The sequence below is a fragment of the Janthinobacterium sp. SUN211 genome, assembly GCF_030587315.1.
GTDB classification, from domain to species: Bacteria; Pseudomonadota; Gammaproteobacteria; order Burkholderiales; family Burkholderiaceae_D; genus Janthinobacterium; species Janthinobacterium kumbetense.
This window is the reverse complement of record NZ_JAPWIC010000002.1, coordinates 746,190-803,860: the sequence shown is the minus strand read 5'-3', so window position 1 is coordinate 803,860 and position 57,671 is coordinate 746,190. Positions and strand designations below refer to the sequence as shown.

Genomic DNA, 57,671 nt, shown 5'->3' with positions numbered 1-57,671 from the left:
GCCGGCGTCCTGGCCCGTCAGGCGGATGGCGTAGCCGGACGATACCAGCGAAGCGTAGGCCAGGTGTTCGCCCATGCCCCAGTCCAGGTTCATTTCGCCACGGCCCATGGTGCCGCGGTCGCCCAGTACTTTTTCAACCAGCGAGTGGACCTTGAAGTCTTCCGGCACGGTGGTGATGCGGGTGGCCAGGCGTTTCAATTCCGTCATCGGCACGGCGGTGTCGGCCGAATCGGTCCATTTCTTGTTCAGGAACGGCAGCCAGTCGACGGCGTACTTGTTCTTGAAGTTCGAGATGACCGGATCGACGGTATGCTTGCCGGCGTCCATGGCGTCGCGGAAAGCGGCCACCATCTTGTCGCCGCCATCGGCAGGAATCACGCCTTGCGCTACCAGCTTGTCCGCGTACAGCTTGCGGGTGCCTGGATGCTGGCCGATCTTCTTGTACATCAGTGGCTGCGTCAGTGCCGGCGTATCTTGCTCGTTGTGGCCAAGCTTGCGGTAGCAGATGATGTCGAGGACGATGTCCTTCTTGAATTCCATGCGGTAGTCGAGCGCGATCTGCGTCGCCAGCACCACGGCTTCCGGATCATCGGCATTGATGTGCAGGACCGGTGCTTCGATCATCTTGACGACGTCCGAGCAGTACAGGGTCGAGCGGGCATCGCGCGGATCCGAGGTGGTGAAACCGATCTGGTTGTTGATCACGATATGCACCGTGCCGCCGGTATGGTAGCCACGGGTTTGCGCCAGATTCAGCGTTTCCATGACCACGCCCTGGCCGGCGAAAGCGGCATCGCCGTGCACCAGGATAGGCAGCACTTGGGCGCCCTGCGCGTCGCCGCGGCGGTCCATGCGGGCCTTGACGGAACCTTCGACCACAGGGTTGACGATTTCCAGGTGCGACGGGTTGAACGCCAGCGACAGGTGGACCGGGCCGCCTGCGGTGGAGATGTCCGACGAGAAGCCTTGATGGTATTTCACGTCGCCGGCAGGCAGGTCGTCGCCATGCTTGCCTTCGAATTCTTCGAACAGTTCCTGCGGCGCCTTGCCCAGGGTGTTCACCAGTACGTTCAGGCGGCCGCGGTGGGCCATGCCGATCACGATTTCCTGCACGCCTTTTTCGCCGGCGCGCTGGATGGTTTCATCCATCGAGGCGATGAAGGTTTCGCCGCCTTCCAGGGAGAAGCGCTTCTGGCCCACGTAGCGGGTGTGCAGATAGCGTTCCAGGCCTTCAGCCGCGGTCAGGCGGTCGAGGATGTGGATTTTTTTCTCTGGAGTGAAATTCGGGGTGGAGCGGATCGCTTCCAGTTTCTCTTGCAGCCAGCGCTTTTCGGCCGGGTCGGAGATGTACATGAATTCGGCGCCGATCGAGCGCGTGTAGGTATCGCGCAGATAGTTCAGCAGATCGCGCAGGGTGGCGGTCTCGGGGCCAAAATAGGTATTGCTGATGTTGAACACGGTGTCCATGTCCGCGTCGGTGAAACCGTAGAAGCTCGGCTCGAGCTCAGGGATCATCGGGCGTTCCTGGCGTTGCAGCGGATCCAGGTTGGCCCAGTGCGAACCGAGGTAGCGGTAAGCGGCGATCAGCTGCGTGGCGGCGACGCGCTTGCGGCCCATTTCAGCATCGAAGGAAGCGGTCACTGTGCGGATCGGACCAGCTTTTGCGCGCTCGGCGAACGAGGCGACGACGGAGGCATGCGCCACGTCAGGCTTGTTGGTGCCATCGACGGCAGGCACGTGCTGCATCGCGTCGAAGTAGGAACGCCAGTTATCGGGTACCGAGCCTGGGTTGTTCAGATACGCCTCGTACAGGTCTTCCACGTACGGAGCATTCCCACCGAACAGGTAGGAGTTGGTCGTTAATTGCTGCATATATTGCTCACCTTTCTTCGCGCTTCGCGAGGAATTAGCGGGTTAATCTAACCTTCCGCGACACGGCCTGACCGGTTAGCGGATTGCACATCAAGTTGTGGGGAAGGGCTTTTTTATTGCACCAGCATTCTGCATACCGTCATTTAGAATAGCACGCGGTATTGTAACGCAACAACCGCTAGTTGAATTTTATTTGGCAAGCAAATGTAAGCTGTGTTGTTGATTTTCCCGGGCTTGCAAGCCTGTCACTGTTGCGCTTACAGCACATCGGCAGCCCTGCCGGCGTGCCGCTTGCGTCCAACTGGTCTGCCCGGCAACGGCGCCGCCGCGATGGCCGCCAGCCAATCGGGATCGCCGGCAAACCACTCCACCAGGAAGTCGAGCATGGTGCGCAGCAAGGGCGACATGTGCTGCCGCGAGGTGTAGATGCCGTAGATGCCCATGTCCTGCGGCTGATACGCGGGCAGGAGCTCCACCAGCTGCCCGCTGGCGATCAGCGGCGCGGCCGAATAGCGCGGCTGCATGGCGATGCCCGCCCCCGCCACCGTGGCCACCAGCAGGACCAGCGACTCATTCGCCGACAGGCGGCCGCTCACGGGAACAGTGAGCGCTTCCCCGCCATGAGTGAACTGCCACAGGCTCTTGCCGAAATACGTGTACGTCAGGCAGTTGTGCAGGGCCAGGTCTTCCGCCCGGCGCGGCGTGCCGTGCGCCGCCAGGTACGATGGTGCGGCGCACACCACCGAGGCGCAGCTGGCCAGTTGGCGCGCGATCAGGTTCGGCTCGAGCGCGTTCGTGATGCGGATCGCCAGGTCGATGCGCTGCTCCACCAGGTTGACGGCGCGGTTCTCCATCTGCAGGTCGACGGCGGCGCGCGGGTAGCGCCGCAGGTAAGCGGTCACTGCGCCGGCCAGCGCCGTCTGCGCCAGCGATTGCGAACAGGTAATGCGCAGCAAGCCGTGTGGCGTGTCGAGCCCCTCGGGCGAAGTGACGGCCATGGCGCCCGCCACTTCCAGCATCTGCCGGCAGCGCGCCAGGGTGGCTTCGCCCGCATCCGTCAGACTCAGACGGCGCGTGGTGCGATGCAGCAGGCGCGCCCCTGCCCACTGCTCCATCTCGGCCAGGTAACGCGTCACCATGGCGCGCGACATGTCGAGCGCGTCGCTGGCGGCCACCATGCTGCCCCGCTCGGCGATGGCGACGAATACTTGTGCGGCGGTGATGCGGTCCATGCGCTTACTCCCTTGATTCATCCGATCCATGCAACTAAGTATTGCAATCTACCCTATTTCCCGTGCCTGGTCGAAAGGATAATATGCGAGAGAGTATCTAATATTGAAAGAATAATATGCTTGCACGCGCCGCCCTCCCCTTTCACCCCTCCCGCACGCTGGAGACCTTCCAGTTGGATGTGCTGGGCCGCGCACCGTCCACCTCGCTGCTGCTGAGCGGCGTGGCGGACGCCATCCTCGTCAATACCCAGTTCCTGCGCGACGATGCGGCGCAGTTAGCGCACACCATCGCCGCCAGCGGCAAGCGCCTGACCACCATCTATATCAGCGCGGCCGAACCACAAGCCTATTTCGGCCTGGGCGTGCTGCAGCAAGCTTTTCCGCAAGCCCATATCCTCGCCAGCAGCGCCACGGTCGAGGCGATACGCCGCCAGGCCGGCGCCAGGGTCGCCCACTGGGGCGGCATCCTCAAGCACAATGCGCCGCACCGCATCGTCCTGCCGCAACCCTATGAGGGCGACAGCCTGCAGCTGGAGGGCCGGCAGGTCGCCCTGCACCAACTGGAAGCAGCCTTGAACTGAGGCTGGACCAGCGCTCTTACAAGGCGGCCAGAAAGCGTTCATACTCTTGCGCGCTGCGCGCCAGCCGCCCGGCATAACCCGCTTCCTTCGGCCCGTCTTCCGCACCATAGAAGGCAAAGAAGCGGCGGTTGTCGGCGCCGATATACGCCAGGGTGACATCGAACGGCGCCAGCAGCTGCGCCAGGGTGACCTTCCACTTGCCTTCCGGCGTGAAGTCTTCCTGGCGGATGCCTGCCGTGACGGCCAGCGCCACCTTGCGGCCCTTGAAGGCGTCGCCGCCCGTGCCGTAGGCCCAGCCATACGCCAGCACGTCATCGAGCCACCGCTTCAGCAAGGGCGGACAGTTAAACCAGTACACGGGGAACTGCAAGACCACATTGGCGTGCGCCTCCACCAGCGCCTGCTCCCGCGCCACATCGATATTTCCATCCGGATAAGCCCAGTGCACGTCGTGGAGGGTGTAGCGCTCGGGATGCTGCGCCAGCTCCTGCAGCCAGCGCTTGTTGGCGACCGAGGTGTCGATCGAGGGATGGAAGACGATAACGAGGGTTTTCTTCATGCTGCTTTCCTGAATATGGGATGGATGCACCGGACCCGCATGCACAGAAAAGCAGGCAAGCCGGTACCCTGCCCCAAGGCGTGCAGCACGTGGCCGCGCGCCTGCATGGGCAAAAACAGCATAACCATGGCGAGTACTTTTCACAAGTACGCACATTGACTACTTATACAGGAAAAAAAGTAAGTTACTTGACTATAGAAATGCTATTTGCCAGGCATATCCGGATCAGGCAGGCTGGTGCCGCTCACCCCACTCGCACAAGGTATGCAGCACGGGGATCAGCGAAGCGCCCTTGCTTGAGAGGGAATATTCCACCTTGGGCGGTACTTGCGGATATTCCTTGCGAAGGATCAGCGCATCGGCTTCGAGTTCCTTCAGGACGACGCTGAGGGTCTTGAAGGCGATGCCGCCGAGATGCCGCTTGAGTTCGTTATGCCGCAGCACCGTGTTTTCCGCGAGCGCGTACAGGATCAGCATCTTGTACTTGCCGCCGATCAGCGACAAGGTATAGCCAAATGCCGTATCGGCCAGGGCCACGCCGCTGGGGGCGCATGTTTCGTCATTCATCGAGTTATGTTTTCTGTTGAAGCCAGGCCTGAGCATACCAGCCCGGCTTGCGGCCGGCGGTGCGGACAGGCATAAAAAAAGCGAGCCGCGAGGCTCGCTTTTGTGCGCCGGGCCGCAAGGCCCGGCAGGAACAATACGCGGTAACTTAAGCGCGCTTATCCAGTGGCAATACTTCGCGCGTGGTCGAACCGACGAACAGCTGGCGCGGACGGCCGATTTTCTGTTCCGGGTCGGCGATCATTTCGTTCCACTGGGCGATCCAGCCGATCGTACGGGCCATGGCGAAGATACCGGTGAACAGCGATACCGGGATGCCCAGTGCGGATTGCACGATGCCCGAGTAGAAGTCGACGTTCGGGTACAGTTTGCGCGAAACGAAGTATTCGTCGTTCAGTGCAATCTTTTCCAGTTCCATCGCCAGCTTGAACAGTGGGTCGTCTTGCAGACCCAGCTCTTGCAGCACTTCGTAGCAGGTTTCACGCATCAGCTTGGCGCGTGGATCGAAGTTCTTGTACACGCGGTGACCAAAGCCCATCAGCTTGACGCCGGAGTTCTTGTCCTTGACTTGCGCGATGAAGGCAGGGATGTTCTCGACGGTGCCGATTTCTTTCAGCATGTTCAGTGCCGCTTCATTGGCGCCGCCGTGGGCAGGGCCCCACAGGCAGGCGATACCGGCAGCGATACAGGCGAACGGGTTGGCGCCCGACGAACCGGCCAGACGGACGGTCGAAGTCGATGCGTTTTGCTCGTGGTCCGCGTGCAGGATCAGGATGCGGTCCAGAGCGCGCACCAGCACGTCGTTGACCTTATACTCTTCGCACGGGTTGGCGAACATCATGTGCATGAAGTTGGCGCTGTACGACAGGTCGTTGCGTGGGTACACGAACGGCTGGCCGACCGAGTACTTGTAGGTCATGGCGACCAGGGTAGGCATCTTGGCGATCAGGCGGATGGCCGACACTTCGCGGTGACGCGGGTCGTTGATGTCCAGCGAGTCATGGTAGAACGATGCCAGCGCGCCGACGGTGCCCACCAGGACCGACATCGGATGCGCGTCGCGGCGGAAGCCACGGAAGAAGAATTGCATCTGTTCGTGCACCATCGTGTGCTTGGTGACGGTGTCGACGAACTTGGCTTTCTGCGCTGCGTTCGGCAGTTCGCCGTTCAGCAGCAGGTAGCACGATTCCATGAAGTCGGCGTTGACGGCCAACTGTTCGATCGGGTAACCACGGTACAGCAGCTCGCCTTTGTCGCCGTCGATGTAGGTGATCGACGAGTTGCAGGCGGCCGTCGACATAAAGCCTGGGTCGTAGGTGAACTTGCCGCTACCGGCGTACAGTTTGCGGATGTCGATGACGTCCGGGCCAACCGTGCCTTTGTAAATTGGAAATTCAAGCGATGGGCTGCCATCGGAGAACGACAGGGTAGCTTTTGTGTCAGAGATATTCATGGGCTCTTCCTTCTCGGGAGTGAGTCGAAATTAAAATCAAAAATTCTGGCTGCAATTCGCACCGCAATTCGGCAGTGCTACAGCGCGCCACTCGCACCGTTTGCAATATATCGCCCAGGCGTCTAGGCAATGCGCAGTCGTTGCAGCAGTGCGCGCACATGCGGCAGATCGACTTCGCCTTCCGGCTCTTTACGGGCCAGTACCAGATCCATTAACGCATTGTCCGATAAATCCAGCAAACGCGTCAGCGCGTCAACTTCTTCATCGGTCAATTCGGTTTCATACGCATCGAGAAAACGGGTCAGGATAATGTCGTTTTCCAGCAGGCCACGGCGTGAACGCCAGCGCAGGCGGGCGCGGTTGGCCGGGTCGGCCTGATGCGAGGACAAAATTGATTCTGTCATTTGGTTTACCACTTTACGTGTGCCTTGCGGCACGGTGCTGCTTTGCAGGCGCCGCCTGCAGGCAAGAGAGGATACCCTCTTCCCGCAAACGGCGCCCGGCGGACGCGATCAGGGTGATCAGATCGCGCGGCGGACCATCAATTCCTTGATCTTGCCGATCGCCTTGTTCGGGTTCAACCCTTTCGGGCAGACGTCGACGCAGTTCATGATCGAATGGCAGCGGAACAGGCGGTACGGGTCTTCCAAGTTGTCCAGACGCGCACCGGTGGCTTCGTCGCGCGAGTCGGCGATGAAGCGGTAGGCTTGCAGCAGGCCGGCCGGGCCGACGAATTTGTCCGGATTCCACCAGAACGACGGGCACGACGTGGAGCAGCATGCGCACAGGATGCACTCGTACAGGCCATCGAGTTCTTCGCGCTGTTCCGGCGACTGCAGGCGCTCTTTTTCAGGCGGGATCGAATCGTTGATCAGGAAAGGCTTGATCGAATCGTACTGCTTGAAGAATTGCGTCATGTCGACGATCAGGTCGCGGATGACTGGCAGACCTGGCAACGGACGCAGCACGATAGGCTCCGACAGTTCGTTCAGGTTGGTCGTGCATGCCAGGCCGTTCTTGCCGTTGATGTTCATCGCGTCCGAACCGCACACGCCTTCGCGGCACGAGCGGCGCAGGGCCAGCGAGTCATCGACGTCCGCCTTGATGCGCTGCAGTGCGTCGAGCAGCATCTTGTCGGTGTCTTTCAGTTCGACCGTCAGGTCTTGCATGTACGGCTTGGCATCCTGGTCAGGATCGTAGCGGTAGATTTTGAATTTGAGAGTGCGTGCCATGGTATAGCCTTAGAAAGTACGTGGTTTCGGTTTGAAGGTATCAACCGTCAGCGGCTTGGTCACGACTGGCTTGTATTCCAGTCGGTTGCCTTCCGAATACCACAGAGTGTGCTTCATCCAGTTGTCGTCGTCACGTTGCGGATGGTCGTCCTGGGCGTGGGCGCCGCGCGATTCCTTGCGGGCAGCTGCCGAAACGATGGTCGCTTTCGCCGTTTCGATCAGGTTGTCCAGCTCCAGCGCTTCCACGCGGGCCGTGTTGAAGACCATCGACTTATCCTTGAAGGAGACGTGCTTGCGGCGCTCGTCAAGCTTCATGATTTCTTCGACGCCCTTGTTCAGCATCTCGTCGGTACGGAACACGCCACAGTACTTCTGCATCGTTGCGCGGATGTCGTTCGCCACGCCCTGCACGGTTTCCGTGCCGGTCGAGTTTTCCAGGCGCGCCAGGCGGCCCATGGCAAAATCGGCTGCATCGGCTGGCAAAGGCTTGTTTTCCTTGGCTTTCAGGCCGCTGTTGACGATGTGGTTGCCGGCCGCGCGGCCGAAGACCACCAAGTCGAGCAGCGAGTTCGTGCCCAGGCGGTTGGCGCCGTGCACCGAGACGCAGGCGCATTCGCCGATCGCGTACAGGCCGTTGACAACCTTGGCCGAATTATCCGGACCGGTCGGGGTGACGACCTGGCCGTGGATGTTCGTCGGGATGCCGCCCATCTGGTAGTGAATCGTCGGCACGACAGGAATCGGCTCCTTGGTGGCGTCGACGTTGGCGAACTTGTGGCCGATTTCCAGGATCGACGGCAGGCGCTTGGCGATGGTGTCGGCGCCGATATGGCGCAGGTCCAGCATCACGTGGTCCTTGTTCGGACCGCAGCCGCGGCCTTCCTTGATTTCCTGGTCCATCGAACGCGAGACGAAGTCGCGCGGCGCCAGATCCTTCAGGGTCGGCGCATAGCGCTCCATGAAGCGTTCGCCTTCGCTATTGATCAGGATGCCGCCTTCGCCGCGCACGCCTTCGGTGATCAATACGCCCGCGCCGGCCACGCCGGTCGGGTGGAACTGCCAGAATTCCATGTCTTGCAGCGGCAGGCCGGCGCGTGCCGCCATGCCCATGCCATCGCCCGTGTTAATGAAGGCGTTGGTCGACGCGGCGAAGATGCGGCCTGCGCCGCCCGTTGCCATGACCGTCGTTTTTGCTTCCAGGATCATGCATTCGCCGGTTTCCATTTCCAGCGCGACAACACCGATCACGTCGCCTTCGGCGTCACGGATCAGGTCGAGCGCCATCCATTCGACGAAGAAGTGCGTACGGGCGCGCACGTTGCGCTGGTACAGGGTGTGCAACAGGGCGTGACCGGTACGGTCGGCTGCCGCGCAAGCGCGCTGCACCGGCTTTTCACCGAAGTGGGCCGTGTGGCCGCCGAATGGACGCTGGTAGATGGTGCCGTCAGGGTTGCGGTCGAATGGCATGCCGAAGTGTTCCAGCTCGTACACGACTTTCGGTGCTTCGCGGCACATGAATTCGATGGCATCCTGGTCGCCCAGATAGTCGCCACCCTTGACGGTGTCGAACATGTGCCAGAACCAGTTGTCTTCGGCCATGTTGCCGAGCGACGCGCCGATACCGCCCTGCGCCGCAACGGTGTGCGAGCGGGTCGGGAAAACTTTCGACAGAACTGCGACGTTCAGACCGGCTTCAGCCAGTTGCAACGACGCGCGCATGCCGGAACCGCCGGCGCCAACGATTACCGCATCAAAGCGGCGGGTAGGGATTGCAGATTTATATGCTGCCACGATTACACACTCCAGAGTATCTGTACCGTCCAGCCGGCACAAGCGATCAACCACAGCATGGTGGCAATTTGCAGGGTCAGACGGAGGCCAGCGCTTTTCACGTAGTCCATCCAGATGTCGCGTACGCCGACCCATGCGTGGTAGAACAGGGCGACGAAGGTCACCAGGCTGAACAATTTAAACCACTGCTGTGCGAACAGACCAGCCCAGCCTTCATAGCTGAAGTTGCTGCCGGTCAGGAAAGAAATAAGCAGGATGGCAACATAGGCCACCATGACGATGGCGGTAACGCGTTGCGCCAGCCAGTCGCGCAAGCCGTAATGGGCACCGACGACGAGGCGTTTCGGTCCGATATTATTGTCTGCCATGTTTAAAATACTCCAAACAGTTTCAAAGCGACCAAAGCCGTCAGCACCAGGCTCACGACCAGCACGGACGACGCGGTCTTGCGTGCCGAATCTTTTTCGATGGCAACGTGCACGTCCATGAACAGGTGGCGGATGCCGGCGCAGAAGTGGTGCAGGAAGGCCCAGACCAGACCCAGGGTGATCAGCTTGACGAACCAGTGCGAGGCGATGCCCTGGAAGTAGGCATACGACATTTCGGAACGCAGGCTCAGTTCCAGCATGTACAGGATGCACGGCAGCAAGGCGAAAATGATGAAACCGCTGATGCGATGCAGGATCGAGACGATGGCGCCGACAGCCATGCGGTAGTTCGACAATTCGGTAACATGAATGTTACGGAATTGCGGCCGTTCTTTTTTTGGTACTTCTCTTACGGCTTCAGACATAACAAAAACCTCCCCTTTGAATTTCAACTAAATATTGAAGCCGCGATTTTCGCCGATTTTCGCAACCCATACCAATATCTATTGTTACATATAACCAAAATGGTTTTTTACTACAAAATACCGCGCTACTTTCCGTAGTTCACGTAATTTAATTACAGAATCGCCGGCAAAACACGGCCCGCCGGGGCGGGCCATGCTGTCGCTGCGCTTTCCGTTGTCTCCGTTGCCCGCCTTGCGGCAGGCATCTTGCAAGCGATGCACTTCAGCCTTGCTGCTTGTTCGGACGCCCGCGGGCGCCCCGCCGCTTCAGCTGAGTTCATTCTGATAATGATGACGACTGGTCAGGTACAAGCCCCGGCGCAGTTCGACCGGCTTGTCGCCGTAGGTAAACGACACGCGCTCGGAACTGAGCAAGGGCGTGCCGAGGTCGATATTTAACAATTGCGCAGCGCCCGCGTCGGCGCACACGGCGCGGATCTGTTCGGACGCGCGGATCATGCGCGTGCCGAATTCCGTCTCGAACAGGCCGTACATGGGACCCTTGTATTCCACCAGGCGCTCGGCCGTCAGACCCTTGAAGATCAGGCCGGGCAACCACAATTCCTCGACGATGGTCGGCACGCCGTCGAAATACTGCACGCGCTTGATGAAGATGACGGCGTCGCCGGACTTCAGGTCCATCAGGCGCGCCACGTCGGCCGGCGCGCGCACGCGCTTGACCTCAATAAACTTGCTTTCGGGATAATGCGGCACGCCTTCGTCCGGCACCAGGCGCAGGAAGCGGAAATGCGCGCGCGCCTCATGGTGGGTGGAAACAAAGGTGCCCTTGCCCTGGCGGCGCATGACGAGATTCTCGGCGGCCAGTTCATCGATGGCCTTGCGCACCGTGCCCTGGCTGACCTTGAAACGGCCCGCCAGCTCGACTTCGCTGGGAATCAGTTCGCCCGGCTTCCATTCGCCCGATTGCAGGCTCTGCGTGATGAGCGCCTTGATCTGCTGGTACAGGGGACTGAAGGTGGGCGAGGCATTCGCGGCAGGAGCTGGCACGGCGGCGGTGGCAGTGGTATTGACGCTGGCAACAGGGGCGGCGGCGGTGCTGGCCGCTGCGGCAACAGGCGTGGCCGGGGTGCCCGCGGTCGGACTGACCGCCCCGCTTGCAGCAGTGGCATTGTTGGTCAGATTGGACGAGGCGGAATTCATAGTCCGACATTTCAACACAAATCACTGCCCGCGTCCAGTAAAACACTCGCAGTTATCTGTCTTATATAAGACATAAGATATGATTGACAGATAGAGATCGGAGGCCTAAACTGCCCTCGATAAAACTTGTGAGCCAGCGTTTTATGTTGTCGGCCAGCCACTCTGGCCTCGTGCAGCACAAGCGTGACGGCAGCGTACACCAGCAATTCGGTGGCGCGGGCCGGTTTTGGTATCATTATAGTTTTTCCGGATAAGCGTAAGCCCAGCTTCAAGCCCGTTTTCTTTCCCATTTTTGGAGATTCATCATGGCTAAAACCCCAATGCGTGTTGCAGTGACCGGCGCCGCCGGCCAGATCGGCTACGCCCTGTTGTTCCGCATCGCCAATGGCGACATGCTCGGCAAAGACCAGCCTGTCATCTTGCAACTGCTTGAAATCCCGGACGAAAAAGCCCAGAAGGCGCTCAAGGGCGTGATGATGGAAATCGACGACTGCGCGTTCCCGCTGCTGACGGAAATGACCGCCCACTCCGATCCGCTGACCGCCTTCAAGGATGTCGACGTGGCCGTACTGGTTGGCGCGCGTCCACGCGGCCCAGGCATGGAACGCAAGGACCTGCTGGAAGCGAACGCCCAGATCTTCACCGTGCAAGGCAAGGCGCTCGACGCCGTCGCTTCGCGCAACGTCAAAGTGCTGGTGGTCGGCAACCCTGCCAACACCAATGCCTACATCGCCATGAAATCGGCGCCGTCGCTGCCGGCAAAAAACTTCACCGCCATGCTGCGCCTGGACCACAACCGCGCGCTGTCGCAAGTCGCTGCCAAGACCGGCACCGCCGTGAAAGACATCGAAAAGCTGACCGTGTGGGGCAACCACTCGCCAACGATGTACGCCGACTACCGTTTCGCCACCGTGAACGGCAAGGCTGTCAAGGACCTGATCAACGACCAGGAATGGAACGCCAACACCTTCCTGCCAACCGTCGGCAAGCGCGGCGCGGCCATCATCGAAGCGCGCGGCCTGTCGTCGGCAGCGTCGGCAGCGAACGCCGCCATCGACCACATCCATGACTGGATGCTGGGCACCGCCGGCAAGTGGACCACCATGGGCGTTCCTTCGGATGGCTCGTATGGCATTCCTGAAGGCACCGTGTTCGGCTTCCCGGTCACCACCGACAACGGTGAATACACCATCGTTCAAGGTCTGGAAATCGATGCATTCTCGCAAGAGCGCATCAACCTGACCCTGAAAGAACTGACAGAAGAGCGCGAAGGCGTAAAACACCTGCTGGCGTAAATCCAGTATTGGCGGCGCGGCCTGAGCGCCGCCCGCCAAGAAGGCCGCCCGCGACATTCGCGGCGCGGCTGTTTTCTCAAGTAGTTTTTACCTGCAGAAATGCCTTAAGCATGCACCCTTCCGAGGTTTTATTCCAAGGCAAACGCCAGCCGCTGTTGCTCGCCGCTTGCGACCACTACGCCGGCTCTGAAAAGCTGATGCGTAAATCGATTGCTTTGCAACAAGAGCTTGGCCCCCTGTTCGACATCACGTTCGACTGCGAAGACGGCGCCAGCGCCGGCAATGAAGAATCCCACGCCCACATGATCGCCGGCCTGCTGGCCAGCGACGAGAACCAGTTCAACCGCATCGGCGTGCGCGTGCACGACGTCGACAGCCCGTTTTTCGCGCGCGACGTGGAAATCATCTGCACCGCCGCGTCCCGCCTGGCCTATATCGCCGTACCCAAGGTGGGCGGCGTGCAGGATGCCATGCTGGCCATCGACCTGATCAACCTGCACGCGCGCCGCGCCGGCCGCGACAACCTGCCCGTGCATATCCTGATCGAGACGCATGGCGCGCTGCGCGACGCCTATGCGATCGCCGCCCTGCCCCAGGTCGAATGCCTGTCCTTCGGCATCATGGATTTCGTTTCGGCCCACTACGGTGCCATTCCCGCCGCCGCCATGCGCACGCCAGGCCAGTTCACGCATCCGCTGGTGGTGCGCGCCAAGCTGGAAGTGGCCGCCGCCTGCCACGCGCACGGCAAGGTGCCGTCGCATAACGTGACGACGGACGTGCGCGATTCGGCCGTGGTGGCGAATGACGCCCAGCGCGCGACAGCCGAGTTCGGCTACACGCGCATGTGGAGCATCCACCCGGACCAGATCAAGCCCATCATCAAGGCCTTCACGCCGCGCCTGTCCGAAGTCAACGAGGCCAGCAATATCCTCAATGAAGCGCTGCGCGCCAACTGGGGACCGATTGCGCAAAATGGCCGCTTGCACGACCGCGCCAGCTACCGATATTATTGGACCGTTTTGCAACGCGCCAAACTGGCAGGCCTCGGCCTGCCCGAGGCGGCCGCTGCATTACTCAACGCCCCCTCTTCCAGCACCACTGAAAACTGACAGGAATTACACGATGTCCCTCTCCAAATTAGCCATTGCCTGCAGCGTCGCGCTGGGCGCCATGACCCTCACGCTGGCGCCGGCCAGCTTCGCCGCCACGGATACCAAGGAGCCGGCAAAAGCCAAGGCCGTCAAGGCCAAGCCGAAAGCCAAGGCCACCAAGGCTAAAGCTGCCGCCAAGGAAGCGCATCCGCTCGCCATGTCGGTGGTCGACAAGGAAGAATCCGATGAGCCGGATACCGCCGGCTCCGCCTCCACCGATTTCAATTGTGAACTTGGTAATAAAATTACCATCTACACCAATGCGACTGACGACAAACACATCGCCCTGCGCTGGAAGAAGCGCCTGCACCGCCTGAGCCGCGTGGGCACCACCACCGGCGCCAACCGCTTCGAGAACCGTTTATATGGTCTCGTCTGGATCGGCATCCCGGCCAAAGGCATGCTGCTCGATTCCAAGCAGGGCCGCCAGCTGGCCAATGAATGCAAGGATGCGGAGCAAGCCAAGCCAGCGGCAGTGGTGGAAGCCGCGCCATCGCTGGGCGTGCTGCCGGCGACCGGCGGCTGATGTGAGCAGCAAGGGCCTCTTCGGGGGCTCAGTCATGTTTTGTAATTTGAATAATCAATAAATAGACGATACCCAACAAGGAGAGGTCATGTCCCGCAACACTCTGAACACGCTCAAGGACTTTAATATTTCGGATAGCAAGAAGGGCAAGCTGTACTCCCTGCCTGCGCTGGAAAAAAGCCTGGGCATCAATGTCTCCCGCCTGCCAGTGTCGATTCGTATCGTGCTCGAATCGGTATTGCGCAACTGCGACGGCAAAAAAGTCACCGAAGAACACGTCAAGCAATTGGCGAGCTGGGGCCCGACCGCCGAGCGCACCGACGAGATCCCGTTCGTAGTGGCGCGCGTCGTGCTGCAAGACTTCACCGGCGTCCCGCTGCTGGCCGACCTGGCAGCGATGCGCAACGTGGCCGCCAAGATGGGCATCAACGCGAAGAAAATCGAACCGCTGGTGCCGGTCGACCTGGTGGTCGACCACTCGGTGACCATCGATCACTACCGCGAAAAGAAAGCGCTGGACCTGAACATGAAACTGGAATTCTCGCGTAACAACGAGCGTTACCAGTTCATGAAATGGGGCATGCAAGCCTTCGACACCTTCGGCGTCGTGCCACCAGGCTTCGGCATCGTCCACCAGGTCAACCTGGAATACCTGGCGCGCGGCGTGCACCACGCAGGCAAGAAAGCCGGCGACGTGTACTACCCTGACACCCTGGTCGGCACCGACTCGCACACCACCATGATCAACGGCATCGGCGTGGTCGGCTGGGGCGTGGGCGGCATCGAGGCGGAAGCCGGCATGCTGGGCCAACCGGTCTACTTCCTGACGCCAGACGTTATCGGCGTGAACCTGTCGGGCGCGCTGCGCGAAGGCTGCACCGCCACCGATCTGGTCCTGACCATCACCGAATTGCTGCGCAAAGAGAAAGTCGTTGGCAAGTTCGTCGAATTCTTCGGCGAAGGCACGGAATCGCTGACCCTGACCGACCGCGCGACGATCGCCAACATGGCCCCGGAATACGGCGCGACCATGGGCTTCTTCCCTGTCGACGAAGCCACCATCGATTACTTCAAGGGCACCGGCCGCAGCAAGGCTGAAATCGCCGCGTTCGAAGGCTACTTCAAGGCGCAAAACCTGTTCGGCGTGCCAAAAGCGGGCGACATCGACTACACCCGCGTGGTGGAACTGAACCTGGCGTCGGTCGCTCCGTCGCTGGCCGGCCCGAAACGCCCGCAAGACCGTATCGAAATCGGCAACGTCAAGGCGAACTTCGCCGAGCTGTTCGCCAAGCCAACGACGGAAAACGGCTTCAACAAGAACCCGGCCGACCTGGCTGCCGTGTACGAAACGACGAACGGCGTGAAAGTGTCGAACGGCGACGTGCTGATCGCCGCGATCACCTCGTGCACCAACACCTCGAACCCGAGCGTGATGCTGGCTGCCGGCCTGCTGGCCAAGAAAGCCGTGGAAGCCGGCCTGAAAGTCGCTCCGCACATCAAGACATCGCTGGCCCCTGGCTCGCGCGTCGTGACCGAGTACCTGACGGCCGCCGGCCTGCTGCCATACCTGGAAAAACTGGGCTTCGGCGTGACCGCCTACGGCTGCACCACCTGTATCGGCAATGCGGGCGACCTGACGCCTGAGCTGAACGCAGCGATCGCCACGCACGACATCGTCGCGTCGGCCGTGCTGTCGGGCAACCGTAACTTCGAAGCGCGTATTCACCCGAACATCCGCTCGAACTTCCTCGCTTCGCCACCGCTGGTCGTCGCTTACGCCATCGCCGGCAACATGACGCGCGACCTGATGACGGAACCGGTCGGCAAGGGCAAGGGCGGCAAGGACATCTACCTGGGCGACATCTGGCCGACCTCGGCTGAAGTCTCGGCCATGATGAAGTTCGCCATGAACGCCAAAGTGTTCAAGGACAACTACGCGGACGTCAAGGGCGCGCCGGGCAAGCTGTGGGAGAAAGTCACCACCGTGTCCGGTCAAGTCTACAACTGGCCGAAATCGACCTACATCGCGGAACCACCGTTCTTCGACAACTTCTCGATGACGCCAGCGGCAGTGGCCACCGGCATCGAAGGCGCGCGCGCACTGGGCGTGTTCGGCGATTCCATCACCACCGACCACATCTCGCCAGCCGGCTCGATCCAGGAAAACGGTCCTGCAGGCAAGTGGCTGAAGGAAAACGGCGTCCTGAAAGCGGACTTCAACTCCTACGGCTCGCGTCGCGGCAACCATGAAATCATGATGCGCGGCACGTTCGCCAACGTGCGCATCAAGAACCGCATGATCCCTGCGAAAGCGGACGGTTCGGCGGTCGAAGGCGGCATCACGATCCACCAGCCTTCCGGCGAAGAAATGTCGATCTACGACGCAGCGATGAAATATGTTGCTGAAGGCACGCCAACCATGGTCTTCGGCGGCGAAGAGTACGGCACGGGCTCGTCGCGCGACTGGGCAGCAAAAGGTACGCAACTGCTGGGCGTGAAAGCCGTGATCACCCGTTCGTTCGAGCGTATTCACCGCTCGAACCTGGTGGGCATGGGCGTGCTGCCGCTGCAATTCATCGGCGACGACAGCGTGCAAACGCTGGGCATCACCGGCAAGGAAACCTTCGACCTGAAAGGCCTCGAAGGCGAGATCAAGCCACAGCAACTGGCTACCCTGGTGATCCACCGCGCCGACGGCTCGAGCCAGGAAGTCAAAGTCCTGCTGCGCATCGATACGCCGATCGAAGTCGACTACTACAAGCATGGCGGTATCCTGCCATTCGTGTTGCGTCAACTGCTGGCCGAGTAATCAGCCTAGCTGTGAGGTAAGATAAAAGCGCCGGTTCCGACCGGCGCTTTTTTTCGTCCCGGCACCCCGTTTTTCCTTGAAATTCAGACTATTGGCATGATCTAAGGACAGCTTACGTATTGCGTGCGGCTGAATCCTCTACAATACGGTTATAAGGGTTTATCATTGTTTGACTGATCCATTTTTTTCACTTTCCGAGACTCTTATCCCGCTATGCGTCGTCCTTCCAAAGATTCATCCCATAAACTGACTGCCGACAGCCAGCGCCTGGTCACCTTTGCCCAGGCGATCGTACAGGCAGCCAGCCGTCTCGAAGAGCGGTCCTGGGAACACAGCCTGGATACGCAGCTCCAGAAATTACTCAAAACCGGCCACCAGGACACCATCGACAACACCCTGGGCAGCCTGTTCAAGGAAGACTTGAACGCCTACGACGTGCTGATGGACTGCGTTGAAGCCGTCAGCGAATCGACCGTCGTCACGCATGAAGACGTGCGCTACGACGCCCTGCTGGTGGCCGTGCCCATCCTCGCGTGGACGCGCTTTTCCATCGCCTCCGGCCCCATGGCCGGCGACGCGCACGGCGTATTGTCCGCGCATTTCGCCGCCCACCTGCTGGCCGACGGCACGAAGATGGCCATGGCGCCGACCCTGTATTCGATCGACCAGTTGCCGCGCAGCCACGTCGAAACCTATGCCAAGACGCAGAAGCTGGCACTGGCCGCCCTGAAAGGCACGGCCGTCAAGCCATCAGGCAAAGAGGCGGAAACGGCGCCCTTCCTGGCCGATACGCGCTACCTGCTGGTGGCCGTGGTGGCCCCAAGCGGCGCCCCCCTGTTCCGCTGGCAGACGCCGGCCAGCCAGCCCGACTTCATCAAGGAGCGCAGCGCCGCGCTGGAACAATGGCGCACGCAGGCGACACCGACGATTGCCCGCCTGCTGCCGGGCTGCGGCCTGGAACTGCTGCTGCCGGAAGCATACTACGTGGCCTGCCGCGAAGCGGACAAGCTGATACGCCCCGTCTCCGTGCGCGCCGCCGTGCACTACCTGACGCACACGCTGGCCATCGAGCCGTCGGAACTGCGCGCCGTCATCGCCGGTTTCGGCGAGGAAGCGGCCGATGGCCAGGTGGACGAGTACCGCATCGCCTTCACCCTGCGCCAGGCGCCGGACGTCATCTACGGCATCGTCTGGCCTTTGTACGGCCAGGAAGACGAGGATGGCACGCCGATCGAAGGCCTGATCCAGGTCGGCATCGCCGCGCTGGACAAGCAAAAGACGCCCGTCGATGAAATTATCGAGCATCTGAACGCCGCCGGCGTGACGCAGATCAAGCGCCATGCGGAACGTTTTGTCGGCGAATACTGCGACGATTGCGGCGCGCCCCTGTTTGCCGACCCGGTGGGCGAGTTGGCGCATGCGGAAATGCCGGAAGATACGCCGCAAGGTACCGAGCATTTCCATTGATCTGATGACACGCTCTTCAAACCTACTGCGCAGCCCGCTCTCGGGTCGGCGTTACTCGCGGTACTCTAGTACCGCTGCGTTACTCAACCCGATATCGGGCTTGCTCGCTACGGTTTGAAGAGGTGTAGATACGTTGATGACAAGACGTTCAAAGGCAAAAAAGGCGGAACCCCAGTTCCGCCTTTTTCATTTCAACAAGCTTTTTGACGCCTCGTCACCACTGTGAAAACGGGTGGCGGATCAGGTTGGCGTTGTAGTAGCGCGCATCGCCCGACACTTCCGCGCCGATCCAGTCGGGTTTCTCGAACAGCTGGTCTTCCGAGGCCAGTTCGATCTCCGCCACCACCAGGCCCGCATTGGCACCCAGGAACTCGTCGACTTCCCACACCATGCCCGCGTGTTCGATGCGGTGACGGACCTTTTCGATCAGCGGCTGTTCGCACAGGCCGTCGAGCAGTTCGGCCGCGTCGGCCAGCGGAATCGGATACTCCCACTCGCCGCGCGTCGCGCCCACGTTCGCCCCCTTGATGGTCAGCATCGCCTGCTCGCCTTCGATGCGCACGCGCACCACGCGCTCGCGCGCGGACGACAAATACCCCTGGCGCAGCAGGACCGACTGGCCCAGGCCGCGCCAGGCGTCGCCGGCAAGCAGAAATTTACGCTCGATTTCGATACCCATGAACAACGCCGTTCAATCCAGCGACAGCAGGATAGGCTGCAGCATGGCCGCACCCAGGGCCGCGCTGCGCGCGCCGTTCCAGCCGACGGCCGGATCCGGCAAGTCGGCGTTTTCCTTGAACGGCATTTCCAGGGTCAGCGCCAGGCAGCCGAAGTGGTGGCCGACGTACTTCGATGCCAGGGTCAGCATGTCCGACTTGTACTTGCTGGCGGCATAGCCGAACTTGTCCTGGAAGTCCGGACTGGCCTGCTTGTAGCGCTCGATGAAGGCTTTCTGGTGGGCCGCTTGCGCCGGCGTGAAGTTTTCCAGCATTTCATTGCCGGCCACAAAGTTGTACGGCAGCGCTTCATCGCCGTGGATGTCGAAGAACATGTCGACGCCCGTTTCGTGGATCTTGTTTTTCACGCACAGCACTTCCGGGCTGGACTCCAGCGATGGCGTCATCCATTCACGGTTCAGGTTGGCGCCTGCCGCATTCGTGCGCAGGTTGCCGCGGATGGAGCCGTCCGGGTTCATGTTCGGCACGATGTGGAACACGGCGCGCTGCAATAGCTTGCGCGCGATCGGGTTGGCGTCGTCGAGCAGCGAGTCGATCAAGCCTTCGACGAACCATTCGGCCATCGATTCGCCCGGATGCTGGCGCGCGATGACCCAGATTTTCTTTTCCGCCTGCGGATTGCCGATGGTAACCATGTTCATGTCGCGGCCGTCGACCGTGCTGCCCAGGTCGGACACGCGCGCCAGCGGATGCTCGGCCACTTCGCCCAGCAGGCGCAGATGGCGTTCCCACGAATACGGCTCGAAATAGGCGTAGTACACGCTGTCGAGTTCCGGCGTGTGCGAAATCGTCATGACCTGGCCGTCGAACGACGTTGGCACGCGGAACCAGTTTTCGCTGTCGTAGCTGGCCACGGCCTGGTAGTCTTCATAGCCGGCCGGATAGGTGGCCTGGCCCGCGTTCAGGAAGCGCATCGTGCACGCCTGGCCGCGCGCGCCCTGCAGGCGGAAGTGGAACCACTGGTGGATGTCGGCGTGGCTATCCTTGCGCAAGTTCAGGTCGATGGCGCCGGCACTGGTGGCGCTCACCACGTCGATGGCGCCCGAGTCGAAGTTCTGGCTGATTTTAATGGTCATGTAATGATCCCGTCCGAATGTAAGTGTTCCGGCGTTGCCTCGTGGGCTGGCGCCGTTGCGCTAAAAAACGCAGTGTAAGCTATCCCGCTATTTTCCGCCCTTTGGCACCGTTCGCAAAGCCTGGCCCGGCGTTTTATGCACCAATCCGGGGCATCGATGGAAAAGTGCCAGGCAAAAGCGCGAAAAATCGGTCAGCTGTTGCATCTACCGGACAAAAAACTGCTTTGTAACAACGGCTGACACATTGGCGCCCGGTCGCCCCCCTATAATTCTTGCTTTCATAGAGTCGCCAGGAAAGAGTCGTGGACAAGAAGTTAACTAACATCCAGGAAAGAAAGTTACGCGAGGCTCAGGCGCGGCGCGAGCACATCATCGACGTCGTCAAAGATCTCATCAAGAAGGGCGGCGCGCGCGCCGTCTCCATCCGCAAGGTAGCCGAGGCGGCCGGTTTTTCCACCACCGTCGTGTACGCCCTGTTCCGCGACAAGGCCACCCTGATCGCGCAGGCCATGGACAAGGATTTGCTGGAACTGGTGCGCGCCATGCGCACGGCGTGCGCCACCAGCGATGATCCGTGGCAGCGCATCGCCCTGGTCGGCCGCGCCTACATCGAGTACGGCTTCCAGCATCCGGACGAGTATTCGCTGATCTTCATGGAATTGCGGCCGCACGCGGAAATCGACGCCGTCGAGGTCGAACACGGCAATATCGAGCAGGATCCGTACGCCTACGCGCTGCACCTGTTTACCGAACTGGCGCAAGCGGGCCAGGTGCGCCAGGACGAGCCGGCGCTGCACACGATGACGCAAGTCTTCTGGCAATCGCTGCACGGCCTCGTGTCGCTGCGCATCGTCATGGATGCGGGCGACCCGTGGACGCCGCACCCGGAAATGAACGCGCATATCGACGACTTGCTGGCCGTCGTCACGGCAGGCATCCGTCTGCGCTTTGCACCGGCTTCCTGACGTTTGATCCAGCGCAAACCGTCCCGACAGAAAAGGCGGACAGTGGAGTGAAGCCGCCTGCGCTGGTGCAGCGCGGCTCGTGCGAAGGAGGGCGAGATGAACGAAGCCTATGCCACGGACCGGCTTGACAAACAGCAAAGCGCGCACAATGCTGTCCGTATGGAAGCGCGGCTGACAAAACTGGAAGCGGACCGGGAACACGACCGGCAATGGTTCAAGACGCTCGAGCAGCGTCTTGGCGATGGCCTCGACAATGTACGCACGGAGTTGCGCGACGAATCGCAGTTGCTGCGCGCCGACCTGACGCAGTTTCGCGGCGACTTGCGCGGCGACTGCCACGCCTTGCGCACGGAACTGGGCGATATCCGCAAGCACATGCACACCCACTTCCTGTGGTTCATGGGCATACAGGCCACCACCACGTTTGCCCTGCTGGGCCTGGGCGCCAAGGCGCTGCATATGTACTGAACAATAGAAAAAGGCAGGCGCGGTGCCGCACCGCCCTGCCCTATCCTGATGTTGGCGCAGCTGCTACGCTGCCAGCATGCTCTGCGTTTCCTGGTAGCGCGTGTGCCACGACAGCGCCTGCTCCAGGATGTGCGGCGTATGGCCGCCGCGCTGGCATGCTGCGTCATAATACGCACGCAGTTGCGCGCGGTAGTCGGGGTGCGTGCAGCGCTCGATGATCAGCGGCGCCCGTTCGCGCGGCGCCAGGCCGCGCAAGTCCGCGTAGCCCCACTCCGTCACCAGCACGTCGACGTCATGCTCCGTATGGTCCACATGCGAGACCATTGGCACGACGCTGGAAATGCGCCCGCCCTTGGCCGCCGATTTCGACACGAACATCGACACTTGCCCATTGCGCGCAAAGTCGCCCGAACCGCCGATGCCGTTCATCATGTGCGTGCCGCACACATGCGTGGAATTGACGTTGCCGTAGATATCGAACTCGAGCGCAGTGTTCAGGGCGATGATGCCCAGGCGGCGCACGATTTCCGGGTGGTTGCTGATCTCTTGCGGGCGCAGCACGATTTTTGACCGGTAATGGTCGATATTGTCCATCAGCTTTTGATGCACGGCGGCCGACAGGGTGATCGACGAGGCCGAGGCAAACGCCAGCTGGCCCGAGTCGAGCAACTCGACGGCGCTGTCCTGCAGCACTTCCGAATACATCGTCATATTGCGGAAAGGCGAGCCGATCAGGCCATGCAGCACGGCGTTGGCGATGGTGCCGATGCCTGCCTGCAGGGGTAGCAATTCCGGCCCCATGCGCCCGGCCGCCACTTCGCCTTGCAGGAAGGCGATCACGTGGCCGGCGATCGCTTGCGTTTCCGCATCGGGCGGCAAGGCGTTCGACGGGCTGTCGGGACTGTCCGTGATGACGATGGCGGCGATGCGGGCCGGGTCGATGGCGATGGCCGTGCTGCCCAGGCGCTGGTCCACGCGCGTGAGGGGTATCGGTTCGCGCCCCGGCAGGGTTTGCGGAATGTAAATGTCGTGCAAGCCTTCCAGCGCCAGCGGCGTGGACAGGTTGATCTCGATGATGACCTGCGTGGCCTGCTGGGCGAACGCAGCGGAGTTGCCCACCGACATGGTCGGGATGATGGCGCCGGCCGCCGTGATGGCGGTGGCCTCGATGACGGCGATATCGACGGCCGCCAGGTTGCCCGAGCGCAACTGCTCGGCCGTTTCCGACAGATGCTGGTCGATGAACATGACTTCACCATTGTTGATCTTGCCGCGCAGCACAGGGTCGACTTGGAACGGCATGCGGCGCGCCAGCACGCCCGCTTCGGCCATCAGGCCGTCGCTGCCATTGCCCAGCGAAGCGCCCGTGATCAGGGTCAGGCTCAACGGGTCTTGCAGGGCGCGTTCGGCCAGCGCACGCGGCAGGGCCTTGGCGTCGCCGGCACGGGTAAAGCCGCTCATGCCGACACGCATGCCGTTGTGGAACAATTTGGCTGCCTCATCGGCGCTCATGATTTTGCTGAGCAAGCCTGGGTGGCGGATACGGTCCTCGTACATCGTGATGCTCCTGATATTCTTAATATTCTCAAACTGGATGGCTGTCATACACCAACCCCATAAGTGGATTCAGTATAAAATCCCGCTTACATGCATGGCATGAATTAATTTCGTCATATCCAGTCGATATTTTCATGCCCTGCCAACGCCGAGCCCCTCTTGGATATCCGTTCCCTGCGCTATTTCGTCGAAACCGTGCGCCTGTCGAGCTTTACGCAGGCGGCGGAATCGCTGCACCTGACCCAGTCCACCATCAGCAAGATGGTGCGCCAGCTGGAAGACGAGGTGGGCGCACAATTGCTCGTGCGCGACGGGCGCAAGCTGACCCTGACGGACACGGGCCGCATCGTCTACCAGCACGGCCAGGAAATGCTGGCCAATATGCGCCAGCTGACGCTGGAGGTGCGCGACACCCAGGCCTTGCAGCGCGGCAGCCTGACGGTCGGCATCCCGCCCATGATCAACGTGCTGTTCACGCCCGTATTGAAAGCCTTCCGCGCGCGGTATCCGCACATCAGCCTGACCCTGCAGGAAGACACGGGCCAGCAGATCGAGCGCCAGGTGGCGGGGGGCGAGCTGGAAATCGGCATGACGGTGCTGCCGGCCGACCCGGAACTCGACCTCGTGGCCGTGGAAGTGGCCAATTACCCGATCTGGGCCCTGGCCGAGCCGGGCACGTTCCAGAAGCAGCGCACGACACTGCCCTTCAAGGCGCTGGCCGACTTGCCGCTGGTGTTATTAAAGGATGATTTCGCGCTCACGCGCGGCCTGCGCCAGCATTTCGCGCAAGCGGGCTTCACGCCGACGATTGCGGCCCAGAGCGGGCAATGGGACTGGCTGGTGGCGATGGCCTCGGCCGGCCTGGGCGTGGCCCTGCTGCCTGAGCCGTTCATCCACCGCCTGGCCGGCGAACGGCTGGAGGCGGTACGCATCGTCGGGCCGGAGGTGGCGTGGCAGGTGGCGCATATCTGGAGCGGGCGCTACCTGTCGCACGCGGCGCGCGCCTGGCTCGAAGTGTGCCAGGACGTGCTGGGCACGCCGTTCGCGCACTGACGTAAAAAAAGGGTGGCCGAGGCCACCCTTTTGATTGATCGCGCCACCTTGCTTATTTGGCGGCGTCGTCCTTGTACATGCTGGCGTACTTCCAGCCGAAGTACAGAATGAAGGTGTAGCACAGGGCCGGCACGAGGAAGGACAGCTGCAGGTTGATGTGGTCGGCCAGGAAGCCCTGGATGAACGGCACGATGGCGCCGCCGACGATGGCCATGCACAGGATGCCCGAACCTTGACCCGTTTGCGCGCCCAGCTTGTTCAGCGCCATGCTGAAGATGGTCGGGAACATGATGGAGTTGAACAGGCCGACGGCGATCAATGCCCACATGGCAGTGTGACCGCTGGAGAACACGGCGACGAGGATCAGCGCGATGACGACGGCGGCGTTGAAGGCCAGGGTCTTGCCCGGGCTGACATAGCGCATCACGGCAAAGCCGACGAAGCGGCCCAGCATGGCGCCACCCCAGTAATAGCTGACGAAATACGCGGCGTCGGCGTGGCTGAGGCCAGCGATATGGCTCTCGCCCAGGAAGTTGATCAGGAAGCTGCCGATGCTCACTTCACCGCCCACATACAGGAAGATGGCCAGCGCGCCCAGCACCAGGTGGCGGTGCGACCAGATCGAGACCTTGTGGCCATCCTGCGCCACGGCGGCCGCATCGTCGGCATGCGAAATCTTCGGCAATTTCGCCAGCGCGAACAGCACGGCCAGGATCACCAGGGTGGCGGCCAGCACCAGGTACGGGCCTTGCACGGAAGCGGCTTCCTTGGCGCGGTAAGCCAGTTGCTCGGCTGCCGGCAGCAGGTCGAACTGCTGCACCGTCAGCACGGTGCCCGACAAAATCAGCATGCCGCCCAAGGCCGGCGCCACGGTGGTGCCCAGCGCGTTGAACGCCTGTGTCAGGGTCAGGCGGCTCGACGCCGTCTGCGGGTCGCCCAGTTCCGTCACATACGGATTGGCCGCCACCTGCAGCACGGTGATGCCGGCCGCCAGGATGAAGAAGGACAGCAGGAACAGCGCATAGCTGCCGGTGGACGCCGGGTAGAACATGGCGCAGCCGGCGGCCGCGATCAGCAAACCGGCGACGACGCCGCGCTGGTAGCCGATTTTCTTGATCAGCATGCCGGCCGGCAGCGAAACGATGGCGTAGGCGCCGAAGAAGCAGAATTGCACCAGCATCGCCTGGACATACGTCAAGGTGTAGATCGAGCGCAGATGGGGGATCAGCACATCATTGAGCGAGGTCAGCAATCCCCACATGAAAAACAGCACCGTGACAATGATCAGGGCGCCTGTATTGTTTTGCGTGCCGGCCCGTGCGGACGGTACGCCCTGGCCTTGCTTTACATATTCCATACCTTCTCCATTTTTCAATTCCAAGTTGATCGCGCCAGGCATGGAAGTGTTTCCACCCGGGCAGCGCCAGGACGCACGAGCGCCACGCAGATATCAGCGTGGGCCATGACTGCCATCAGCGATAGAGGGGCAGGCATGGCATCTCGCGCGTGCGGCAGGCGCACGGCCGACCGTTTCTCGTCAGAACGATGTCTTGTGGGCGCGGCACGCCTGCGGGCTGCGTCTGAAAACAACATCCTGGACAAAAACGTCTTGTAGTAAAACTACGATCCTGCGCCGGCATTATGCCTTAAAGCCCCGTATTGCGCAGCTTTCGCGACCATTATTTGAAAAATGAATAGCTGACATTTGAAATCAAAAGTAGCCTTATAACTTGGAATCGCTATACTTATATTGCAGTGCAGCACAACGCGGCACGCCACTCAAGGAGTCTGCCATGTCTACCGCATTTACCTACCACACCACGCAAAACAGCAATATCGTCGCCACCCTCGTCCACGCCGCCAAGCGCGTCGGTGCCTGGCTGAACCAAAGCAGCGACCGCCGCGAACGCGCTTATGAAGAAGCCTACCTGGCTGAATCGACCGACCGCTACGATCTGGAATATCGCATGCGCGAACTGGCCCGTGCCAACCCGCAGCCAAGCTGGATGAGCGGCCTGAGCCGTTAATCAGTACTGCAGCACGCAGCCCATCATCGGCTGTAGCAACAACGATAGCGCCATCCTGCTCGCCTTGCGCTTGAGCACAGGATGGGCTATACAGGCGGGATGCAAACGCCCATTACCATCCTCGCCATCGCCGGCAGCCTGCGCGCCGCCTCGCTGAACACCGCCCTGCTGCACGCCATCGCAGGGCTTGCCCCAGCGCCATTCGAGATCCGCATCTATCCCGGACTCGGTGAATTACCCCTGTTCAATCCCGACCTCGACGCCGACAGCCTGCCGGCCGTGACGGCCCTGCGCGACGCCATCCTGGCGGCCGACGTGCTGATGCTGGCCAGCCCCGAATATGCGCACGGCGTGAGCGGCCCCATGAAAAATGCGCTGGACTGGATGGTGGGAAATGAATCGTTCATCGACAAGCCGCTGGTGCTGCTGAACGCCTCGCCGCGCGCCACGCATGCGCAGGCGGCCTTGCGCGAAACGGTACGCACCATGTCGGCGCGGCTGATCGACGAGGCCTGCATCAGCCTGCCCCTGCTGGGGTCGGGTCTCGATGCGGAGGGTATCGCCGCGGACCCGGCATTGCGCCGGGCCATCCTCGATATGTTGCAGTGCATCATGTCATTTTCATGACCTTCTGCACGTTTTACTATCATTTCATCTAGTTTTACTACGTACTTCTACGGATCGCTCAGTGCGGGATCATGCCGGTGAACACGTACGCCTGCAGCATGGTGATGATGCCGATGATCACGGCAAACAGCAGGCTGTGCTTCAAGGTAAAGCGGAACAGGTCCGATTCCTTGCCCACCAGGCCAGTGGCGGCGCAGGCGACGGCGATCGACTGGGGCGAAATCATCTTGCCCGTCACGCCGCCCGTCGTATTGGCCGCCACCAGCAAGGTGTCGGACACGCCGATCTGGTGCGCCGTCGTGTTTTGCAGGGAGCAGAACAAGGCATTCGACGACGTATCGGACCCCGTCAGGAACACCCCCAGCCAGCCCAGGAACGGCGAGAAGAACGGGAAGGCGGCGCCGCTGCCGGCCAGCAGCAGGGCCAGGGTGGACGACATGCCCGAATAGTTGGCCACGAAGGCAAACGCCAGCACCAGGCCGATCGACAGCACGGGACGGCGCAATTCCACGAGCGTTTCGACGAAGGCCTTGATGCCATCGCGCGGCTTCATGCGCAGCATCCACATCGACAGCACGGCCGTCAGCAAGATCGCCGTGCCCACGGCCGACAGCAGGTCAAGCTTGAAGACGGCGTCATACGCTTTCGGCTCCGCCACGATGGGCATCGTCTTGATCACCAGTTTATCGAGGTAAGGCACGTGGATCTTGACGACCAGGCTGGATAACGCCCCGCCGGCGGCGAACAGGGACTTGAAGCCGGGCAGGCTCCAGACGGTGACGATGGCCGTCAGCAGGCCGAACGGCGCCCAGGCGCGCGCCGTCTGCGCCAGCGTGTAGGGCGAGGCGGCGCGGCTGCCGCTGCCGCGCAAGTCCGCATTGCCTGCCCCGCCGCCAAAACCGGACAGCGCGGCGGCGCCGCCACCGACGGCGTTGACCACCTTGGCATTCTTCGGCTGCCACACTTTCAGGAACAGGGTCAGCGACACCAGGCTGACGAGGGCCGAAGTGATGTCCGGCAGCTCCGGCCCGATATGGTTCGACGTGAAATACTGGGTGACGGCAAAGCTGGCGCCCGTCACCAGGGCGGCCGGCCACACTTCGCGCACGCCGCGCACGCCATCCATCATGAAAACCAGCCAGAAAGGCACGGCCAGCGACAGCAGCGGCAACTGGCGGCCCGCCATGGCGCCGATCAGGAACGGGTCGATGCCCGTCACCTGGCCCGCCACGATGATGGGGATGCCCATGGCGCCAAAGGCCACGGGCGCCGTATTGGCGATCAGGCACAGGCCCGCCGCATACAGCGGGTTGAAGCCCAGGCCCACCAGCAGCGCCGAGGTGATCGCCACGGGCGCGCCGAAACCGGCCGCCCCTTCCAGGAAGGCGCCGAAGGCAAAGCCGATCAACAGCACCTGCAGGCGCTGGTCGTCCGTGACCGACAGCACCGAGGCGCGGATGATCTCGATCTGCCCCGTTTTCACGACGATCTTGTACAGGAAGACGGCCGTGACGATGATCCAGGCGATCGGCCACAAACCATACGCAAAACCATAGCCGGCCGCCGCCAGCGCCTGCGGCACGGGCATGCCGTACGCAAAAATCGCCACGGCCAACGCCAGCGCCAGGGTGACGGCGGCCGCCACGTGGCCCTTGATGCGCAGCGCGGCCAGGGCGATGAAGAAGAAAATGATGGGAACGGCTGCCGCCAGGGACGACAGCCACAGGCTGCCGAGCGGTGTATAAAGTTGGGTCCAGGTTTGCATGTCGGGTCTCCTCCGGTGGATGCGGGTTGATTGAAAAAACGGCTTTTGATGTAATTGTGTGTAGCGTGTTTTTTGCGGTGCTTCGGTGCTGCCGGGCCGGGCTACTCTTCCTGACCGCGCGCATTGAGCAGGTCGGCCAGGCTGCGCGGCGCCGGCGTCAACGGCTTGCGGTGCTGCGTCCAGCCCAGTTGCTTGCCCGGCGTCAGTGCGCGCAGCCGCGTGGCGGCCCAGCGGAACAGGCGATAGCTGATCGGGCGCGCGAAGGCGCCACTCCAGAAACGCCAGACCAGGCTTTCGCCGCGGCTGAACTTGGCCCCCTGGCCGCGCAGCGGATGGCTGACTTCCTCGTTCGGATTGCGATTCGCCTCCGTGCGCAGGCGCACCAGCAGTTGCGGGATCGGGATGCGCACGGGGCACACTTCGCCGCAGGCGCCGCACAGGCTCGACGCGGTGGCCAGGTCGGCCGTCGCAGCCAGTCCCAGCAAGTGGGGCGAGATGATCTTGCCGATCGGCCCCGGATACGTGGTGCCGTAGGCGTGGCCGCCGATGCGCGTGTAGACGGGGCAATGATTCATGCAGGCGCCGCAGCGTATGCATTGCAGGGTGGCGCGCAGCTGCTCGTCGGCGTAGGCCTGGCTGCGGCCGTTGTCGAGCAAGACCAGGTGCACTTCGCGCGGCCCATCCTGTTCACCGGCGCGGCGCGGGCCGGAAATCAGGTTGAAATACGTGGTGATGGCCTGGCCCGTGGCCGAGCGCGTCAGCAAGCTCGCCAGCGGGACGATATGTTCGAGCTTGGCCACCACCTTTTCCATGCCCATGATGGCGATGTGCACGTCCGGCACGGACGTCGTCAGCCGGCCATTGCCCTCGTTTTCCACCAGCCACAGGGTGCCCGTGTCGGCCGCCGCGAAGTTCACGCCCGACAAGCCGATGTCAGCTTCGACGAAGGCCTGGCGCAGCGCGCGCCGCCCCGTCTGGATCAGGCTGTCGACGTCTTCCGTGTAGGGCGCGTCGGGAATGTGCTCGGCGAACAGGCCGGCGATATCGGCCTTGGTCTTGTGAATCGCAGGCATGACGATGTGCGACGGTTTTTCGCCGGCCAGCTGCACGATGTACTCGCCCATGTCCGACTCCAGGCAGGTCATGCCGCGCGCTTCCAGGTAGTGATTGAGCTCGATTTCCTCGCTGGCCATCGACTTGCCCTTGATGAAGCGCGTCGCCCGGTTCTTTTCCGCGATGGCGTGGATGATGGCGTTGGCCTGCTCGCCATCCTCGGCCCAGTGCACCTGCACGCCGGCCGCCGTCAGCCTGTCTTCCAGTTGCACCAGCAAGTCGGGCAGGCGCGCCAGCGCGTGCCGGCGCACGGCTTCGCCGAGGTCGCGCAGGCGTTCCAGCTCGTCGCCGTCGGGGAACTGCGCCGTGCGCTTGTCCTGCAAAAAATCCATGGCGCCGCGAAAGCTCTGGCGCAGCTTCGGGTCGTCCAGCGCGGCGCGGGCGCGCGCATGGAAGTCCGCCGGTTTGACGAATTGCAGTGGCTTGGCGTTCATGGCTGGCCTCCTTCACGGGCTGGCAAGTCATCGACGATCAGCACCCACAGCCAGCGCGGGCCATGCGCGCCATAGGCGAGGGTTTGCTGGATGTCGGACGTTTTCGAGGGACCCGACACCAGCACCAGGTTCGATGGCATGCCGTCCGCCCAGCGCTCGGCGCTTGCCGCCGCATGCAAGTCCGCATGCAGGGCGCTCGCATACACGAGGCAAATGTGCAGCGGCGGCGCCAGCGACACCGTGCGCGGCGTGGCCGCGTCGGGCGCGATGACCAGCGTGCCCGTGGCGGCGATGCCGGAACGGGCGACAGTAAAACCCGCGTCGACGGTGTCGAACAACTCGCCCTTCCACTGCACCAGCGGACGGTCAAAAGACAGCGCCTCGACGCCGTCCGGCAAGGCGGCCAGCAAGGCCAGTCCTTCCCTGCTATCGGCATCCATCAGCAGGCGGCGCACGCCATGCGCACCGAGGCGCTGCGCCAGCAGGGCAGGCCAGGCATCGCCGCGCACGCAATCGACTTCCGCATGCGCGGCCTGCAGGGCGGTCTGCAGGACGGCGATCCGGCCCCGTGGCGACAGCGGCGCTTGCGCGCGGCGCGCCAGGTAGTGCCGGTCGATGGCCGTATCGATGACGTCCACCGCCTCGGGCGTGGACGGCGCGGCGGCGCGCAAGCGTCCCAGCATGCGTTCGCGGGCAGTCAGGGCGGCGCTCATGCTTCGCCTCCCGTGCGGCGCCACAAAAAGCTGGCCAGGTGCTCAACGGGCAGCGGCGCGCCCTGGTGTTGCGCGGCGTGGCCGATGTTGAGCAGGCAGCCGCAATCGGCCGAGACGAGCCGGTCGCAGCCCGTGGCGCAGGCCGAGGCGATCTTGTCGCTGACCATGGCGCCGGAAATGTCCGGGTGCTTCAGTGAAAACGTGCCGCCGAAGCCGCAGCATTCCGATTCGCGCTGGTGTTCGATGCGCGTCACGCCGGGCAAGGCGTCGACCAGTGCCACGCCGTGCACCCGCGTGTCCATTTCGCGGCGCGCGCCGCACGAGGTGTGCAGCACCACGCTTTCCTGCGCCTGCCGCGGGCCAGCCAGGGCCAGGCCCTCCAGGTCGAGTTGCAGCACGCAGACGAGAAATTCGCTCAGTTCATACACGCGTTCGGCAAGTTCTGCCGCCCTGGGGCCGGCGACGGGGTCGTCCTGGAACAACTGCGGCCAGTGGTGGCGCATCATGCCGGCGCAGGAGCCGGACGGCACGATCACGGGCCAGGGCTGCGCGAACAGGTCGAGCTGGGCGCGGGCCACGGCGCGCGCCTGTTCCGGGTTGCCGCTGCTGTAGGCGGGCTGGCCGCAGCAGCTCTGGCCGCGCGGATAATGCACCAGCAAGCCCTCCCGCTCCAGCAGGCGCACCGCGTCGAGCCCCGCCTGCGGCACGAACAGGTCGACCAGGCAGGTGGCGAACAGGTACACCTGGAGCGGTGCGGGTGGATAGCGGCGTGGCTGGCGCGGATCTGGCTGCATGAGTGTGTCTCCCCGGCGCTCTGTGTGTTGCTGCGGCGCCGCTGTGTGTTGTTAAGAATGACTGGTTCACGCATAATTCCAGCTTCCGCAAGCCACTTCAAATTGCTCGGACCACTTTAAAACAACACCGGAAGACATCGATGGCGACAGGCATGCAAACGCGGGGCAGGGTCGAGATGGTGATGCGCAGGCTGGAAACCGCCCTGCTGGACGGCAGCTTGCCGGCGGGCGCGCAGTTGCCGGCCGAACGCCTGCTGGCGCAGCAATATGCCGTCTCGCGCAACACCGTGCGCGAAGCGGTGCAGCGGCTGGCGGCGCGGGGCCTGGTGCGCAGCCGGCGCGGCGCCGGCGTGTTCGTGACGGATCAGCTGCGTACGGGCATGGCTTCGCCGTGGAGCCAGCTGGTGGCCGACCACCCCGCCCTGCGCGACGACATCCTGGAATTTCGCCGCGTGCTGGAAGGGGCGACGGCCTACTTTGCGGCGCAGCGGGCCAGCGGAGACGAACGCGCGCAGATCATGGCCCTGCTGGCCGAACTGGAACGGGCGCGCGCCAGCGACGACAAGCACGGCGAGGCGCAGGCCGATGCACGCCTGCATGAAGTCATCGCGCAAGCGTCGCACAACACCATGTTCCTGCATTTGCACACCAGCATCATCGGCATGCTGCGCGAACACATCACCATCAATGGCACGGGCTTGCGCCAGCAGGACGAGGCCACTTCGCTGCAACTGCTGTCGCAGCACCGCACCCTGTGCGAGGCCATCTGCGCCAGCCAGCCCGAAGAAGCGCGCACGGCCATGCAAGGCCACATCGATTTCGTGCGCACGCGCGTCACCAGCGACGAATAAGGGTCACTGGTAGGACCAATCTGATATGCAACATGGTGGGGCAACGCGTCGTGGCTTGTCGCAGGGCCGGGCAAGAATGGGGTCCCGATTCGCTATCCGACAGGTTTCCATGCATTTGCATCACGCAATTGACGATATCCGCAAGCCGGCGCCGCTTCCCTTGCTGGCGCTGCATGCCGGCGCCAGCGCCGCCTTTGCCGCCGCGCTGCTGCCGCCCGCCGGCTGGCCGCTGGCCCTGGCGTGCTGCCTGCTCATCCTGGCCATGCTGCTGCGGGCCGTGCGCGCACCTGCCGCACAGCCTGGCCGCGCCGCCGCCGGCACCGCGCTGCTGGCGCTGGACCTGCTCGTGTTCCTGCTCTGCTATGCCTTGCGCGAGGCCGACGCCGATTGGCATGCGACCGCCTTTTGCATCCTGCTCGCCGCACCCTATGCGGGCATCACGCGGCACCTGCTGGGCGGCGCCGGCCTGGCCATTGCGGCGAGCCTGGCCTGGCTGGGCCTGCAGGATGACTTTCAGGCCGGCAACGCCGCCACCTTGCTGCTGCTCAACCTGACCGGCCTCTGCGCCAGCCATGGCCAGCAGCGCCAGCACCGCGCGCACGCCCTGCAACACGCCGTCCTCACGGAACAGGCGGTGCGCGACCACCTGACCGGCTGCTACAACCGCCGCTACCTCGACGAGCACTTGCTGGGCGCCGAACTGGCGCGCTCACAACGCCATGGCCTGTGCCTGACGGCCATCCTGTGCGATCTCGACCACTTCAAGCGCATCAACGACGCCCACGGCCACGCCGCAGGCGATGCCGTGCTGCGCACCTTTGCCAGCCTGCTCGGCAACGCCACGCGCCGCGGCATCGACAGCGTGGTGCGCCACGGCGGCGAGGAGTTCCTGCTGATCCTGCCCGAAACGGACCTGGCTGGCGGCGTGCGCCTGGCCGAACGCCTGCGCGACGGCCTGGCGCAGCACATCGGCACGACGGCCAGCTTCGGCGTCGCCTCCCTCGCGTGCGCGCCCGGCAGCCGGGCGCCCGGCGCCGCCGCCCTGGTCGCCGCTGCCGACCGCCTGCTGTACCAGGCCAAGCACGCGGGGCGCAATTGCGTCAGGGCAGCCAGGCTGGATACCCTGTAATTGCCATCGAATCAATGTTACCATTCGTTAACTTGTGTACTTGTCAGTACACATCATGCCACTGAATAGAACGGAATCATCATGTCTGCACCCGCGTCCCGCCCTTCCACCATCATGCGCCAATGGCAAATGCTGCGCCTGATACCGCAGGCGCCACGCACCATCACCGTGGCCCAATTGCACGACAAGCTCAAGGCCATCGACTTCGCCATCGGCGTGCGCACGATCCAGCGCGACTTGCTGGACCTGGCCGAGATTTTCCCGCTGACCAATCCAGCCGACAGCAAGCCGTTTGGCTGGTGCTGGATGGAAAATGCGGCGCGCATGGACATGCCGGGCCTGTCGACGCCTGCCGCACTGACCCTGGCCCTGATGGAACAGCACATGCGCCATGCGTTGCCGCCATCCACCCTGGACAGCATGCAGCCATATTTCAGCGCGGCACGCCAGACCCTGAACGCGGCCAGCGAGCGTGCCAACGCGTCCGCCTGGCTGAGCAAGATACGCGTCATCGCCCCCATGCAGCGGCTGCTGGCGCCCGACATCGACGAAGCTTGCCAGCGCACCGTGTATGAAGCGCTGATGCAGAACCGCCAGCTCAAGCTCAGCTACAAGAAGCGCGACAATGACAACCTCGTCAGCTATGACGCCGTCCATCCGCTGGCCATCGTGCAGCGGGGCCAGTTGCTCTACCTGGTCTGCCTGTTCGCCGACTACAATGACGTGCGCACCCTGGTCCTGCACCGCGTGCAACAGGCGGAAATGCTCTTCCTTGCCGCGCGCGCGCAGCCAGGCTTCGACATCGATGCGTATATCGCCTCCGGCGCCATGGGCATCCGCGAGGGCGAACCGCTGCAGCTTGAAGCCGTGTTTGCCCGCCGCAGCGGCGAGCACCTGTACGAGACGCCGCTGAGCGCGGACCAGCAATTGCAGGAACGCGCCGACGGTTCGCTGCACCTGACCGCCACCGTGCCCAGCACGCGCGAACTGCAATGGTGGCTGCTGGGCCTGGGCGATGGCGTGGAAGTGCTGGCGCCCGCCGCGCTGCGCGAACAGATGAGAAGCACCATCGCCAGCATGGCCAGCCGCTACGCCGCCTGACGATGGCCCCCGGCGGCGGCGAAAACTGCTACCATCGCGCGCCGCCACTCCTTTCGTCCGCCCATGACCGTCCTTAGCCACACTCATCCGCTGGTACAGCAGCTGGAAAACGACTTGCTGCCCCTGTTTCGCGCCGCCCTGCCGTCACTGGCGGCCGCCGCGCCGCAGGTGCTCGCTTCCGTCTTCGCCTTTTCCAGCGGCACAGCCAGCGCCTTCCAGGATTATCATTTCGGCATTTCCTGCCTGCTCGCGGACGTGCCCGAGGATGCGCCGGAAGAAGTCGCGCTGCTGGTCAGCGTCACAGGACTCGACGCCGGCGCCCGGCTCAGCGCACAGGTCGTCTGGAGCCAGCCCTCGGGCCGGGTGGAAATGCAGGCCGGGCTGGACGCCGACAGCCTGCAAGCCTTGCATGCGGCCCTGCCAGGCTTGCTGGCCGGTTTGCAACAGGCCGCCAGTCGGGGCAGGCCGGAAATGTGACAGGAGCATGAAAAAGTGCCAGGAAACAACAACTTACGATTTCCGTAGCGCAACTTTATTGACTTCCACTAGCCCTAGCCCCTATCCTTTCAGTTACGTTTGGTGAGAATGTGTGCATGTTCAGGCGAGCATGCAAGCGGCCTCGCCTTGCCTTCACAAAAGTCCATTCCGCATTTTTATTGCAACCATCAGGGCAACGCGCCTGGACGGCCGCTGCCGGCAAATACGGAGCTGACTGCCATGCCATCGCACCACCATTTCCCCGGATCATCCTTGCTGGGCTGCGCCTTCCTGCTGGCAGCCGCCCTGCCCGTGCAAGCCCAAACCACGGACAACACTGGCGCCACCTTCAGCGCCAATGCCAGCCTCACTTCGCAATACATTTCGCGCGGCTTCCGCCAGACCTGGGGCAAGCCGGCCCTGCAGGCGGGCGTCGACTACGCGCACCCGAGCGGCTGGTCGCTGGGCACCTGGGCTTCCACCGTCAGCGACCGCTATATCCAGGATGCAAGCGTCGAATGGGACCTGTACGGCGGCTACGGCGGCACGGCGGGCGAGCTGGGTTACAGCGTGCTCACGTATTACTACAAGTATCCGGGCGCCGTGTACCGCGCCACAGGCGTCAGGTACGACTATGGCGAACTGTCGCTGGGCCTGACCTACCGCATGCTGTACGCCAAATACAACCATACCGTCACGCGGGACTTCTTCGGCATCACGCATGCGCGCGGCACGGGCTACCTGGACGTGGGCGCGAATGTCGACCTGGGCAATGCCTGGACCTTGAACCTGCACGCCGGCAATGGCCGCGTGGCGGGCACGGGCAATGCCATGTGGAACTGGCGCGATGCCAAGGTGGGCGTCACGCGGGCCTTCGACGGCGGCTGGAGCCTGAGTGGCGCCGTGACGCGCGCCTGGGGCGCCACCGACGCCTACGACCATTACACGCTGGGCATCCCGAATGCGGCCGGCCAGTTCGACACCTCGAACCCGGCCGCGGCCACCTTCGTGCTGGCCGTCAGCAAGACTTTCTAGGCGCGCTACCCGCGACGCCCGAGACACCGATACCCCTCCCCATCAAGGAACAGCCTCATGCAACTATCACTGAACAGTAAAATCTGCGTCGCCGCCACCGCGCTCGCCATCCTCAGCCTCGGCGTCACGGCGGCCGTGATCGGCTACAAGAGCAGCGCCAGCGCCGAGGCGGCCGCTTTGGAACTGGCGCGCACGTCTGCACGCGAAGTGGCCGGTGCGCTGCAGGCGCGCATCGCCAGCAACCTGTCGAGCGTTTCCAGCCTGGCCGGCGCCATGCGCGGCACCAAGGGCGCGAATTTGCCCCTGCAGCGCGACCAGATCAATGAACTGACCAAGGCGACGTTGACCAGCTCGGAAGACTTGCTGGGCTCGGCCGTGACGTGGGAGCCGAACGCACTCGACGGCAAGGATGCGGAGTTTGCCAACCAGAAACCGAACTACGACGCCAGCGGCCGCTTCATGCCTTACTGGACACGGGGCGCCGGCGGCAAGCTGCAAGTCGAACCCATCGTCTTCGACCCGAAAGCGGGCGCCAACGACTGGTACGACGTGCCCAAGCGCACCGGCAAGACTTACTTTACGGAACCGTATATCTATCCCGTCGACGGCAAGGATGTGCTGATGGCTTCGCTGGTGGCGCCCATCATGATCGACGGCAGCTTCAAGGGCACGGCCAGCGCCGACTTCATGCTCACGCGCCTGGCGAAAATCCTCGCCGACCTGAAAGTGATCGAGGGCGGTAAGCTGGCCCTGATCTCGAACGGCGGCCTGTACGCCAGCCACCCCGAGCCTGCACGACTGGGCAAGAAGGCGGACGACGTGCCGGCCGCCGGCCTGGAAAAGGTGCGCCAGGGCCAGGCGTATGAATACGAGGACGACAAGGGCTACATCCACTTGCTGCAGCCGCTGCAGATCCACCCCGACATCGCGCCATGGAGCGTGGAACTGAATTTCCCGAAAAGCGTGGCCACCGCCTCGGCGCGCAACCTGATGGTCTACACGCTGATCGTTGCCCTGCTGTGCGCGGCAGCCACGGCCGGCATTTTGATCCTCGTCGTCAACCAGCTGACACGCCCCCTGCGCACTCTGGGCCGCACCATGACGGACCTGTCCAGCGGCGACGCCGACCTGCGCGTCAAGCTGGAAGTCAAGGGCACCGACGAGCTGGCCGTCATCGGCAAGGGTTTCAACGCCTTCGTGGAAAAGATCCACGCCGTGCTGCTGCAAGTGCAAGCCAGTGCCGACAACGTGGCACGCGCCAGCGCGGAAATTGCGCAAGGCAATAACGACCTGTCGGCCCGCACGGAACAGCAAGCCAGCTCGCTGGAAGAGACGGCCGCCTCCGTGGAAGAACTGACGGGCACCGTCAAGGAAAATGCCGACCATGCGCGCCAGGCGAATCAACTGGCTGCTTCCGCATCGAGTGTGGCACAGAAGAGCGGCGAAGTGGTCGGCAAAGTCATAGAAACCATGACGTCGATCAATGACTCGTCAAACAAGATCGTCGACATCATCAGCGTCATCGACGGCATTGCCTTCCAGACGAATATCCTGGCGCTGAACGCGGCCGTGGAAGCGGCGCGCGCGGGCGAACAGGGCCGCGGTTTCGCCGTCGTCGCCACGGAAGTGCGCAACCTGGCGCAGCGCTCCGCAGCGGCGGCCAAGGAAATCAAGCTGCTGATCGACGATTCCGTGGGCAAGGTGGCCGCCGGAAGCAAGCTCGTCGATGAAGCAGGCGCCACCATGGAGCAGGTGGTCGACAGCGTGCGCAAGGTCACCGCCATCATGGCCGACATCAGCGTCGCCACCACCGAGCAAAGCGACGGCATCGCCCAGGTCAACCAGGCGCTGGCACAGATGGATGGCGTGACGCAGCAAAACGCGGCCCTCGTCGAGGAAGCGGCGGCGGCCGCCGAAAGCCTGCAAGACCAGGCCAGCCATCTGGCCGAGGTGGTCAGCGTGTTCAAACTGGGCGAGCAGGCGCGCCAGGCAACGCCGGCTGCAGCGCCAGCCGCGCCGCGCGCCGTGACGCCCAAGACAGCCGCGCCAGCCAAACGCCTGAATGTTGCCAAGCCGCAAGCGGCACAGCATGCGCCGGCCAAGGCGCCGGCAGGCGATGACTGGGAAGAGTTTTAAGCCGGCCATTTCCGGCTGCGGCCGGCGCCAGATTCAGGCGCCGGCACGAATTTCATAAACGGCCATATCAATACCTGCCTCGCGCCGGATTCGGCGCGGCACCCGCCTGTTTCTCCTCGACGCCATTGAATGGCCGCACCTGAGATTACCTTCCTTTATTTCCCGCCACGTCAGCACCAGGAAAATGGTCAACCGCTCCTGCCGGAATTTATCCGATGACCATTTTCAATGCAGGCATTGCGGCCAATTTCAGATTTCAGAAAAATAAGATACGCATGTACTTTATAATATCGCCGCGTATCCGGCACGCTTCCAGCCGGTTGAAGATTTACAGGAATCACGGATGAAAAAAGTATTGGCTTTATTAATGGTATCGGGCACAGTGGTATTGACTGGTTGCGGTGGTGGCGGAAACAGTAGCGCTAATGGTAATGCTAACGGTAGTGCTAACGGCAATGCAGACGTAGCGGTCCCGCCAGTGGTGGTAGCGCCCCCGCCAGTGGTGGTCGCACCTCCGCCGCCTCCCGCACTGGCCGCCTATGTTGGCACCTGGACACCCGCTTGTAACGACTCTTTCCGCCAGCGCCTCGTCGTCGCCCTCAAGAACGATGGCAGCGGCGCCCTGGAAATATCGACCTACGATGAAACTTTCAGCACTGCCGATTGCAGCGGCCCCGTGCAATTTACGGAAACCACGAGTGAAAAGATTACCGCGACGCCGGATGGCGCAGGCAATATCCAGCTCAAGCTGACGGCGGACAGCCCTGCCACGGACATCCGCATCGACAAGGTCGTATCGTCGCTGCCAGCCCACACCATCCAGATTACGGGCCCGGCCGTCACCACGGTGCTGGTCGATGGCAAACCCCGTTGGCGCATCACCGATGGCAGTGGCAACACCACGGACATCCCGGATACCGGCATACAACAGGCAGTAAGTGGCAACGGCGGCTTTTATTTGCGCGGTAACGAATTGTTTACCGTGATGCAAAAAGACGGTGCTTATGTGCTCGATATGCACTATGTAAAACAATAAATCACTCAGTAATCAGCCAATAATCAGCCATTGCGCCGCGTGAGCGGCGCAATGCGCACCAGTTACACCACATCCCCCCTTCAGTCCCGCAAATCATTTCAGCGCATTGCCGCGACATGATCCAAATCAAATCATCGATAGATTCGGTGAGAATTCCTTCCTATTAATAATCCTATAATCAGGCCGCGTTGACGGCACGCACCGCTGCCGGATAAAAAGGACTCTGAATGAAAAAATTATTGGCAGTATTGGCCGGCTCGGCCGCGGCACTCCTGACCGGCTGCGGTGGCGGCGGTGGCGGTAGTTCGGCGCAGCAGCTTGCCGGCGATTCCGGTTCCACCTCGCCACTGGCCGCATATCTCGGCACGTGGCAATCGGCGTGCGACAATCACGACCGTCAACTGCTCGTCATCGCGCTCAAGAGCGACGGCAGCGGTTCGCTGGAACTGACGCCGACCGGCGAAACCTACTTCAAGGCCGATTGCACCGGCCCCGTGGTCGCGACGGACGGCATGAGCGCGAAAATCACCGGCAAGCCGGACGGTACAGCCGACATGCTGATCAAGCTGGCGGAAAACGCCGCGGCAACGAACTTGCGCGTCGACAAGTTCACCTCGTCGGTGCCGGCCTATACCTTCCAGCGCAGCGGCGCCACCGTGCAATATGTATTGCGCGATGGCAAACAGCAATGGTGCGTCAACGTGGATAATGGCGAATCGTGCATGTGGGATGAAGGCATGCTGCCGGCGCCGAGCGTCCCCGGCGGCCTGTCCTTGCACGGCAACGACCTGTACTCGGTGGTGCTGGACCCGAAAAAGGGCGTGTATGTCCTGGACGTGCACTACGTGAAAAAATAAGCGCGTGATCAGCTGCGGGGCCGCCCGGCCCTGCAGTTGCCACGGCGCATCTTCTCGCCCGCCGCTTCATGGACTCGCAAGCGTGAACGGGAGTCTGTGTAAAATCAAACAGACATTGCAAAAATAAAAAGCTATCCTGTAGAAAAACAGGAGCTTGCCATGTCACACCATGCCTTTCCCCTGCCCTCCCACGCTGCACTGGACGCCCTGCTGCAGCCCCAGGACAGCGCTTTCCACCCCATCGAAGGCTTGCGGCGCTTGCGCGACGCGGGACTGGACCAGCTGCCCCTGCCCGGCCACGGCGCCACCCTGCAGCGCTGGCAAATGCTGGCCGCCATCGCCGCCGTCGACCTCTCCCTGCTCAAGCTGTATGAAGGCCATACCGATGCGCTCGCCATCCTGGCGGAAATCGGCGGCTCCGGCGTGCCGTCCGGCAGCAGCTGGGGCGTCTGGTGCGCGGACCTGCCGGGCGCGCGCGTCCGCTTGCGGCAGACGGCCGAGGGCCGCCATGTACTCGACGGACGCAAGGCATGGTGTGCCGGGGCACAGGGCCTCAGCCATGCTTTGATCAGCTGCTGGAACGACGCTGGCCAGGCTTGCCTGGCGTCGGTGACCCTGTCGCAGCCCGGCGTGCACGTCACGGACGAAGGCTGGCAAGCCGTCGGCATGCATGCCTGCGCCAGCGTCGACGTGACTTTTTCTGCCGCGCGCGCCTTTCCCGTGGGCGCGCCGGGCGCCTATCTGCAGCGGCCCGGCTACTGGCATGGCAGCGCGGGCAGCGCGGCCGCCTGGTATGGCGCGGCCTGCGCCGTCGCCAGCCACCTGCATGCACGCGCGCAACACGCCGCCCCCGACCCCGTCCGCCTGGCGCAGCTGGGACAAATCGATTGCGTCTTGCGCGCCACCGGCGCCCTGCTGCGCGAAGGCGCCGCCGAAATCGACCAGCACCCGCAACGCGACGCCATGGGACTGGCCCTGCGCCTGCGCCTGGCAACGGAAGATGCCGCCACCCTGATCTTGCACCTGGCCACGCGGGCGCTGGGCGCAGCCCCCCTGTGCCGCGATGCCCGTTTCGCCCGCCTGGCTGCCGACCTGCCCGTGTTCCTGCGCCAGAGCCACGCGGAGCGCGACCAGGCCGTGCTGGGCGGCATCGTCGCCGGCGCAGAAGACCATCCTTGGTCGCTGTGACAAAAAAAATCGCCGGACCGGATGGACTCCGGGCCGGCGATCAGGACTAGCTTGACGGCTGATTGATTACTTGAGCGGCATGGCGATACCGAACATCACCGACTGGGTACGTCCGCTATCGATGTTCAGATTGCTGTTGTAGTCCAGCGTGATGGTCATGCCGTTCGACAGCAGCAGCTTGACGCCCAGGCCCGCCGTCCAGTTGCCCGTCTGTTGCGGCACCGTGCGGATCACGTACACGGGACCGTCAGCCACCAGGTCGGCATACGCCAGGCGCGCATCATCGGCGCCCTGGAACTGGTGGCGGTACTCGAGCCGCGCGCGCGGGAACCACGTGCCCAGACCACCGACATAGATACCCTCGGCCCGCACGCCCAGCGCGCCGATGCGCGAACGCACCGTTTGCTTGAAGTAGCTCAGGGCGTTGATGCCCGCCGCCTTCTCCGTGTACGGATCGAGCTTGGCCGACATCAGTTCCACGCGGCCATACGGCGACCACATCCAGGTTTCCTGACGCATCTCGATACCGCCCACCAACGCGCCGAACACTTGCTTGCCGTCGCGTTCGCCCGTGGCGAAACCGCTGCCATCGGTCAAATAGCGCGAGGCGTCGTATTGCAGGGTACCGTAGCCGAGCACGCCGTCAAGGAAGACGCCCTTGCTCGGACGCAGGCTGCCATACACGGCCGCCACGGCGCTATCGGCCGTGCTGCGGCTGCCGTTCTGGCCCACATCGCTGCGGTCATGGCTGAAACCGGCACCCACGCCCAGGGTCGCCAGGTCGCTCAAGCGGTAATCGCCACCCACGCTCACGCCATTCGTGCGGAAGCGGAAGCCCGTGTCGCGGCCATTCACATAGTGCTGGCCGAAATCGACCGCGCCACCGAGCCACAGCGACAGCGCCTGCTTCTGCGTGTCCGGCTTCTGCGGCATGTCCGGCAAGCCATTCGTTGCCTGGCTGACATCCGTGCCGCCCACCGCCTTATCGCTGCTGAAACCGGCATCGGGCTGGCGCAGGGACGCCTTGCGCATGAACGGTTTCACGGCCGTGCCGAACACGCGGTCCGCTTCCTGCTCTTGCCAGCGCGCCAGCGCCGCCGTCGGATTGCCGCTGTCGTTCGGCGGCGTCAGGCTCAGGCCAAAGTTCGACCGTCCCCAGCCATCGCCATGCAGGCTTTCCAGGCGCTGCGTGAAGTTCGACAGCTGCGCCGTGGCGAAGCGCCGCGCCGCATCGGCTTGCGCCGCTTGCAAGCCGATCACTTCCGGATCGAGCGACGGGTCGCGCCGCGCCGTGACGGTGACGTTGACCACGCCCGGCTTCGAGGTGGCAAAGGCATTGCTCAGGGTGTAGCTGACGACGGCCGCGCCGGCAAACTTGCCCGAAGCCGCAAAGCTCAGCTGGTACGACGGCTTGCCGGCCGTGCCCACGTCGCGCACCACCACCTTGCCCGCCTCGGCCGGCGCCACGCTCAGCACATTGGCCGCCGTGAACGGGCCGCCCGTGGCGCCCGCCGTCAGGTCGACCGTCACCGTCAGGCCCGCCACCACCGTAGCGCTCTGGCTGACCACCTGCGGCATCGGATTGACGCTGATGGTCGCTTTCACCGGCGCCGAGGTGCCGAACACGTTCGACACGGTGTAGCCGATGCTGATGTCGCCGCTGGTGTTGATGCCTGGCGTGTAGACGATGTCCATGCCATTGACGACTGCCGTGCCGCTGGCCGGCTGCGTGGTGATGGCCACGGCCGTGAACGGGCCGCCGGTGGCGCCCTGCGTCACCTGCAGGGTCACCGGTGTGCCGGCCAATACCGTCGCCGTCTTGGCGACAGGCACCGGCACCGGCTGCGGCGCCACCGTCACGCTGACCGTGGCCGGCGCGGAGGTGCCGCCTGGACCCGTCGCCGTGTAGCTGAAGCTGTCAGGACCGAAGTAGTTGGCATTCGGCACATACGTCACCTTGAAACTTGCGCCGACGGCGGCGCGCGCCATGCGCGCCGAGGCACCGCTCGAGACCACCGTGACGCGCCCGTGCTGCGGCGGCGTGACGATGGTCACGTCCGTGATCGGGCTGCCATCCGTGGAAGCGATGGTCAGGCTCACCTCCTGGTTGGCCGAGGTGGTCGCCGTTTCATTGGGCACCGGCGGCGGCGCCTGGTTCACCTGCAGGGTCAGCGCTTGCTGCACCGTGAACTGGTGCGCGTCCTTCGCCTGCAAGGTGAAGGCGAAGCTGCCCGCCACGGTCGGCGTGCCGCTGACGATGCCGGTCGCCGCATCGAGCGCCAGGCCGGCCGGCAAGGCGCCGCTGCTCAGGGAGTACACGTAAGGCGCAACGCCGCCGGCCGCCGTGAATGGCTGGCTATACGCGTCGCCCGCGCGGATCGCCGCCAGGCTGGCCGGCGTCAGGGTCAGGGTGGGAGCAGCTACCGTCAGCGTGTAGTTTTTGCTGAGGCTGAATGGTGCCCCCACGCCCGTGCTGCTGTCGGTGACCTTGATGCTGAACGGGAAACTGCCCGCCGCATTCGTCGTGCCGGACAGCACGCCCGTAGCCGTATTCAGGCTCAGGCCCACGGGCAAGGTGCCGACCACGGCATAGCTGTACGGCGCCGTGCCGCCCGTCCCCGCCAGGGTCGTGCTGTAGGCCGCTTCCGCCGTCGGATTGGGCAAACTGGCCGGGTTCAGCGTCAGTACCGCCGAAGCGACGGACAGCGTGTAGCTCTTCGCTCCCGTGAATTGACGCGAATCCGTCACTTGTACCACCAGCGCAAAATCGCCAGCCGCCGTGGGCGTGCCGCTCAATACGCCGCTGGCGTTCGAGCTCATGCCGGCAGGCAGGCTGCCCGTGATCGCGAACGTGTACGGACCGACACCGCCGCTGGCCGTCAGTTGCTGGCTGTACGCGGTGGCAACGGTTGCCCCCGGCAAGCTGGCCGGGGTGACGCCGATGGCCGAGGTCACGGTCAAGGTATACGTTTGCGTCGCCTGGGCATTGACCCCAGCGACCGCGGCTTGCGTCGCGGTGATGGTGCTGGTGCCGGCGCTGACTGGAGTGATGACGCCGGTGCCGCTGACAGTCGCCACGCCCGCGTTCGAGCTGGCATAGCTCAAGGCGCCATAACTGCCGCCCGCCAGGCTGGATGTCGCCGCATTGCTGAAGTTATTGCCCAATGGAACGGATGCCGCGGTCGGTGTCGCAAACGTGATGACACCGGTCGGAATATACGTAAATTGGTCCGCCGCACCGCTGGCGCTTGTGCCGCCAACCGTGGTCACCTTCACGTCCACCACGCCCAAGCTGCCTGATGGACTCGTGGCCGTGATCTGCGTGGCGCCGTTGACGACAAAGCTGCCGGCATTGGCGCCGCCGAATCGCACTGCCGTGGCACCTGTAAAGCCGGTACCGGTGATGACCACGCTGGTGCCGCCGGCGATGGGGCCGAAGGCAGGTGAAATGCCGCTGACTGCCGGCGCCACCACATACGTGAACTGGTCCGCCGCGCTGGTGGCGCTCGTGCCACCGACGGTGGTGACGCGCACGTCCACCGTGCCGGCACCAGCTGGCGCCGTGGCCGTGATCTGCGTGGCGCCGTTGACGGTGAAACTCGTCGCCGCCGCACCGCCAAAGGTCACTGCCGTCGCGCCGCCAAGGCCCGCGCCGCTGATAACGACACTGCTGCCGCCCGTCGTTGGACCGGAGGCCGGGGAAATACCGCTCACCACCGGTGCGCCCACATACGTGAACTGGTCGTTCGCGTTGGTGGCGCTGGTGCCGCCGATGGTGGTGACGCGCACGTCCACCGTGCCCATGCCGGCTGGCGCCGTGGCCGTGATCTGCGTGGCGCTGTTGACCGTGAAGCCCGTCGCCGCCGTGGCGCCGAAGGTCACCGCCGTCGCGCCACTGAAATTCGTGCCGCTGATGGTAACCGTGGTGCCGCCAGTAGCCGGGCCGGACGTGGGCGAAATGCTGCTCACCACCGGTGCGGCCACGTACGTAAATTGATCCGCCGCGCTGGTGGCGCTGGTGCCGCCGATAGTCGTGACGCGCACATCCACCGTGCCCGTGCCGGCTGGCGCCGTCGCCGTGATCTGCGTGGCGCTGTTGACGGTAAAGTCCGTCGCTGCCGTACCGCCGAACGTCACCGCCGTCGCGCTGCCAAAACCCGTGCCGCTGATGGTGACCGTGGTGCCCCCCGCGGCGGGACCGGCCGTGGGCGAAATACTGCTCACCACTGGTGCGCCCACATAGGTGAACTGGTCGTTCACGCTGGTGGCACTGGTGCCGCCGGTGGTGGTGACGCGCACGTCCACCGTGCCGGAACCGGCTGGCGCCGTCGCCGTGATCTGCGTGGCGCTGTTGACAGTAAAGCCGGAGGCGGCCGAGCCACCGAACGTCACTGCCGTCGCGCTACTGAAATTCGTGCCGCTGATGGTAACCGTGGTGCCGCCGGCAGCCGCGCCGGCCGTGGGTGAAATGCTGCTCACCACCGGTGCGCCCACATACGTGAACTGGTCATTCACGCTGGTGGCGCTGGTGCCACCGGTGGTGGTGACGCGCACGTCCACCGTGCCTGTGCCGGCTGGTGCCGTCGCCGTGATCTGCGTGGCGCTGTTGACCGTAAAGCCCGTCGCCGCCGTGGCGCCGAAGGTCACCGCCGTCGCGCCACTGAAATTCGTGCCGCTGATGGTGACCGTGGTGCCGCCGGTAGCCGGGCCGGCCGTGGGCGAAATGCTGCTCACCGCCGGTGCTGCCACGTACGTAAATTGGTCCGCAGGGCCGGTGGCGCTGGTGCCGCCGATGGTGGTGATACGCACGTCCACCGTGCCCGTGCCGGCTGGCGCCGTGGCCGTGATCTGCGTAGCGCTATTGACAGTAAAGCCCGTCGCTGCCGTGCCGCCGAACGTCACTGCCGTCGCACTGCCAAAACCCGTGCCGCTGATGGTGACCGTGGTGCCGCCAGTAGCCGGGCCGGCCGTGGGCGAAATGCTGCTCACCACCGGTGCGCCCACATAGGTGAACTGGTCGTTCACGCTGGTGGCGCTGGTGCCGCCGGCCGTCGTCACGCGCACGTCTACCGTGCCCGTGCCGGCTGGTGCCGTCGCCGTGATCTGCGTGGCGCTGTTGACGGTAAAGCCGGAGGCGGCCGAGCCACCGAACGTCACCGCCGTCGCGCCACTGAAATTCGTGCCGCTGATGGTGACCGTGGTACCGCCAGCAGCCGGGCCGGTGGTGGGCGAAATGCTGCTCACCACCGGTGCTGCCACGTACGTGAACTGGTCGTTCGCGCTGGTGGCGCTGGTGCCGCCGATGGTGGTGATGCGCACGTCCACCGTGCCCGCGCCAGCTGGCGCCGTCGCCGTGATCTGCGTGGCGCTGTTGACGGTAAAGCCAATCGCTGCCGTGGCGCCGAAGGTCACCGCCGTCGCGCCACTGAAATTCGTGCCGCTGATGGTGACCGTGGTGCCGCCGGCAGCCGGACCGGCCGTAGGCGAAATGCTGCTCACCACCGGTACAACCACATAGGTAAATTGGTCCGCTGCGCTGGTGGCGCTGGTGCCGCCGACCGTCGTCACGCGCACGTCCACCGTGCCGGAACCGGCTGGCGCCGTGGCCGTGATCTGCGTGGCGCTGTTGACGGTAAAGCCAATCGCTGCCGTGCCGCCAAAGGTCACCGCCGTCGCGCCACTGAAATTCGTGCCGCTGATGGTGACCGTGCTACCGCCTGCGATAGGGCCAGCAGTAGGCGACAGGCTCGTCACCGTCGGCACCGCCACGTAGGTAAATTGATCAGCCGCGCTGGTGGCGCTGGTGCCGCCCGACGTGGTCACGCGCACATCCACCGTGCCCGTGCCGGCTGGCGCCGTCGCCGTGATCTGCGTGGCGCTGTTGACCGTAAAGCCGATGGCGGCAGTAGCGCCGAATCTCACCGCCGTCGCGCCACTGAAATTCGTGCCGCTGATGGTGACCGTGGAGCCGCCAACAGCCGGGCCGGAAGTGGGCGAAATGCTGCTCACCACCGGTGCTGCCACGTAGGTGAATTGATCCGCCGCGCTGGTGGCGCTGGTGCCGCCGACCGTCGTGATGCGCACGTCCACCGTGCCCGTGCCGGCTGGCGCCGTCGCCGTGATCTGCGTGGCGCTGTTGACCGTGTAGCCGGTCGCCGCCGTGGCGCCGAAGGTCACCGCCGTCGTGGTGGAAAAGTTCGTGCCACTGATGACGACCGTGGCGCCGCCGCCTGCCGGCCCCGCAGTAGGCGAAATGCTCGTCACTGTTGGCAACGCCACAAAGGTGTACTGGTCGTTCGCGCTGGTGGCGCTGGTGCCGCCGGCTGTCGTGACGCGCACATCCACCGTGCCCGTGCCGGCTGGCGCCGTCGCCGTGATCTGCGTGGCGCTGTTGACCGTGTAGCCGGTCGCCGCCGTGGCGCCGAAGGTCACTGCTGTCGCGCCGGTAAAGTTCGAGCCGTTGATGGTGACCGTGGTGCCGCCACCGCCTGGGCCCGCCGTCGGCGAAATACTGGTGATCGCTGGCGCCGGAACATAGGTGAACTGGTTTGACGGATCGGCGGCGTTGGTGCCGCCTGGCGTCGTGACGAATACGTTCACGACACCGGTGCCGGAGGGCGACGTGGCGGTGATTGTCGTGGAATTGACCACGGTAACGCTGAGGCCATTGCTGCTGCCGAATTTGAGTGCCGTTGCGCCGGTAAAGCCGGTACCGGTAATGGTGACGGCGGTGCCGCCGCTAACCGGACCGAGCGCAGGCGACACACCGGTGATCGTAGGCGGCGGCTGGGCGTTGATCACCAGGGAATAGCTTCTGGACGTGTTATATGGTCCATTGCCGCCAGTGCTGTCCGTCGATTTCATCACAAAGTTGTAGGTGCCCAAGGCACCGGGCGTGCCCGAGAGCAAGCCGCTGCCCGACAGGGTGATTCCCGCCGGCAGGCTGCCCGATTCCACCACATACGCAAAGGGCCCAGTGCCATTGGCGGTCGACATCTGCTGGCTGTAGGGCACCGACAATCCGCCTGCCGCCAGCACCGTGGGCGTGATGGACAGGGTGGGCACGGCGATCGAGACGGAGTAATTCTTGGTGACGGTCAGCGGCGTGCCTGAGGTCGAGTCGGTCACCTTGATGCCGAACACATAGGCGCCGGTCGCTGTCACGGTACCGGAAATCACGCCGCTGGGCGACACAGTGATGCCAGGTGGCAAAGCACCAGACACCAGCGCGTAGTTGTAAGGCGCGACACCGCCGGTCGACGACATCGCCTGGCTGTACGCCACGCCGATCACGGGCGCCGATATGCTGCCCGGTGTCACGGTGAAGGCAGCCGCAGGGGGCAGGACGGTCACCGTAAAAGTCACCGCCTTGCTGTCTTCATCCCACAGGACAAAGCTGTCGGACAGCGCTCCGTCGCCATTATTGATGTAGGTCGCAATACCGGTACCGTTATTGACGAGACCGGTAATCGTGCCGTGCAGGGCAGTCGCGCCATTGTCCGTCAGGCCAAATGAGCTACACAGAGACAAATCGATGACATAGGAGTCGCCTGATGCGACGGTAAAACTCCTCTGATTGGGAATACATTTCGTGCTCGGATCGCCGTTGGCTGCCTGCGCCGGGCCTGCGCCAAGCGCCAGCATCAGCAGGCACAGCGTAACGCAGCAATTCAGGAAACGGCCAAACGCTGATGCCAGGCCTACCCGGCGAGCCGCTGCCGGCCTTCGAGTTCCTGCGACAAAAGCAAGGAACAAAAAATGTGCCGGACGGGCGACGATATCGTTGCAAATACGCAACATGATTTCTCCAATACAGAGTTTTTTAGTCAAAAAGAACCATGGATTCAAGCTGCAAGCGATCCCCATTCAGGGCCCTTCCATAGAGCCAACAGATGTTGACGCTTGCCATACGACAACGTATGCTACCTCGAGTTTTCAATAAAGTAACTATAACAAAAAGGGTTTTTCAAAAAACAATATTGATTGCAAATGGAAAATATTATTTCCTTAACATTCAATAACATTCCAACAGCGGGAGAACGATGATGGCTGAAGTGTATTTGGGACAAATCATGATGAGCGGATTTGCGTTTGCACCGCGTGGATTTGCAGCATGTAACGGGCAATTGCTGCCAATTACGCAGAATCAGGCACTGTTTGCCCTGTTGGGTACCTTTTACGGGGGGAACGGCACGACCAACTTTGCGTTGCCAAACTTGCAAGGCAGCACCCCTGTCGGCTCGGGCAGTTCGGTGGACGCTTCCTGGCAACCCGTCCCCTACCAAGTCGGTGCTCGTAACGGCGCGGAAGCTATCACTTTGACACTGAGTCAGATTCCACCGCATACGCACGCGGCCAATGCGCTGACCACGCCAGGCACCACCAAGAATCCGACCAACACCCTGTATGGCGGCAGCGGCACGGAAGCCATCTATGGCACGGCAGGCCCGCAAGTGCCCTTGAACAACCTGGTCTTGGCCCAGACAGGCGGCAGCCTGCCGCATAACAATATGCAGCCCTTCCAGGTACTCAATTTCAATATCGCCCTGAACGGCGTCTTCCCATCGCGCAACTAACATGCCAGCCACTTCCCACGGAGCAAAGTCATGACTACACCTTATGTCGGCGAGATCCGCCTGTTTTCCTTTCCCCGCATACCGCAAGGCTGGTTCGCCTGCGACGGCAGCCTGAAGTCCATCGCCAATAACGAGGTGCTATATACGCTGCTGGGCACCACCTATGGCGGCGACGGCGTCAATACATTCGGTGTACCCGACCTGCGCGGCCAGGTGCCCTTGCATCAGGGCACCGGCCCTAGCCTGACACCCCGGGTCATGGGGCAAAAAGGGGGCAGCGAAACGGTGACCTTGCTGCCGACCGAGATGCCTGCGCATACGCACGTCTTCAGTGCGATCAGCACACTGGCGACGAGCAACACGCCAGGGACCAGCGCACAACTGGCGGCACCGGTCAATAACGACAAGATGTACACGAGCAGCCTGGCTGGCCTCACGACCTATGACATGGCGCCCGCAGCAACGGGCACTGCAGGCAGCAGCTTGCCGCATGACAACACCATGCCCACCCTGACCGCCTCGTTTTGCATCGCATGGGCAGGCATTTTCCCATCCCAGCAATAACAGCCAGCACGCAAGCGCAGCCCATAAAATCGATCAGGAGAACCTACCGTGACATCACCATATCTTGGCGAAATACAAGTCTTTGGCTTCAATTTCACACCTGCCGGGTGGGCAAGCTGTAATGGCGCCACCCTGCAGATCAGGCAATTCAGCGCCCTGTTTTCATTAATCGGCACGCAATATGGCGGCGATGGGGTCAACACCTTCCAGTTGCCCAACTTCACCGGACGCGCGCCCTGCAGCCAGGGCCAGGGGCCAGGCTTGACGCAGCGTGTGATGGGCGAAACGTTCGGCAGCAATACCGTCCAGCTGAATCTCACAGAGATTCCCAACCATACCCATCAACTGACCTTGAGCCGCCAGACCAATGCCACCCTGCAGCGCAACGTGCCGCAAAATGGCGATGGCCTGACCAGCATCACGGGCACGAACGCGTTCGTGCCCGCGGCAACGCCGAACGTCACCTTGTCGCCACTGACCATCGGCAGCGCGGGTGGCGGCCAGGCGCATGAAAATCGCCAGCCCCTGCTGGCGGTAAATTTCTGCATCGCCCTGCAGGGCGAGTTTCCTGCGTTTGATTGAAACTTGAACGCCCCGGGCAGGCGGCGCCATCGGGCTTCCGCCTGGCCCTGCCTGCCCCGCATCAGCGGCATACTCAGTTGAACACGGCCTGATACAGAAAGCCGTGGTTGTCACGCGCCACCGGCACCAGGAAGATACCCACCTCGCCAAACGCATCATGCTGCAGCTGAAAGATTTTCTGGCTGAAGAGGATGGGGGAACTGTTATGGAATAACAAGCTGAACGGCGCCCGCAACAGGCCTTCCAGTGTGGCCGACGGCAACGGGCGCGCCTCCTTCAGGATGAAGGCGGCATTCCCGTCGCCGACCGAGATAAACGTGTCGTTGACGCGCGCGGCAAAGTGTTCCAGGGTCAGTACATTCATCATTGCAGGCATTCCATTTCATGGGCTGTGTGATTGAAGCAATGATTTATTCTAATGGAAGCATTGCTGCTTTTACACAGTTTTTGACATGAACGCCGTCACCACCGCACTCGGCGGCAATGCGGCGGCCAGGGTCATCCGTCCCGGCCGCCTGTGAGTGCCTGCCACGCGGCATTCTCCGCCTACCGCATCGCCTCTTCCAGCCCCGGCGCAAACCCGGCGCCGTGCTTGACCTGCGCGGTGGACGCCTTCAGCGTGGCGCCGATCGGCTCGGCGCGGCCCGCCAGGCATTGCCCCAGGAAGTTTTCCGTCACCGCATTGAAGGCAATGTTGTTCACGGGCCGGGCAAAGCCATGGCCTTCGTCGGGGAACAGCACGTAGGTGACGGGAATATTCTTCGCCGCCATGGCCGCCACGATCTGGTCCGATTCCGCCACGTTGACGCGCGGGTCGTTCGCGCCCTGGCCGATCAGCAGCGGGCGCTGGATGTTCTGCGCAAAGTTCAGCGGCGAGCGTTCCTTCAGCAGCGCCTTGCCCTCTTCCGTGGTCGGGTCGCCCATGCGCTTGTAGAACTGCTGCTTGCCCGCTTCCCAGTACGGCGGAATGGTTTGGAGCAAAGTAAACAGGTTCGACGGGCCGACGATGTCGACGCCGCAGGCAAACGTCGTCGGCGTAAACGCTATGCCGGCCAGGGTGGCGTAGCCGCCATACGAGCCGCCCATGATGGCCACCTTGTCGGCTGTCGTCACGCCGCTCTTCACCGCCCATTGCACTGCGTCGAGCAAGTCGTCATGCATCTTGCGGCCCCACTGCAGGTCGCCGGCCGAGATGAATTGCTTGCCGAAGCCCGTCGAGCCCCGGTAATTCACGGACAGCACCGCATAGCCGCGGTTGGCCAGCCATTGATGGTAGCTGTTATAGCCATAGGTATCGCGCGCCCACGGGCCGCCATGCACCAGCAGGACCATCGGCACCGCCTGCGACGGCACGCCGCCGGCGCCCGCCTTCGATGCCTGCGGCAAGGTCAGATAGGAGACCAGGGTCAGGCCGTCGCGCGCCTTGATTTGCTGCGGATACATGGGCACCAATGGCGCGCCTTCCAGCTCGGGCCGCGTGACATACAGCTGCGTGAGCTTTTTGCTCTTGCGGTCGTACAGCCAGCTCGATGCCGGCGCCGTGACGGCATCGACGCCCACAAGCCATTTGTCATCGGCGTCCGTGCGCGACGTCACGTTGAACTGGCCCTTGGCATGCTTCTTCAGGAAGGCCAGGTCGGCCTTCAGGTCATCCGTCAGCGGCAGGTATTCGTGCTGCAGATAGTCAACGGAATACGCCTGCACCTTGCCTGTGCGCGTGTCGTACAGTGCGTCGGAAATGTCGGCCCGCGGGTCTTGCGCCACCACCGTGGTCTTGCCGCTGGCCACGTCCTGCGCCAGCAGCGCCGAGGTATTGCGGCCGCGCGAATCGGTCCAGTACAGGGTCTTGCCATCGACCGTAAAGGCCAGCGGCGCCGTCGTCTGCGAATCTTCCAGACCCACTTCCGCCAGCGGCGTGCTCTCGGCCTTGCCGTCCGTGATGCGGAAATACTGCATGCCGCCGTCGGCGCGCGCCTTGCTGGCGATGCGCAGATTGAGCAGTTCATCGGCCAGGTAGCCGCCATAGCCGTCATTCTGCTCCACCAGGGTCAGCTTGCCGCTGGCCAGGTCCAGGCTATACACGTCATGCCAGCGCGCATCACGGTTATTGATGCCGATCAAGATACGGTCCTTCACCTTGCTGCTGATCTGGATCACGCGCACGCGGGTCTTCTCGAACGGCGTGTAACTGACCTGCTTGCCGCTCACGACATTCACGCCGTACAGCAGGAAGTTTTCATCGCCGCCCTTATCCTGGATAAACAGCAGGGTTTTCGAATCGGGCGACCAGAAACTGCTGCGGATGGGACGCACCTTTTCTTCCGTCAGCGGGCGCGCCTGCGCCGGATTGCTGGCCGGCGCCACCCACACATTGAGCACGCCGTCGCGCGGCGCGATCCACGACAGCCACTTGCCATCCGGGCTGATGCGCCCGCCGGACTTGCTGGGATTGCCAAACAGCTTCGCCCGCTCGATCAGCGGCGTGTCATTGGCAGGGGCTTGGGCGTGCGCCGGCAGTGCGCTGGCGAACAACAGGACAGGCAAGACATAGCGAATCATGGACACCTCATGGTTGATGAATGAAGGGAAACTTCGCACGTGCATGTGCCAGCACATCATAGGCCAAAGCAGTATTGCCAGGTTGACTACGCGACAGGGGACGAAAATCGGGGAACAGGAGGGTGGAAACGGGAGATGAAAAGCACAGCAGATGATGCATGCTGTCATGGCGACGGCGCGCAAAAAGAAAAAGGCCACTCCGAAGAGTGGCCTAAGTCCTTGAATCTAATGGTCGGGGCGAGAAGATTCGAACTTCCGACCCCATGCACCCCATGCATGTACGCTACCAGGCTGCGCTACGCCCCGACGAGGTGGGAATTATAGCAGAGGCTTTTAGGTTTTTGCCATGCTTTGCGCATGATTCATATCGAACTGCGCAAACTTTTTTGCATGGCCCTGGCAAGCGGCCTATTCGTTCAGCAGCAGCGCCGTCAGGACGATGCGGAAGCCCGCGATCAGCGGCTCGACTTTCACGTCCGGATTGTGAATGAAGCGCACGGGCAAGCCCTGGTAAATGGCGACGAGGGCATTCAGGCGGCCTTCCAGCATCTCTTCATCGGCCGGCAAGCCGCGCTTGATGCGCGCATCGCGGATGATGGAGAGAAACAACTGGCGCGAGCGCTGGTCCGAGCATTGCAGCATGTCGGCGATCACCGGATTGCGCGATGCTTCGGCAAAGATTTCCAGCGGCATCATCCACGTTTTCGGGTCCAGCGCTTCGAGCACATGCTCGCCCGCATTGTCGATCACGGCCTGCAGCGGGTCTTCGCGCTGCGCCAGGTCCTGCATCAGGTTCGACACCCGCTCCGTATTCTGCATGACGAAGGCGGCGATGATCGCATCCTTGCTGTCAAAATAATTATAGATATGGCCCGCGCTCATGCCGGCCGCTTTCGAGATCTCGGCCATGCTGGCGCCGTGGAAGCCGCGGCGGCTGAAACAGCTTTCGGCCGCATCGAGCACCTGCTTGCGCCGCGTGTTGGCGCGCTCGGGATCCGGATGCTTCTTTTCAACTTGGTTCATGATTTTCCAGTAGCGCGCCGACCCTGCCCTTGCGGGCAAGGCCGGCGTCGGCGTCCCCGTGATTATTGGACGCCGCCAGCCGCCGCGACGGCTGTCTGCTCAGGCTGCCAACCGCCGCCCAGCACCTTGTACAGGGTCACCAGGTTGGTCGACTTGGCCAAACGCGCCGTGATCAGGCTTTGCTGCGCCGTGTACAGCGCGCGCTGGGCCACCAGGGCGTTCAGGTAGGACTCGGCGCCCTGCTTGTAGCGCGCGTCGTGGATAGTGTAGCTCTTCGTCGACGCCTCCACCAGCGAGACCTGCGATTGCAGGCGCTCGTCGATGGTGCCGCGCTGGGCCAGCGCATCGGACACTTCGCGGAAGGCGACCTGGATCGCCTTTTCGTATTGCGCCACGGAGATTTCACGCTGCACCTTGGCGATATCGAGGTTGGCGCGGTTCACGCCGCCATCGAAGATCGGCAAGCTGATCTGCGGAATGAAACTCCACGTGCCGCTGCCCGCCTTGAACAGGCCCGACAGGTTGTCGCTCAGCGAGCCGGCCGTCGCCGTCAGCGAAATGCGCGGGAAGAAGGCCGCGCGCGCCGCGCCGATGTTGGCATTGGCCGCGCGCAGGGTGCGCTCGGCCGCCAGCACGTCGGGACGGCGTTGCAGCACGTCCGACGGCAAGCCGGACGGAATGTCCGCCAAAGCCGTCACCGTGCCGAACTCGCCTTGCGGCAGCAAGTCGGCCGGCACGGGGCCGCCCACCAGCAGGACGAGCGCGTTTTGATCCAGCGCAACCTGGCTCGTGTAGACGGCCACGTCGGAACGGGCCGACTCGACGCTGGTCTGGGCATCGTACTTGTCCAGGCCGGAAGTCGCACCGGCACTGAAGCGGCGCACGGCCAGGTCATACGACGACTGCTGGCTCTTCAGGGTGTCCTGCGCCACGCGCAGGCGCTGCTGGTCGGCCACCAGGTTCAGATAGGTGCTGGCCACTTCGGCCACCAGGCTGATCTGCTGTGCGCGGCGGGCTTCTTCCGTGCCCAGGTATTGCTCCAGCGCACTGTCGGACAGGCTGCGCACGCGGCCGAAGAAGTCCAGCTCGTAAGCCGACACGCCCAGGTTCGCCGTGTACTGGCGGTTGATGGACGCTTCGCCGTTGGCGCTGGCGTTCTTCGGCACGCGGCTGGCCGTCTGGCCGCCGGACGCCGACAGGGTCGGGATCAGCGCGGCGCGTTCGATGCCGTAGGTGGCGCGCGCCTTCTCGATGTTGAGGATCGAGACGCGCAGGTCGCGGTTGTTGGCCAGCGCCAGTTCCAGTACCTGGCGCAGGCGCGCATCGGCAAAGAACTCGCGCCAGGCGACGTCCGCCACCGGCTTGGCGTCGGCGGCGGCCGTGTCGGCCTTGTAGGAAGGGCCCGTCGGCCACGCCGTGGGCGCCGGCGCTGCCGGACGCTCATACGTAGGGGCCAGGCTGCAACCGGCCAGCAAGGCCAGTGCCGCCATGGAGAGTAGCGATTTTTTCATATTAATGTGCATCCTTGGAAAGCGTGACGGCTGGCGAGCCAGGCGTCGCCGGCGTGGCGGGCGCGTCCGGCTTCGAGAAGAAGCCGCGCACCAGCACGAAGAACACCGGCACGAAGAAGATACCGAGGAACGTGGCCGTCAACATACCGCCCAGCACGCCGATACCGATGGCGTTCTGGCTGCCGGAACCGGCGCCGCTGGATATGGCCAGTGGCAACACGCCCAGGCCGAAGGCAATCGAGGTCATCAGAATCGGACGCAGACGCAGACGCACCGCATGCAAGGTCGCGTCCAGCAGCGACATGCCCGATTCCTGCATTTCCTTGGCGAATTCGACGATCAGAATCGCATTCTTCGCCGACAGGCCCACCACCGTGAGCAAGCCCACCTGGAAGTACACGTCGTTCGACAGGCCGAACATCCACGTACCGAGCACGGCGCCGATCACGCCCAGCGGTACCACCAGCAGCACGGAGAACGGAATCGACCAGCTCTCATACAGCGCGGCCAGGCACAGGAAGACGATCAGCAGGGACAGCGCGTACAGCTGCGGCGTCTGCGAACCGGATTCGCGCTCTTCCAGCGACACGCCGGTCCAGCTGAAGCCGATGCCAGGCGGCAGCTTGGCGACCATTTCTTCCATCGCATTCATGGCGGCGCCCGTGCTTTGGCCCGGCGCCGGCGTACCCAGGATCTCTACCGACGGCAAGCCGTTGTAGCGTTCCAGGCGCGGCGACGCGTAAATCCACTTGCCTGTGGCGAAGGCCGAGAACGGCACCATCTGGCCAGCGGTATTGCGCACGAACCACTTGTTCAAGTCTTCCGGCAGCATGCGCGAACTGGCGTCACCCTGGATGAACACTTTCTTCACGCGGCCACGGTCGAGGAAGTCGTTCACATACGAACTACCCCAGCCGACGCTCAGCACGCGGTTGATTTCCGAAATCTGCAAGCCCAGCGCGGTGGCTTTCTGCTGGTCGATGTCGATCTTGTACTGCGGCGTATCTTCCTGGCCGTTCGGGCGCACGCCCACCATGGCCGGATTTTGCGACGCCATGCCCAGCAACTGGTTACGCGCCGCCATCAGGGCGTCATGGCCGACACCGCCTATATCCTGCAGCTGCATGTCGAAACCGGTGGCGTTACCCAGTTCCAGCACGGCAGGCGGTGCAAACGTAAACACCATCGCATC

At 63.2% G+C, this 57,671-nt stretch carries 48 protein-coding genes, 1 tRNA gene and 1 pseudogene (2 of these 50 cut by a window edge); 24 read left to right on the top strand and 26 right to left on the bottom strand.

Annotation, left to right across the window (positions count from 1 at the left end; all coding sequences use genetic code 11):
- Together O3301_RS09320 and O3301_RS09315 are read right to left on the bottom strand one after the other, a co-directional pair.
- A protein-coding gene (locus O3301_RS09320; protein ID WP_034789088.1) for a 2-oxoglutarate dehydrogenase E1 component crosses the window boundary here: on the bottom strand, positions 1–1,872 show its 5' portion. 981 nt of this gene lie to the left of the window's left edge; 1,872 of the gene's 2,853 nt are visible here — the first part of the coding sequence; the start codon lies at positions 1,870–1,872; its stop codon lies off the left edge, out of view.
- Positions 1,873–2,129: 257 nt separating this feature from the next.
- The gene (locus O3301_RS09315; protein WP_305056205.1) at positions 2,130–3,104 is read right to left on the bottom strand and encodes a LysR family transcriptional regulator; all 975 of its coding nucleotides are present in this window, start codon (positions 3,102–3,104) and stop codon (positions 2,130–2,132) included.
- Positions 3,105–3,220: 116 nt separating this feature from the next.
- On the opposite strand from O3301_RS09315, the gene O3301_RS09310 reads away from it, so the two are divergent.
- Positions 3,221–3,685, top strand: a complete 465-nt coding sequence (locus tag O3301_RS09310; protein WP_305056204.1) for a hypothetical protein — start codon at positions 3,221–3,223, stop codon at positions 3,683–3,685.
- Positions 3,686–3,701: 16 nt separating this feature from the next.
- On the opposite strand, the gene O3301_RS09305 is transcribed toward O3301_RS09310, so the two are convergent.
- The 9 genes from O3301_RS09305 to O3301_RS09265 all read right to left on the bottom strand — a co-directional run bounded on the left by O3301_RS09305 (position 3,702) and on the right by O3301_RS09265 (position 11,277).
- Positions 3,702–4,244, bottom strand: a complete 543-nt coding sequence (locus tag O3301_RS09305) for an NAD(P)H-dependent oxidoreductase (RefSeq protein ID WP_305056203.1) — start codon at positions 4,242–4,244, stop codon at positions 3,702–3,704.
- A 225-nt stretch (positions 4,245–4,469) separates the two neighbouring features.
- Positions 4,470–4,811, bottom strand: coding sequence for a helix-turn-helix domain-containing protein (locus O3301_RS09300; RefSeq protein WP_305056202.1), 342 nt, complete (start codon positions 4,809–4,811; stop codon positions 4,470–4,472).
- 145 nt (positions 4,812–4,956) lie between these two features.
- Positions 4,957–6,261 carry a citrate synthase gene (gltA, locus tag O3301_RS09295; protein ID WP_099667070.1) on the bottom strand — a complete coding sequence of 435 codons (1,305 nt, stop codon included), beginning with the start codon at positions 6,259–6,261 and terminating at the stop codon, positions 4,957–4,959.
- A gap of 122 nt (positions 6,262–6,383) precedes the next feature.
- Positions 6,384–6,665 carry a succinate dehydrogenase assembly factor 2 gene (locus O3301_RS09290; protein ID WP_034752073.1) on the bottom strand — a complete coding sequence of 94 codons (282 nt, stop codon included), beginning with the start codon at positions 6,663–6,665 and terminating at the stop codon, positions 6,384–6,386.
- Between the two features lie 117 nt (positions 6,666–6,782).
- Positions 6,783–7,493: a succinate dehydrogenase iron-sulfur subunit gene (locus tag O3301_RS09285; RefSeq protein ID WP_034752075.1), complete on the bottom strand. Its 711-nt coding sequence runs from the start codon at positions 7,491–7,493 to the stop codon at positions 6,783–6,785.
- A 9-nt stretch (positions 7,494–7,502) separates the two neighbouring features.
- A complete protein-coding gene (gene sdhA, locus O3301_RS09280; RefSeq protein WP_099667069.1) occupies positions 7,503–9,284 on the bottom strand; it encodes a succinate dehydrogenase flavoprotein subunit in 1,782 nt (593 codons plus the stop codon).
- A gap of 2 nt (positions 9,285–9,286) precedes the next feature.
- Positions 9,287–9,652 (bottom strand): succinate dehydrogenase, hydrophobic membrane anchor protein, encoded by a 366-nt coding sequence (sdhD, locus tag O3301_RS09275; RefSeq protein WP_034752078.1) that lies wholly within the window; start codon positions 9,650–9,652, stop codon positions 9,287–9,289.
- 2 nt (positions 9,653–9,654) lie between these two features.
- Positions 9,655–10,077 carry a succinate dehydrogenase, cytochrome b556 subunit gene (sdhC, locus tag O3301_RS09270; RefSeq protein WP_034752080.1) on the bottom strand — a complete coding sequence of 141 codons (423 nt, stop codon included), beginning with the start codon at positions 10,075–10,077 and terminating at the stop codon, positions 9,655–9,657.
- Between the two features lie 306 nt (positions 10,078–10,383).
- On the bottom strand, positions 10,384–11,277 hold the full coding sequence (locus tag O3301_RS09265; protein ID WP_289916544.1) for a GntR family transcriptional regulator: 894 nt from the start codon (positions 11,275–11,277) through the stop codon (positions 10,384–10,386).
- 305 nt (positions 11,278–11,582) lie between these two features.
- On the opposite strand from O3301_RS09265, the gene O3301_RS09260 reads away from it, so the two are divergent.
- The 5 genes from O3301_RS09260 (at position 11,583) to O3301_RS09240 (ending at position 18,525) form a co-directional block, all read left to right on the top strand.
- Entirely contained in the window at positions 11,583–12,572 is a 990-nt protein-coding gene (locus O3301_RS09260) for a malate dehydrogenase (protein ID WP_034789110.1), read from the top strand.
- 110 nt (positions 12,573–12,682) lie between these two features.
- The gene (locus O3301_RS09255) at positions 12,683–13,681 is read left to right on the top strand and encodes a CoA ester lyase (RefSeq protein WP_289898516.1); all 999 of its coding nucleotides are present in this window, start codon (positions 12,683–12,685) and stop codon (positions 13,679–13,681) included.
- Positions 13,682–13,694: 13 nt separating this feature from the next.
- Complete coding sequence (locus O3301_RS09250; RefSeq protein WP_099667066.1) at positions 13,695–14,249, top strand: hypothetical protein; 555 nt, start codon at positions 13,695–13,697, stop codon at positions 14,247–14,249.
- A gap of 88 nt (positions 14,250–14,337) precedes the next feature.
- Entirely contained in the window at positions 14,338–17,058 is a 2,721-nt protein-coding gene (acnA, locus tag O3301_RS09245; protein ID WP_099667065.1) for an aconitate hydratase AcnA, read from the top strand.
- Between the two features lie 213 nt (positions 17,059–17,271).
- Positions 17,272–18,525 (top strand): DUF2863 family protein, encoded by a 1,254-nt coding sequence (locus tag O3301_RS09240; protein WP_289898517.1) that lies wholly within the window; start codon positions 17,272–17,274, stop codon positions 18,523–18,525.
- A gap of 214 nt (positions 18,526–18,739) precedes the next feature.
- Here O3301_RS09240 and O3301_RS09235 read toward each other — a convergent pair whose 3' ends face one another.
- Positions 18,740–19,204 carry a CYTH domain-containing protein gene (locus O3301_RS09235; protein WP_305056201.1) on the bottom strand — a complete coding sequence of 155 codons (465 nt, stop codon included), beginning with the start codon at positions 19,202–19,204 and terminating at the stop codon, positions 18,740–18,742.
- Positions 19,205–19,216: 12 nt separating this feature from the next.
- Entirely contained in the window at positions 19,217–20,338 is a 1,122-nt protein-coding gene (locus O3301_RS09230) for a M14-type cytosolic carboxypeptidase (RefSeq protein WP_251350487.1), read from the bottom strand.
- Between the two features lie 302 nt (positions 20,339–20,640).
- Between O3301_RS09230 and O3301_RS09225 the strand changes: the two genes are divergently transcribed.
- Positions 20,641–21,303: a TetR/AcrR family transcriptional regulator gene (locus tag O3301_RS09225; RefSeq protein WP_289916558.1), complete on the top strand. Its 663-nt coding sequence runs from the start codon at positions 20,641–20,643 to the stop codon at positions 21,301–21,303.
- A gap of 96 nt (positions 21,304–21,399) precedes the next feature.
- Entirely contained in the window at positions 21,400–21,771 is a 372-nt protein-coding gene (locus tag O3301_RS09220; RefSeq protein WP_305056200.1) for a hypothetical protein, read from the top strand.
- Positions 21,772–21,834: 63 nt separating this feature from the next.
- Here the strand turns inward: O3301_RS09220 and O3301_RS09215 are convergent, their stop codons facing one another.
- Entirely contained in the window at positions 21,835–23,328 is a 1,494-nt protein-coding gene (locus O3301_RS09215) for an acetyl-CoA hydrolase/transferase family protein (protein ID WP_305056199.1), read from the bottom strand.
- A 159-nt stretch (positions 23,329–23,487) separates the two neighbouring features.
- On the opposite strand from O3301_RS09215, the gene O3301_RS09210 reads away from it, so the two are divergent.
- Positions 23,488–24,381 (top strand): LysR substrate-binding domain-containing protein, encoded by an 894-nt coding sequence (locus O3301_RS09210; protein ID WP_305056198.1) that lies wholly within the window; start codon positions 23,488–23,490, stop codon positions 24,379–24,381.
- A gap of 52 nt (positions 24,382–24,433) precedes the next feature.
- Here the strand turns inward: O3301_RS09210 and fucP are convergent, their stop codons facing one another.
- Entirely contained in the window at positions 24,434–25,738 is a 1,305-nt protein-coding gene (gene fucP, locus O3301_RS09205; protein ID WP_092607048.1) for an L-fucose:H+ symporter permease, read from the bottom strand.
- A 436-nt stretch (positions 25,739–26,174) separates the two neighbouring features.
- Between fucP and O3301_RS09200 the strand changes: the two genes are divergently transcribed.
- Positions 26,175–26,408 carry a DUF3563 family protein gene (locus O3301_RS09200; RefSeq protein ID WP_080698581.1) on the top strand — a complete coding sequence of 78 codons (234 nt, stop codon included), beginning with the start codon at positions 26,175–26,177 and terminating at the stop codon, positions 26,406–26,408.
- 99 nt (positions 26,409–26,507) lie between these two features.
- Positions 26,508–27,035 (top strand): NADPH-dependent FMN reductase, encoded by a 528-nt coding sequence (locus O3301_RS09195; protein WP_230520900.1) that lies wholly within the window; start codon positions 26,508–26,510, stop codon positions 27,033–27,035.
- A gap of 58 nt (positions 27,036–27,093) precedes the next feature.
- Here O3301_RS09195 and O3301_RS09190 read toward each other — a convergent pair whose 3' ends face one another.
- The 4 genes from O3301_RS09190 to O3301_RS09175 all read right to left on the bottom strand — a co-directional run bounded on the left by O3301_RS09190 (position 27,094) and on the right by O3301_RS09175 (position 31,854).
- A complete protein-coding gene (locus tag O3301_RS09190) occupies positions 27,094–28,800 on the bottom strand; it encodes a lactate permease LctP family transporter (RefSeq protein ID WP_305056197.1) in 1,707 nt (568 codons plus the stop codon).
- A gap of 101 nt (positions 28,801–28,901) precedes the next feature.
- Positions 28,902–30,347 (bottom strand): LutB/LldF family L-lactate oxidation iron-sulfur protein, encoded by a 1,446-nt coding sequence (locus tag O3301_RS09185; protein WP_305056196.1) that lies wholly within the window; start codon positions 30,345–30,347, stop codon positions 28,902–28,904.
- Positions 30,344–31,060 carry an LUD domain-containing protein gene (locus O3301_RS09180; protein ID WP_305056195.1) on the bottom strand — a complete coding sequence of 239 codons (717 nt, stop codon included), beginning with the start codon at positions 31,058–31,060 and terminating at the stop codon, positions 30,344–30,346. The genes O3301_RS09185 and O3301_RS09180 overlap by 4 nt, the downstream gene beginning before the upstream one ends.
- Positions 31,057–31,854, bottom strand: coding sequence for a (Fe-S)-binding protein (locus O3301_RS09175; protein ID WP_305056194.1), 798 nt, complete (start codon positions 31,852–31,854; stop codon positions 31,057–31,059). Before O3301_RS09175 ends, O3301_RS09180 begins: the two co-directional genes overlap by 4 nt.
- A 152-nt stretch (positions 31,855–32,006) precedes the next feature.
- Between O3301_RS09175 and O3301_RS09170 the strand changes: the two genes are divergently transcribed.
- The 9 genes from O3301_RS09170 (at position 32,007) to O3301_RS09130 (ending at position 41,664) form a co-directional block, all read left to right on the top strand.
- Positions 32,007–32,705, top strand: a complete 699-nt coding sequence (locus O3301_RS09170) for a FadR/GntR family transcriptional regulator (protein ID WP_305056193.1) — start codon at positions 32,007–32,009, stop codon at positions 32,703–32,705.
- A gap of 109 nt (positions 32,706–32,814) precedes the next feature.
- Complete coding sequence (locus O3301_RS09165) at positions 32,815–33,834, top strand: GGDEF domain-containing protein (protein WP_305056192.1); 1,020 nt, start codon at positions 32,815–32,817, stop codon at positions 33,832–33,834.
- Between the two features lie 81 nt (positions 33,835–33,915).
- On the top strand, positions 33,916–34,935 hold the full coding sequence (locus tag O3301_RS09160; protein WP_305056191.1) for a YafY family protein: 1,020 nt from the start codon (positions 33,916–33,918) through the stop codon (positions 34,933–34,935).
- A 63-nt stretch (positions 34,936–34,998) separates the two neighbouring features.
- Positions 34,999–35,412, top strand: coding sequence for a hypothetical protein (locus O3301_RS09155; RefSeq protein WP_305056190.1), 414 nt, complete (start codon positions 34,999–35,001; stop codon positions 35,410–35,412).
- A 240-nt stretch (positions 35,413–35,652) separates the two neighbouring features.
- A complete protein-coding gene (locus O3301_RS09150) occupies positions 35,653–36,447 on the top strand; it encodes a TorF family putative porin (RefSeq protein ID WP_305056189.1) in 795 nt (264 codons plus the stop codon).
- A gap of 57 nt (positions 36,448–36,504) precedes the next feature.
- Entirely contained in the window at positions 36,505–38,583 is a 2,079-nt protein-coding gene (locus O3301_RS09145) for a methyl-accepting chemotaxis protein (RefSeq protein WP_305056188.1), read from the top strand.
- A 343-nt stretch (positions 38,584–38,926) separates the two neighbouring features.
- Positions 38,927–39,619: a hypothetical protein gene (locus tag O3301_RS09140; RefSeq protein WP_305056187.1), complete on the top strand. Its 693-nt coding sequence runs from the start codon at positions 38,927–38,929 to the stop codon at positions 39,617–39,619.
- Between the two features lie 227 nt (positions 39,620–39,846).
- A complete protein-coding gene (locus tag O3301_RS09135) occupies positions 39,847–40,476 on the top strand; it encodes a hypothetical protein (RefSeq protein ID WP_305056186.1) in 630 nt (209 codons plus the stop codon).
- 159 nt (positions 40,477–40,635) lie between these two features.
- Entirely contained in the window at positions 40,636–41,664 is a 1,029-nt protein-coding gene (locus O3301_RS09130; protein WP_305056185.1) for an acyl-CoA dehydrogenase, read from the top strand.
- 66 nt (positions 41,665–41,730) lie between these two features.
- Here the strand turns inward: O3301_RS09130 and O3301_RS09125 are convergent, their stop codons facing one another.
- Positions 41,731–49,194 carry an IPT/TIG domain-containing protein gene (locus O3301_RS09125; protein ID WP_305056184.1) on the bottom strand — a complete coding sequence of 2,488 codons (7,464 nt, stop codon included), beginning with the start codon at positions 49,192–49,194 and terminating at the stop codon, positions 41,731–41,733.
- 512 nt (positions 49,195–49,706) lie between these two features.
- Between O3301_RS09125 and O3301_RS09120 the strand changes: the two are divergent.
- From O3301_RS09120 to O3301_RS09105, 4 genes and pseudogenes are all read left to right on the top strand, one after another.
- Positions 49,707–49,838 (top strand): annotated as a pseudogene (locus O3301_RS09120) (phage tail protein); the annotation flags it as partial.
- A 144-nt stretch (positions 49,839–49,982) separates the two neighbouring features.
- Positions 49,983–50,240: a phage tail protein gene (locus tag O3301_RS09115; protein WP_257219084.1), complete on the top strand. Its 258-nt coding sequence runs from the start codon at positions 49,983–49,985 to the stop codon at positions 50,238–50,240.
- A 30-nt stretch (positions 50,241–50,270) separates the two neighbouring features.
- The gene (locus O3301_RS09110) at positions 50,271–50,804 is read left to right on the top strand and encodes a phage tail protein (RefSeq protein WP_305056183.1); all 534 of its coding nucleotides are present in this window, start codon (positions 50,271–50,273) and stop codon (positions 50,802–50,804) included.
- Positions 50,805–50,852: 48 nt separating this feature from the next.
- A complete protein-coding gene (locus O3301_RS09105) occupies positions 50,853–51,386 on the top strand; it encodes a tail fiber protein (protein ID WP_251350470.1) in 534 nt (177 codons plus the stop codon).
- 73 nt (positions 51,387–51,459) lie between these two features.
- On the opposite strand, the gene O3301_RS09100 is transcribed toward O3301_RS09105, so the two are convergent.
- The 6 genes from O3301_RS09100 to O3301_RS09075 form a co-directional block, all read right to left on the bottom strand.
- Positions 51,460–51,753, bottom strand: a complete 294-nt coding sequence (locus tag O3301_RS09100; RefSeq protein ID WP_226941017.1) for a hypothetical protein — start codon at positions 51,751–51,753, stop codon at positions 51,460–51,462.
- A 179-nt stretch (positions 51,754–51,932) separates the two neighbouring features.
- Positions 51,933–53,945 (bottom strand): S9 family peptidase, encoded by a 2,013-nt coding sequence (locus tag O3301_RS09095; protein ID WP_305056182.1) that lies wholly within the window; start codon positions 53,943–53,945, stop codon positions 51,933–51,935.
- Positions 53,946–54,174: 229 nt separating this feature from the next.
- Positions 54,175–54,251 (bottom strand) — tRNA-Pro (locus O3301_RS09090).
- Between the two features lie 102 nt (positions 54,252–54,353).
- On the bottom strand, positions 54,354–54,968 hold the full coding sequence (locus O3301_RS09085; protein WP_289916603.1) for a TetR/AcrR family transcriptional regulator: 615 nt from the start codon (positions 54,966–54,968) through the stop codon (positions 54,354–54,356).
- 62 nt (positions 54,969–55,030) lie between these two features.
- Positions 55,031–56,479, bottom strand: coding sequence for an AdeC/AdeK/OprM family multidrug efflux complex outer membrane factor (gene adeC / locus O3301_RS09080; RefSeq protein ID WP_305056181.1), 1,449 nt, complete (start codon positions 56,477–56,479; stop codon positions 55,031–55,033).
- A gap of 1 nt (position 56,480) precedes the next feature.
- Positions 56,481–57,671, bottom strand: partial view of an efflux RND transporter permease subunit gene (locus O3301_RS09075; protein ID WP_289916605.1) — the final stretch only. Its footprint extends 1,974 nt past the window's final position; 1,191 of the gene's 3,165 nt are visible here — the last part of the coding sequence; its start codon lies off the right edge, out of view — the gene reads right to left on this strand; its stop codon occupies positions 56,481–56,483.

Coding starts and splice junctions, on each gene's coding strand:
- O3301_RS09315 (WP_305056205.1), bottom strand. CDS start 3,104: ATGGACCGCATCACCGCCGCACAAGTATTCGTCGCCATCGCCGAGCGG.
- O3301_RS09310 (WP_305056204.1), top strand. CDS start 3,221: ATGCTTGCACGCGCCGCCCTCCCCTTTCACCCCTCCCGCACGCTGGAG.
- O3301_RS09305 (WP_305056203.1), bottom strand. CDS start 4,244: ATGAAGAAAACCCTCGTTATCGTCTTCCATCCCTCGATCGACACCTCG.
- O3301_RS09300 (WP_305056202.1), bottom strand. CDS start 4,811: ATGAATGACGAAACATGCGCCCCCAGCGGCGTGGCCCTGGCCGATACG.
- gltA (WP_099667070.1), bottom strand. CDS start 6,261: ATGAATATCTCTGACACAAAAGCTACCCTGTCGTTCTCCGATGGCAGC.
- O3301_RS09290 (WP_034752073.1), bottom strand. CDS start 6,665: ATGACAGAATCAATTTTGTCCTCGCATCAGGCCGACCCGGCCAACCGC.
- O3301_RS09285 (WP_034752075.1), bottom strand. CDS start 7,493: ATGGCACGCACTCTCAAATTCAAAATCTACCGCTACGATCCTGACCAG.
- sdhD (WP_034752078.1), bottom strand. CDS start 9,652: ATGGCAGACAATAATATCGGACCGAAACGCCTCGTCGTCGGTGCCCAT.
- sdhC (WP_034752080.1), bottom strand. CDS start 10,077: ATGTCTGAAGCCGTAAGAGAAGTACCAAAAAAAGAACGGCCGCAATTC.
- O3301_RS09265 (WP_289916544.1), bottom strand. CDS start 11,277: ATGAATTCCGCCTCGTCCAATCTGACCAACAATGCCACTGCTGCAAGC.
- O3301_RS09260 (WP_034789110.1), top strand. CDS start 11,583: ATGGCTAAAACCCCAATGCGTGTTGCAGTGACCGGCGCCGCCGGCCAG.
- O3301_RS09255 (WP_289898516.1), top strand. CDS start 12,683: ATGCACCCTTCCGAGGTTTTATTCCAAGGCAAACGCCAGCCGCTGTTG.
- O3301_RS09250 (WP_099667066.1), top strand. CDS start 13,695: ATGTCCCTCTCCAAATTAGCCATTGCCTGCAGCGTCGCGCTGGGCGCC.
- acnA (WP_099667065.1), top strand. CDS start 14,338: ATGTCCCGCAACACTCTGAACACGCTCAAGGACTTTAATATTTCGGAT.
- O3301_RS09240 (WP_289898517.1), top strand. CDS start 17,272: ATGCGTCGTCCTTCCAAAGATTCATCCCATAAACTGACTGCCGACAGC.
- O3301_RS09235 (WP_305056201.1), bottom strand. CDS start 19,204: ATGGGTATCGAAATCGAGCGTAAATTTCTGCTTGCCGGCGACGCCTGG.
- O3301_RS09230 (WP_251350487.1), bottom strand. CDS start 20,338: ATGACCATTAAAATCAGCCAGAACTTCGACTCGGGCGCCATCGACGTG.
- O3301_RS09220 (WP_305056200.1), top strand. CDS start 21,400: ATGAACGAAGCCTATGCCACGGACCGGCTTGACAAACAGCAAAGCGCG.
- O3301_RS09215 (WP_305056199.1), bottom strand. CDS start 23,328: ATGTACGAGGACCGTATCCGCCACCCAGGCTTGCTCAGCAAAATCATG.
- fucP (WP_092607048.1), bottom strand. CDS start 25,738: ATGGAATATGTAAAGCAAGGCCAGGGCGTACCGTCCGCACGGGCCGGC.
- O3301_RS09200 (WP_080698581.1), top strand. CDS start 26,175: ATGTCTACCGCATTTACCTACCACACCACGCAAAACAGCAATATCGTC.
- O3301_RS09195 (WP_230520900.1), top strand. CDS start 26,508: ATGCAAACGCCCATTACCATCCTCGCCATCGCCGGCAGCCTGCGCGCC.
- O3301_RS09190 (WP_305056197.1), bottom strand. CDS start 28,800: ATGCAAACCTGGACCCAACTTTATACACCGCTCGGCAGCCTGTGGCTG.
- O3301_RS09185 (WP_305056196.1), bottom strand. CDS start 30,347: ATGAACGCCAAGCCACTGCAATTCGTCAAACCGGCGGACTTCCATGCG.
- O3301_RS09180 (WP_305056195.1), bottom strand. CDS start 31,060: ATGAGCGCCGCCCTGACTGCCCGCGAACGCATGCTGGGACGCTTGCGC.
- O3301_RS09175 (WP_305056194.1), bottom strand. CDS start 31,854: ATGCAGCCAGATCCGCGCCAGCCACGCCGCTATCCACCCGCACCGCTC.
- O3301_RS09170 (WP_305056193.1), top strand. CDS start 32,007: ATGCAAACGCGGGGCAGGGTCGAGATGGTGATGCGCAGGCTGGAAACC.
- O3301_RS09165 (WP_305056192.1), top strand. CDS start 32,815: ATGCATTTGCATCACGCAATTGACGATATCCGCAAGCCGGCGCCGCTT.
- O3301_RS09160 (WP_305056191.1), top strand. CDS start 33,916: ATGTCTGCACCCGCGTCCCGCCCTTCCACCATCATGCGCCAATGGCAA.
- O3301_RS09155 (WP_305056190.1), top strand. CDS start 34,999: ATGACCGTCCTTAGCCACACTCATCCGCTGGTACAGCAGCTGGAAAAC.
- O3301_RS09150 (WP_305056189.1), top strand. CDS start 35,653: ATGCCATCGCACCACCATTTCCCCGGATCATCCTTGCTGGGCTGCGCC.
- O3301_RS09145 (WP_305056188.1), top strand. CDS start 36,505: ATGCAACTATCACTGAACAGTAAAATCTGCGTCGCCGCCACCGCGCTC.
- O3301_RS09140 (WP_305056187.1), top strand. CDS start 38,927: ATGAAAAAAGTATTGGCTTTATTAATGGTATCGGGCACAGTGGTATTG.
- O3301_RS09135 (WP_305056186.1), top strand. CDS start 39,847: ATGAAAAAATTATTGGCAGTATTGGCCGGCTCGGCCGCGGCACTCCTG.
- O3301_RS09130 (WP_305056185.1), top strand. CDS start 40,636: ATGTCACACCATGCCTTTCCCCTGCCCTCCCACGCTGCACTGGACGCC.
- O3301_RS09110 (WP_305056183.1), top strand. CDS start 50,271: ATGACTACACCTTATGTCGGCGAGATCCGCCTGTTTTCCTTTCCCCGC.
- O3301_RS09100 (WP_226941017.1), bottom strand. CDS start 51,753: ATGATGAATGTACTGACCCTGGAACACTTTGCCGCGCGCGTCAACGAC.
- O3301_RS09095 (WP_305056182.1), bottom strand. CDS start 53,945: ATGATTCGCTATGTCTTGCCTGTCCTGTTGTTCGCCAGCGCACTGCCG.
- O3301_RS09085 (WP_289916603.1), bottom strand. CDS start 54,968: ATGAACCAAGTTGAAAAGAAGCATCCGGATCCCGAGCGCGCCAACACG.
- adeC (WP_305056181.1), bottom strand. CDS start 56,479: ATGAAAAAATCGCTACTCTCCATGGCGGCACTGGCCTTGCTGGCCGGT.